This is a genomic window from Streptomyces sp. NPDC002463 (genome assembly GCF_042889835.1).
Classification (GTDB): Bacteria; Actinomycetota; Actinomycetes; order Streptomycetales; family Streptomycetaceae; genus Streptomyces; species Streptomyces nymphaeiformis.
This window is the reverse complement of the sequence record NZ_JBIARL010000020.1, coordinates 1-57,371: the sequence shown is the minus strand read 5'-3', so window position 1 is coordinate 57,371 and position 57,371 is coordinate 1. Positions and strand designations below refer to the sequence as shown.

The window sequence follows — 57,371 nt, the reverse complement described above, 5'->3', positions numbered from 1 at the left end:
TCAAGGCGGAGCGGCGACCGGTGGCGAAGGCCGACGACGTCCAGATGGAGCTGTCCGAGAGGCCGCTGGGGGCCTTCTCCCGCCAGATCGTGCTGGCCGACACCCTGGACACCGAGCAGATCAAGGCCGACTACGACGCCGGCGTACTCACCCTGCGGATCCCGATCGCCGAGCGTGCCAAGCGCCGCAAGATCGCCATCGGCGGAGCCGGCCGCAAGGAGATCTCCGGTTGACCCCCCCCGGTGACACCGGCCGGGCAGACGCGGAGGACGGGGAGCTGATCTCCCCCTCCGTCACCCCGTCCTCCGCACCCCATCGGCACTCCGAAGAGAACGGGATGCAACCACGATGGCACTGCGACGCGAAGCGTTCCTCGGGCACGTCCAGGGACGCGGCAAGTACGACAGCCCGCACGAGGCGGACCGGGCGGCCCGGGTGGTACTCGCCCTCCTCGGCGCTCACCTGGTCGGCGAGGTCCGCGCCCAGCTGGCCGCACGCCTGCCGGACGAGTTCGCCCTGATCCTGCTCAACCCTCTCCAGAGCGCAGAACCCCTGCCGCCGGAGCGGTTCGTCAGGGCCACCGCCGCCTGGATCGAGGGAGCCACCGAACAGACCGCCACCTGGGACGTCAGCGCCGTCCTGTCCACCGTCGCGGACACCGCCGGCGACGACCTGCTCGGCCAGATCCTTCTCCAGCTCCCCGAAGGCTACGACCTCCTCTTCGGCCGCCCCCAGACCACCTGACCACCTCCCGGTGCCGCGCACCGGCAACAGCGAGAAAGGCGACCACCCCTGTGATGACCGACCGGCCCACACCTCTCCAGACGCAGCCTCACGGGACGGCGTACGAGCAGATGCTGGAGAAGGTCCGTTACGAGGGGGCCTACCCCACCCGTGAGAGAGCCGAGGAAGCAGTCGATCTGGTCCTTTCGGGCCTGGGGCGCCAGCTCACCGGAGACGAGCGTGTCGACCTGGCCGCCCGGCTGCCCTTCGAGGCCGCCCGCGTGCTCACCGTTCAGATCCCCGACATGGATCCCCTGACCGGCTGGGCCTTCGTCAAGGACCTCTCCGCCCGCTCCGGCGGCTCCCTGGCCACCACCCGTTGGGACACCGGAGCCGTTTTCGCGGCCGTCGCCGCGTACGCCGGCCCCGACCTCACCACTCGCATCCTCGAACAGCTCCCCACCGGCTACGCGCTGCTGTTCGGCCGCCCCGAGCTCACCAGGGCCGCGTAGGGAAGACCACGCTGCGACCGGCCCCACGACCACTCGCTCGCCTCACGGCAGAGCGAACTCAGCGATGGAGCCGTCGCGGAGCCGGCACCGCAGGCGGGAACCGGAACGGAGGTCAATGCGTTCCGGCTCGAGGAGCGGCCACGTCGAGAACGCGGGTGGAACCGCTGCGACCCGTCCTGTACTTCATCCACGGCGGGGGACTGATCGCCGGGAGCAACCGGTCGTCCATGCGAGCCGTACTCGACATCGCCCAGGAGTCCGGCCTGGCGGTGGTGTCCGCCGAGTACCGGCTCGCACCCGAGCACCCCTATCCGGCAGCGGTGGACGACTGCTTCGCCGGCCTGGAGTGGACCGCCGCCCACGCGGCCGAAGTCGGCACTGACCCCGGGAGGGTCCTCCTGTGCGGCGCGAGCGCCGGCGGCGGACTGGCGCCAGCGGTCGCCCTGCTCGCCCGCGACCGAAAAGGCCTCGCCGTCGCGGCGCAGATGCTGATCTGCCCCATGCTGGACCACCGCAACGACACCCCCTCCAGCCACCAGATGGCGAGCCAGCCCTTCTGGAACCGCCAAGCCAACGACACCGGCTGGACCGCCTACCTGCCCGGACGCGACCACGGGGAGGACATCTCCCCGTACGCCTCCCCGACCTCAGCCGGCGACCTGTCCGGCGTCCCACCGGCCTACCTCGACGTCGGCACCGTCGACACCTTCCGCGACGAGGTCATCGCGTACCCCGATGGACTCTGGCGAGCGGGCGGAGACGCCGAACTGCACGTGTGGTCCGGCGGCTACCACGGCTTCGAACAACTGCTGCCCCAGTCGGCGCTCGCCCACGAGGCCCGGACGGCCCGCGTCAACTGGCTGCGCAGGCAGCTGACCTCTGCGACGCAATCCACGTAAGGCCCGGTGCCCGGGGGCCGAAGGCCGTCGTCTCCCACGCGTCTTCGACCCGCCCGGACTCAGGCTTCGTCGTCCGTCGGTGTCGAGGCCGACGGACGACGACGCTCAGTGACCTGGGCGAGGAGGAGCACGGTGTCGTCGGTCGGGCCGGCCGGTAGGAGGTGTGTGAGGATGCTGTCCGCCTTCTCTTCCAACGTACCGGTGACGCCGACCAGTTGGGTGCGGAGAGCTTCGATGCCCTCGTCGATGTCCTTGCCGCGCGCCTCGATGAGGCCGTCGGTGTAGAGGGCCAGGATGTCTCCCTCGTGGAGTGCGATCTCGATCGTGCCGAAGGGGAAGCCACCGACACCGAGGGGGACTCCCAGTACGTCGTCGATGATCCTCACCGTGCCGTTCGGTTCGCGTACGAGAGGCGGGGGGTGGCCGGCGTTCGCGATGCGGGCCCGGCCCGTCGCGGGGTTGTAGTGGATGTAGAGGCAGGTCGCCAGCTCGATGCCCGCTTCCTGGACGCAGGCGTCGAGTTCCCCGAGGAGGAGGTCGGGTTCCAGGCTCTGGCGGGCCAGTGCCTTGGCGGTGATCCGTAGCCTGCCCATCGCCGCGGCCGCCGGTACGCCGTGTCCCATGACGTCGCCGACCACGAGGGCCACCCGGCCGCCCGGCAGGTCGATCACGTCGTACCAGTCGCCCCCGACCTCCGTGAGGTGGCTGCCGGGGAGGTAGCGGTGGGCGATGTGCAGGGACGGGCTGGTCGCAAGGTTGGTGGGGAGCAGTGCGCGCTGGAGGGTGAGCGCGATCTCCTGGACCTGGCTGTAGAGGCGGGCGTTGTCCAGGCACAGGGCGGCGCGCGAGGCGAGTTCGCCGGCCAGGCTGAGGTCCTGCTCGGTGAAGACCGGGCGGGCGGCGGAACGGCCGAACATGGTGATTCCCTGGACCGTGCCCCGGGCGATGAGGGGAGCGATGAGGAGGCAGGTCAGGCCGCTGTCGATCAGCAGCCGGCCGCGGGCCTGGTGGATCACGGTCCGTGTCATGAACTCCTCGTTCACGGGGACGCAGACGGGTAGGCCCGTTCTCAGCGTCTCGTGGATCGTCGAGCCCGGGGGGTAGGTCACGCGTTCCAGTCCGCCGACGAGTTCGGGGGCCGGAGGCGGCAGACTGGTACGGGATGCGATCCGGCGCGTGACCAGGGGCATGTCCGGGTCGAACACTTCGGGTTCGTCCATCCACTCCACGATCTCCACGACGGAAGCGTCGGCGAACTCCGGGACAGCCGCCTCGACCAGCTCACGGGCGGTGACGTCCACGTCCAGTGTGGTGCCGATCCGGGCCGCGGCCCGGTCCAACAGAGCCAGCCGCTGCCGTCCGGCTGCCGCTTCCACGATGGCCTGCTCACGGTCGGTAACGTCCACGAGGAGACCGCCCAATCCCGGCCGCGTATCGCCTGCCTGGCTCAACGGGAAGAAGCTCACCGATCGCACCTGGTCCCGGTCGGGACGGCCCGGCGTGCGAAGAACGACCAGCGCGCTCACGACGGGCCGCCCCTCGTCGGCGACGGTCTGTAGCATGCGCTGGTACTCGCCGCCGTCGGACGTGATCATGAAGTCCTCCATGCGGCGCCCGATGTGGTCCTCGATCGGGATCCCGTCCATGTCGGCGAGGGCCTGGTTGAGGTGGAGGTAGTGCAGGTCCTCGTCGAGCATGACGAGGCCGATCGGGCACGTCTCGAAAAGCGCGTCGAGGAAGGCGAGGTTGGTTTTCACCCGGTCGAGCTCGTCGCCCCTGCTTGCCAGGCCGACGATGACGGAGCGGCCTTCGCCGCCCGTTACCGGGAAGACCCGGAATCCGCAGTCGAAGACCGTGTCGTCCTGGTGCAGGGCGGGCATTCTTACCCGCCAGTAGCCCAGGGAGCGGCCACGTTCCGCGAGGCGCTTTGCCGCGCTGGTCCCGTCCACGGGGGCGGCGGGAAAGAGGGTGGCGGCGGGCTTGGACAGGACGTCCCCGGCCTCGTATCCGAAAAGTCGCTGTGCGCCGGGTCCCCAGTAGCAGATCCGGTCCTCGTCATCCATGCCGAGCACGGCGACGGCCACGTGCCCCAGCAAGGTTCCCGGTTCCGACCAGAGCGGCCCGGGATCCTGCACCCCCGTTGGATTCGATGACACCAGGTGCCCTTTCAGACGCACACGCCGCAGCCGAGTGCGCCACTCGTCGCGGACGGGGACCTCACGTCAATTCTGCTCGCCGTCCGAGGTTCGGACATCACGACGGCAGTAGGCGGGTGTGCGCTGGCGTGAGGTGGATACGGGCTTCGAAGACCGAGACCGGAGGCGACCATGGCCAACGCCGGGCTGGTCCCCGAGCCGGGACCACAAGCCGTGTTCCGGATCGTCGCCCTGCCCATGACGCGACCGCCGGCCACCGCTCTTGGCCCGCGCCGTCCTGGGCCTCGGCGCGCCGCTCGCCATGGCCGCCGCATTCGCCGTCCAGGACTCCGGGGCGGGGTTCGTCGACGCTTCGCCCTGGAAGCGGTCGGTGTCCTGCGTCCCCAGGAGGGCGAGCACGGTGTGCACCGACACGCGCGGCGCCTCCATCGTCGGGTTCGCCTTCGCCCACGTGCTCGCTTTCAACGTGCTGTCCGGCTGAAGAGCGTCGCCCCAGCCTGTCTGTACCGGCCAGCGGACGGGGAGGACGAGAAGTGGCCGAACCTGGCGCCGATGCTGTCGACCAAGACGATCGGCTGGGACTCGATCCAGCGTCGCCGCCCCGTGCACTTTGCCAGGTCAGCCGCTGATGGCGTCAAGCACCACCTGGGTGACCTGCTCGGGGTCGTCGGACATCGGTGAGTGCCCGCAGCCCTTGAGCGAGACGTGCCGGGCACCCGGAAGCAGTCGTGCCGTCCTGAGTGCCTGGTGCGGTGGGGTCATCAGGTCCCGTGTGCCCCAGCCGACCGTGATCGGGACCGGGACCTCAGGGATGAAGGCCCGCAGCCGGTAGGCGCGCACAGCGCGCCGCGTTGGCTCGAAGCCGGGCGAGCGGGCCACGTTGCGCAGCGCACCGGCGGCCGCCGCCTCCGAGATCCGCCAGGGCCGGGCGGCGAGCTGCCAGAAGGCCACGGTGCGCCCGATCGGGTGCTCGGCGATCCAATGGGGGCGTTCAGCACAGGCTCGCGCCATCACGTGGGCGACGCGGAGCGAACCGAGAGCGTAAGCGGCCTCGGGGCGGGTCCACAGCCCAATGGGGGACAGCGTGACGGCGCTGCCGACCGTGCCGCTGCGGGCCAGTTCCAGGGCGACGGCCCCGCCAAGGGAGTTCCCCACGACGGGCGGGCGGGTGAGGCCGGCGCTGGGGAGCCACTCGGCGGCGGCCAGCGCCTCGACGGTGGGCGTGGTTCCTTCGGGGAGCGAGGGCCGCGCTGACGCCGGTGATGCTCCGGCCGGCAGCGCTACCGCCGACCGGGGGCGATCACAGCCCCTCGCGGGTGCCCGCGATGGTCGACGGTGGGTGCGGCCGGCGCGCACGCGCCGCGCGGTGCCGGGGGCTCAGACCCCGGTCAGCGGGCTTCCGTCAGGGCCGTGTGCGCGGCGGTGAGGATCTCCTCGGAGAGTGGGGAACCCGCGGTGGCCCGGGACAGCACCAGCGCACCGAACAAGGTGCACAGCCGGGCGATGCCGTCCTCGCCCTCCCCCGCGGCCCCGACCGGGGCGAGGAACGCGGCAAAGTCGGCCACCCCCTCGGTGTAGGTGCGACGGGCCTCGCAGTCCTCATCCCCGCGTGCGACGTCGACGGCGAGGGCCGCGACCGGGCAGCCGTCCGCCGGGTCGTCACGGTGCTCGACGGAGAGGTAGGCGTCGATCAGGGCCCGCTGAGCGGTATCGCGCTGCCCGTCGTACTGCTCAAGCCCGGCCGTATGACGCCGGGCGAGCTCGGCGAAGGCGTGGGCGGTCGCCTCGTCGACGAGCGCCTCCTTGGAGGCGAACTGCTTGTAGAAGGCGCCGTGGGTCAAGCCGGCCGCCTTCATGAGGTCGGCAACGCTCACGTGGGTGCCCTGCTCCCGGAACAGCCGGGAGGCGGTCTCCACCACCCGCCTGCGGTTCTCCTGCGCCTGCGCCTGCGATACGCGGCCCATGGCCACCTCCATTTGGATGTCGACTGGCATCTATCGTATCCCCGTGTTTAGATTATGGTCGTAATCCAAAAATGGGGTGCACGACTCGACGGCGCCCGCAGAAGACCAGGAGCAGACATGGAACTGAAGAACGCGGTCGCGGTCGTCACCGGCGCCAACCGGGGCCTCGGGCGACACCTGGCCGCCCAGCTCGTGGAGCGCGGCGCGAAGGTGTACGCGGCGGCCCGCCGCCCCGAGACCGTCGATGTGCCGGGCTCCGTCCCGCTGCGCCTCGACGTGACGGACGAGGCATCGATACGGGAGGCCGCCCGCATCGCGTCGGACGTGTCCCTGCTGATCAACAACGCGGGCATCTCCACCGGCGCGACGCTGATCGGAGGCGACACCGATGAGGTGCGCCGGGAGATGGAGACCAACTTCTACGGCCCGCTCGCCGCGACCCGCGCCTTCGCCCCCGTCATCGAGGGCAACGGCGGCGGTGCCGTACTCAACGTCCTGTCCGCCCTGTCCTGGTTCCACCCGGCCGCCCTCGGCTCCTACGCCGCGTCCAAGGCCGCCGCCTGGGCGCTGAGTGACGCGACTCGCGAAGAGCTGGCGCCCCGAGGCATCGCCGTCTCGGCGCTGCACGTCGGCTACATGGACACCGACATGGCCGCCGGTGTCCCCGCCGACCAGAAGGTCGCCGCCGCCGACGTCGCGGCTCAAGCCCTGTACGGCATCGAGGCCGGCCTGCCCGAGATCCTCGCCGACGAGACCAGCCGGTACGTCAAGCAGAGCCTGTCCGCGGCGCCCCAGCCGAACGCAGGCTGACGCTCACCCCGCCACCGCGGCGCGCCCCCTTCCCGCCCCTCGTACAAGGACCTTTCATGCGGTATACGACCTTCGGGCGCCTGACCGGACTGCGCGTGTCCGAGTACGCGCTCGGCACCGCGAACTTCGGCACCGGCTGGGGCGCGGGCGCCGAGCCGGACGAGGCACGCCGGATCTTCGACCGGTTCGCCGAGGCCGGCGGCACCTTCCTCGACAGCGCGGACGGCTACCAGTTCGGCGAGTCGGAGGAACTGACCGGAAAGCTGATCTCCGCCGACCGCGACCATTTCGCCCTGGCCACCAAGTTCGCCCTGGGCTCCGCTCCGCAGCCGGACATCTCCAGGACGGGCAACAGCCGCAAGAACATGGTCGCCTCGGTGGAGGCCAGCCTGAAGCGCCTGGGCACCGACTACATCGACCTGCTGTGGGTGCACTTCCCCGACGAGCTCACTCCGATGGAGGAACTCCTGCGCGGGCTCGACGACCTGGTGAGCGCCGGCAAGATCCACCATGCCGCGCTGTCCAACTTCCCCGCCTGGCGTACCTCGCGAGCGGTCACCCTCGCGGACCTGAAGAGCTGGACCCCGATCGTGGGCATCCAGCACGAGTACAGCCTCGTCGAACGCACCGCCGACCGCGAACTCCTGCCCATGGCCGAGAGTCTCGGACTCGGTGCCGCCCTGTGGTCCCCGCTCGGCGGCGGACTGCTCACCGGCAAATACCGCAGCTCCGCCAAGGGACGTCTGAGCGACCTGGGCATGGTCATCCACACCGAGAACACCAGCCAGAAGACCGCCGTCGTCGACACCGTCCTGGCCGTCGCCCAGGAGACCGGCGTGACACCCGCCCAGGTAGCGGTGGCCTGGGTGCGCGAGCGCGCCGCCCGCTCCGCGGCCACACTCGTCCCGATCATCGGCCCGCGCACCCTTGCCCAGCTCGACAGCTACCTCGGCGCCCTCGACGTCCAGCTGACCAACGCGCAGTACACACGCCTGACCGAGGTCAGCGCGGTGCAGCTCGGCGCGCCCCATGAAGGGATCGGTGCCTCCCTGCACCGCCTCCAGGGAGGCGCAGCCGACCGCGTCACCGCCCCTGTCGTGCCGGTGGCCTGATGGGTGAACGCGACTGAGGACGCGGTGCGCCCAGCCGCAGCCAAGAAAACAACACAAACTATCTCGTACTGGGAGAGGCCCAGGGCGAGCACAGACCCCGCCCCCTTCCACGGACGGGACACGGAACGGAGACGACGATGAGGGCCTTCATGGTCGAGAAGTACGGCGGCCAGGCGGGGGTGCGTGCTGCCGAAATGCCCGACCCGCAGGTGGGCGCCGACGACGTCCTGGTCAAGATCCACGCGGCGAGCGTCAACCCGCTGGACCTCAGGATCCGTAACGGGGACTTCAAGGCGTTCCTGCCCTACCGTCTCCCCCTCGTCCTGGGGAACGACCTCGCCGGAGAGGTCCTGCAGGTCGGGTCCTCCGTCACCCGCTTCGCGGTGGGTGACGAGGTCTACGCCCGGCCCGACAAGGACCGCATCGGCACCTTCGCCGAACTCCTCGCAGTCCACCAGGACGACCTGGCCCCCAAACCCGCCACCCTCACCATGACCGAGGCCGCCTCCCTGCCCCTGGTCGCCCTGACCGCATGGCAGGCACTGGTCGAGCGCGCCCGCGTACAGCCGGGTCAGAAGGTCCTCATCCACGCGGGCGCCGGGGGCCTCGGCTCCATCGCCGTCCAGCTGGCCAAGGAACTCGGCGCGCACGTGGCCACCACCGCGAGCACCGCCAAGGTCGACCTGGTCAAGAACCTCGGCGCGGACGAAGTCATCGACTACCGGACCCAGGACTTCACCGAGATCCTCGACGGCTACGACGTCGTCCTCGACAGCCTCGGTGACGACAACCTGGCCAGGTCGTTGCGTGTCCTCAGGCCCGGCGGCATCGCCATCAGTGTCGCGGGCCCGCCCGACCCGGCCTTCGCCCGTGAACTAGGCGTGAACCCGGTCCTCCGCCTGGCCATGACCGCGCTCAGTTCCAAGACCCGACGCCGGGCCAGGCGCCTGGGCGTGACGTACTCCTTCCTGTTCATGAAGGCCAGTGGAGACCAGTTGCGGGAACTCACCCCCCTCATCGACACCGGGAAGATCCGCCCCGTCGTCGACACCGTCTTCCCGTTCGACGACACCCTCCACGCCATGGAGTACGTCGAAAAGGGCCGGGCGAAGGCCGGCAAGGTCGTCGTCTCCATGACGTAGGGCAGACCCGCCGACACCGACCAGCTCCACCAGTTCACCGTCCACGCCGAGCAAGGCGTGATGCGCCTGGTCACGGGCCTGGCGCCCGGCTTCGGCAGGGCCGTCATCAGCCCCAGCGGACCCGCCACCACCCCGCGGCGGGCGACCGGAAACACACCGGGAGAAACCACCATGAGCAGCACCGGCACCCCGAACGAACCCGTCATCACCTCGTACGCCCACGCCCCGACCCGCACCGTCACCGCCGGCGGCGTCACCTACGCCTACCGCGAGCTGGGACCCAAGGGCGGCGTCCCCGTCGTGTTCTTCGTGCACCTCGCCGCCACCCTGGACAACTGGGACCCGCGCATCATCGACCCCATCGCGAAGGGCCGTCACGTCATCGCCTTCGACCAGCGCGGTGTCGGGGCCTCCACGGGCCAGGTGCCGGACAACATCGAGGCGATGGCTGATGACGCCTACACCTTCATCACGGCGCTCGGCTTCGACAAGATCGACGTCTTCTCCTTCTCCCTCGGCGGCTTCATCGCCCAGGCCCTGGTGATGAAGCACCCCGAGCTCGTCCGCAAACTCGTCCTCACCGGCACAGGCCCCAAGGGCGGCAAGGACATCGACAAGGTCGCCGCCATCACGTATGGGGACATGCTGCGCGCCACCCTGACCCGGTCGGACCCCAAGGAATTCCTGTTCTTCAACCGCAACACCACCGGCAAGCTCGCCGCGCGCGCGTTCGTCAACCGGATCAAAGAGCGCACTGCCGACCGCGATGTGAAGATCAAGATCAAAGCGTTCCAGACGCAGCTGAAGGCGATCAAGAAATGGGGGCGCTCCACCCCCGACGACCTGTCGCAGCTCGCCCAGCCCACCCTGATCGCCAATGGCGACAACGACCGCATGGTGCCGTCGGCCCTCTCCGAGGACCTGCACCGACGCATCAAGGACAGCGAGCTGATCATCTACCCCGACTCCGGCCACGGCGGCATCTTCCAGCACCACCAGCAGTTCGCCCCCCTCGCGGTCGAGTTCCTCGCCCGTTGACCTCTGGCGAACACCACCACTGCACGTTCGGCGACCAGAAAGAGAAGAGCAGCACCATGAGCGCCTCACCGTCCACCGCTCAGCTGGGCGTGGAGAAGAAGCACCTCACGTCCTCGATCCTGCTCTGGGTACGCACCTACCAGCCCCGCCAGGCCGGCATGGACCACTGGAAGGGACCGCACTCAGGGATCATCTCCGCCACCCCGGGCCTGGAGGAGTACCGACAGATCCACCTCGCCGAGCTCAACCCGGGCCGGTGGCCGGCGACCGAGGGGGTGCAGACCTCGATCCCCGCGGACCGGAAGATCGACGGCGTCGCCGAGGTCACCTTCCAATCGGCGCTTGCGCCCCTGAAGGGCGTAAGCAGACGAAGCTGGCCCACGCCGACGAGATCAACGTGTTGCGCCGCACCCTGCTCTACGTCGGCCCGCCGAACTCCTCCCGCTGATACGACGTCGCCGGCCCCGACGAGACGGTCGGTGCCCGCAACCTGATCTACCTGCGCCGCAGAGACGGGGTCGGCGCAGGCGAGTTCCGGAAGTTCGTCAACCAGCAGCTCGTTCCCGCGCTCGCCGACGCCGCAGCGTTGAAGGAACTGCGCACGCAGCCGTTCCTGCCCTGGAGCGAAAAGCTCTGGGACACCCCGAACTTCGCCCACGACAACCCCCATGACCAGCGATTCCATGCCTCCCTCGTCCTCGGGTTCAGCGACAGCGCAGCACGGGACGCATTCTTCACCGGCAACGCGATCGAGGGCCTGACCAACCAGCTGGCCCCGCTCGCCTCCGCGATCCGGCACAGGTTGCGCGGCTCCTCGCGGCAGTTGCTCAGCAGCGCGGGCGGGGCCCTCATCTGGAGGCGTTCTTCGGCTGCATGTACTACGTGGCGATGCGGCCGACGGAGGTCATTCACCTCCGGCTTGAGAAGTGCCATCTGCCCGAGACCGGGTGGGGCATGCTCAACCTGTCGGGTGGTGTCGTCACCGCAGGCAAGGAGTGGACAGATGACGGCGCGGTGCATGAGGTGCACTCGCTCAAGCGTCGCGCAGCTACCGCGACTCGGCCTGTGCCCATCCCGCCCCAGTTCGTGCGTAAGCTCCGCGCGCACATCGAACGCTTCGGTGTGGCACCGGACGGTCGGCTGTTCCGGAACCAGGCCGGCAACTATGTGGATCCAGCGGCCTATGGCACGACATGGGCGCGGGCGCGGAAGTACGTGCTGACACGCATGGAGCTCACTTCCGGGCTGGCCAAGCGGCCCTACGATCTCAGGCGCGCAGGCATCTCGTTCTGGCTGTACTCGGGGGTGGACCCGGCCGAATGCGCTCGCCGCGCGCGTCAGAGCATCGAGGTCCTCTTCCGCCACTACGCCAAGTTCCTCGATGGCGTCCGGGAGCAGGCCAACCGTCTCATCGAGCAGTCCATGGAGGAGTGGGACCGCGTCAGCCTGGGTGAGACGCCTGGGCAGTGAGCCGGGGGTTTTGGTCCGTGGCTGGTCCGGAAGAGCTGGTCAGGAGCGGGATACCGGTGGGATGAACTGGGAGTTTCAACGCAAACGCGAATCCTCCCTAGGCAAGGCGAGCGAGAGGCGCCTGACGGGCAAAAGCCCAGGTCAGGCGCCTCTTTTCGTGCCTCTAGAAGAAGCCGAGTTTCTTCGGCGAGTAGCTGACCAACAGGTTCTTCGTCTGCTGGCGGTACCGGCGCGGCATCTGTCTGACCAGCACAAACGATGATTCAGTACGTCGTCGATCGAGAACTGGACCGCGTATGGTCCGGATCCTGGCAAGAAGCAGTGACGAGGTGGGCGGTGTCGAGTCGCGTAGCGCATGGGGGCCGCACCTCCTGAAGGACGTGCGAGCACTACAGCCCTGCGTGGGCGGGGCGGACATGCTCGTTCTCTCCTCGGTGGCGCCTCCGCCAGCAGCGCGTGGGCACTGTACTCGGCGGCCTGGTGCTCGGTGTCCTGAACAACGGCATGTCGCTGGTCGGCGTCGGCACCGGCCACCAGCAGGTCATCAAGGGCTTGGTGCTGCTCGCGGCCGTCGGCTTCGACGTCTACAACAAGCGCCGGGCCGGTTCCTGACCCGGCCGCCCGATGGGAACGGGCCGCGGTGCCTCGGCACCGCGGCCCGTTCTCCACCCCGGTGCAGACCGGTTTCGCCCCGCGCGCCGATCGCCGGGATCCGCCGGCTGCCGGGCACCCGGCGGGGCAACCCTCCATCGACGGGTGTTCGGGGCTCAGTGGGCCGCCCTCGTCAAGACCGGGCCGCCGAGGTCCGGGGCCCCGGACCGGTTCGGCCTCCGGCCTGCCGGGTCATCCCGGAGGCGCCCCACGGCCCGCCGGGTCAGACGACGGCCGGCTGCTTCCCGGCAAGGGAGGAGGAGGCGGAGGCCGCCGGGGCAGCGGTCTTCCGCATCCCCTTGAGCAGCACCACCACCGCCGTGGTGACCACCGTGCCCGCCGCGATCGCAACCAGGTAGAGGAACGGGCTGCCGATCAGCGGGAGCACCCAGATCCCGCCGTGCGGGGCCCGCAGCGTGGAGCCGAAGGCCATCGCCAGGCCGCCGGCGGTCATGCTGCCGGCGATGCCCGCCGGGATGACCCGCAGCGGGTCGGCCGCCGCGAACGGGATCGCGCCCTCGGTGATGAACGAGGCGCCGAGCACCCAGGCGGCCTTCCCGTTCTCTCGCTCCTCGGGGGTGAACAGCCCGCGCCGGACGACGGTCGCCAGGGCCATGCCCAGCGGAGGGGTCATCCCGGCGGCCATCACGGCAGCCATCACCTTGAGGCTGCCGGCGTCCGGGGTGGTACCCGCGGTGGTGAGCAGACCGGCCGCGAAGGTGTAGGCGACCTTGTTGAGCGGACCCCCCATGTCGAAGGCCATCATCGCGCCGAGCAGCACGCCGAGCAGGATCGCGTTGGAGCCGGAGAGGCCGTTCAGCCAGTCGGTCAGGCCGTTCATCGCCGAGGCGATCGGCGAGCCGACCACCACGAACATCAGGAAGCCGACCGCAGCCACCGACAGCAGCGGGATCACCACGACCGGCATGATGCCCTTGATCGCCCGGGGCACGTTCCAGCGGATCATCCACAGCACCAGGAAGCCCGCGGCCAGGCCCGACACGATGCCGCCGAGGAAGCCCGCGCCGACCGCCACTGAGATGGCACCGCCGGCGATGCCGGCGGCCAGTGCCGCCCGGTCCGCGATCGCCCAGGCGACGTAACCGGAGAGGACGGGGACCAGGAAGCCGAAGGAGGTCTTGCCGGTCTGGAACAGCATCGCCGCCCAGCTGCGCGAGGAGGTCCAGTCGAAGTGGCCCAGCACGGACGGCGCGGAGGCGATCTGGTAGCCGCCTATCGCGAAGGCGAGCGCGATCAGCAGCCCGCCGGCCGCGACGAACGGGATCATGTAGCTGACGCCCGTCATCAGGTACGTGCGCAGCCGCTGCGCCCAGTGCTCGCCCGCAGGTGCGCTCGGCGCGGCGACCGGGGTGGTGGCGGTACGTGTGCCGCCGTCGGCGTCGGTGACCAGTCCGGCGGCCTGCGCGATCAGGTCGTCGGCACGGTTGACCCCGGCCTTGACGCCCACGTCCACGGTCGGCTTCCCTGCGAAGCGGGCCCGGTCCCGGATCTCCACGTCATGGGCGAAGATCACCGCGTCGGCTGCCGCGATGACCTCGGGGGCGAGCGGCGTCGTCCCGGCCGACCCCTGGGTCTCGACCTGGATCCGCGCGCCCGCCCGGGCGGCAGCCAGTTCCAGGGCCTTGGCAGCCATGTACGTGTGGGCGATGCCGGTCGGGCAGGAGGTCACCGCGACCAGCCGCAGCCCGCCGTCGGCGGCGGCCGTCTCCGGAGCGGCGGTCGTCTCCAGGGCCGCGACCGCCTCCGAAGCCTCGGCCGTCTCCGGAGCGGCGGTCTGCGTCTCCTCGCCGTTGATCCGCGCCGCGACCGCGTTCGGGCTCTCGGCGTCGCGCAGGGCACCGGTGAAAGCGGGGTCCATGAGCCGGCGGGCCAGCGCGGCGAGGATCTGCAGATGGGTGTCGTCCGCACCGGCCGGTGCCGCGATCATGAAGATCAGGTCGGCGGGCCGTCCGTCCGGGGCGTCGAAGTCCACCCCCCTGGCACTGCGGCCGAAGGCGAGGCTCGGCTGCGTGACGTGGGGTGATCGGCAGTGCGGGATGCCGATGCCGTCACCCATCCCGGTCGGGGCCTGGGCCTCGCGGGCGGCGACGTCGGCGAGGAAGCCGTCGAGGTCGGTGACCCGGCCCTCGGCGACCAGCCGCTGGGCGAGGACGCGGAGGGCTTCGTTCTTGTCCTGGGGGGCGAGGTAGAGGTCGACGAGTGCGGGGGTGATCAGTCCGCTGGTGTCGCTCAGGGTGTCGCTCATCGTGTCGGTCCTTCGACTGGTTCCTGACAGTGTCCCTTGCCCCCGGGAATCGGTGCCCTTCCGTCCCACACGGTCGGGCGTGCTGCCTCCGGCGGAAGACGCCGGTCGTTCGCCTGCGCGGTGCCCGCTCGGCCTGCCGCGGTGGCGGCGGCCACGCGGGTGGCGTGCTCGGCTCGGGTCCGTCGACGCGCCATCAGGAGGCCGTTCTCAACCGTGGAGCGGTCGGTCGAGCGGGAGGTCCGCCGTCACGACCACCGCGGCCGGGTCCAGATCGGCCGGGGTCGGCATGACGCTCCCCGGCAGTTGTACGGCGGCGGCGCCGTGCGCCAGGGCCGCCGCGAGGGCCTCGGGGCCGGTGCCGCCGGCGCCGAGGAAGCCCGCGAGTGAGGCGTCGCCCGCTCCCACGTCGCTGCGGACGGCGGCGACCGGTGCGCTGCCGTACCAGCTTCCCTCCTCGGCGACGAGCAGCATCCCGTCCGCACCGAGGCTGGCGAGGACCTGCTGGGCGCCGCGCTCGCGCAGCTCCCGGGCCGCGTCCACGGCGTCGCCGACGGTGCGGACCGGGCGGCTCACGGCCTCCGCGAGTTCCTCCCGGTTGGGCTTGACCACGTCGGGGCGGGCCGGGAGTGCGGCCAGCAGCGCGGGACCGGAGGTGTCCAGGGCGATCCGGGCGCCACCCGAGTGCACTTGGGCGACCACCTCGGCGTACCACTCGGGTGCCAGGCCGCGCGGCAGGCTGCCGCAGCAGGCGAGCCACTCCACATCGCTCCCGGTGCCCTGTCCGGTCTTCTGGGCATCGCGTACGAGCGCCAGCAGTGCGGCCGATTCGGCGGCGCTGAGTTCGGGGCCCGAGGCGTTGACCTTCGTGAGGCCGCCGCCGTCCTCGGCGATCGAGACGTTGATCCGGGTGTCGCCCGAGATCGCGACGGCCGCGACGTCGATGCCCTGGCGGCGCAGCAGGTCGGCGAGCAGTTGCCCGGAGAGGCCGCCCAGCGGAAGGACCGCGCTGGTGCGGTGGCCGGCGGCCGTGAGCGCGCGGGAGACGTTGACGCCCTTGCCGCCCGGATCGAGCCGGTCCTGCGAGGCCCGGTTGACCTCGCCCGGGAGGAGGGTTCCCAGTTCGTAGGTGCGGTCGAGACTGGGGTTCGGGGTGATGGTGACGATCATGCGCGGATGACTTCCGGTCCGTGGTTCTCGATCTCGGCGGCCTGCTCGTCGGTCAGCCCGGTGTCCGTGACCAGCACGTCCACCTGGTCCAGCGAGCCGAAGCGGGCGAAGTGGCGGGCGCCGTACTTGGAGGAGTCGGCCACCAGGACCACCCGCCGGGCACCGGTGAGCATGGCCCGTTTGACGGCTGCCTCGGCGAGGTCCGGCGTAGAGAGGCCGCCCTCTGCGGAGAAGCCGTTGGTGGCGACCACCGCGACGTCCGCGTGGACGTCCGCCAGGTCACGCAGCGCCCACGCGTCGACGGCGGCCTGGGTGCGGTGGCGCAGCCGGCCGCCCACCAGGTGCAGGGTGAGCCCGGGGCGGTCGGCCAGCCGGGCGGCGACCGGGAGCGCGTTGGTGACGACGGTGAGCGTGCAGTCGGCGGGCAGCAGGCCGGCCAGCCTGGAGACGGTCGTCCCGGCGTCCAGGATCACGCTGCCCTCGCTGGGCAGCAGGGCCAGGGCCGCCCTGGCGATGCGTTCCTTCTCCGTCGCGGCCGTGGAGTCCCGTTCGGCCAGACCGGGCTCCAGGTGCAGCGCTCCGGCGGGCAGCGCGCCGCCGTGCACCCGGTGCAGCAGACCGGCCCGGTCGAGGGCGCTCAGGTCACGTCGGATGGTCTCCTGCGTGACACCGAAGTCCTCGGCGAGTGTCGGCACATCCACCCTGCCCTGCTCCTGCGCGAGGCGGAGGATCTCTTGCTGCCGCTCGGGTGCGTACATGTGGGATTGGGTCCGTTTCATGTCTGTTCACGCTTGCTTCAGGCCGACCATACGCGCCCCGACCGAAAAAGCAAGAGGTCGTACGGGCTTTACGCTCATCTTTGAGTTTGCCCGAATGTGTTGACATCGCTCGACGATCGGACGTAGAACCAATCGAAACAACGCGCTAACGGGCGTGAAACCACGGTCTGCCCGGTCCTCCGCCACTGCCCCCGTACCGCGGAGACCGGGTTCCGATCACCGTGGCCCACTCCCCGGCCGACCCGGATCCCACCCGGGTCGGCGCTCGTCTCCTCCGCTCGTCTCCTCCAAGGACCTCCCATGCACTCGATCCAGGTCACCGTCGGCTCCCGGAGCGGCTTGCACGCCCGCCCGGCCTCGTTGTTCGTCCAGGCCGCCACCCGCCAGCCGGCCAAGGTCACGGTCGGCCGTCCGGGCCAGGCCCCGGTCGACGCCCGCAGCCTGCTCTCCGTCCTCGCCCTCGCCGCCGGCTGCGGCGAGGCCCTGGAGCTCACCGCGACCGGCGACCAGGCCCAGGAATCGCTGAAGGCGCTCGCCGACCTGCTCGCCTCCGACCTCGACGCAGCGGCATGAGCGATCCGATCCGTGGGATCGGCGTCGGCACGGGCAGTGCGGCGGGCCCGGTCGCCCGGATGGCGTCCGTACCCGCGCTGCCCGCACCGAGGCCCGTCGCCGACCCGGCCGCCGAGGCGGCGGCGGTCCGCGCCGCCCTCGGTGCGGTCGTCACCGATCTGGACGAGCGAGCCGCCCGCGTGCGCGGCCCCGGTTCCGACGTGCTCGCCGCGCAGGCCATGATGGCCGCCGATCCGGTCCTCGCCGACGCGGCGGCCGCCCTGGCCGAACGGGGCACCGACGGCGCCCACGCGCTCGCCACCGCCTTCGACGGATTCCGCACCGCGCTGGTCACCGCCGGCGGTCACTTCGCGGAACGCGTCGCCGACCTGGACGACCTGCGCGACCGCGCGGTGGCGCACCTGCTGGGCCTGCCCGTGCCCGGTCTGCCCGACCCGGGACACCCGTACGTCCTGGTCGCCGAGGACCTGGCGCCCGCCGACACGGCGCTGCTCGACCCCGCCCGGGTGCTGGCCCTGGTCACCGTCCGCGGCGGGCCGACCAGCCACACGGCCATCCTCGCCAAGGCGCTCGGCGTGCCCGCCGTGGTCGGCTGTGCCGGCGCCATGGAGCTCGAGGACGGCCGGCAGGTCCTCGTGCACGGCGCGGACGGCGTGGTCGAGCCCGACCCGAGCCCGGAGGCGCTCGGGCGGGCCGCCGAACGGGAGCGCCGTCGCCGCGAGCTGACGGCCCGGGTCCAGGGGCCGGGCCGGACGGCGGACGGCCATCCGGTCGCACTCCTTGTCAACCTCGGTGCGCCGCACGAGCTGGCCTGCGCGGCCGCGGCCGACGCCGAGGGCGTGGGCCTGTTCCGCACCGAGTTCCTCTTCCTGGACCGTGCCGAGGCACCGAACCTCGCCGAACAGGCCGCCGCCTACCGGCAGGTCTTCGCGGCCTTCGCCGGCCGCCGGGTCGTCGTCCGCACACTCGACGCGGGGGCGGACAAACCGCTGCCCTTCGCCACGGCCACCGACGAGGAGAACCCGGCCCTCGGCGTCCGCGGCCTGCGGACGGCCGCTCGCGACCCCCAGCTGTTGGAGACACAGCTCGCCGCGATCGCCGAGGCCGCCGAGGACGGCACCGCGCAGGTCTGGGTGATGGCCCCGATGGTGTCGGTCCCGCGTGAGGCCGCCGAGTTCGCCGCCCGGGTCCGCGCGCACGGTCTGCCGCTGGCCGGCGCCATGATCGAGGTCCCGGCGGCCGCCCTCCGGACCGACCGGCTGGCGGAGGTCTGCGACTTCTTCAGCATCGGCACCAACGATCTGGCCCAGTACGCCTTCGCGGCCGACCGCACGCTCGGCTCCCTCGCCGAGCTCCTCGACCCGTGGCAGCCGGCCCTGCTCGCACTGGTCGCCGCCGCCGCTCGGTCCGCGGCCGAGCACGGCCGTCCGATCGGCGTGTGCGGTGAGGCCGCCGCCGACCCGACGCTCGCCCTGGTCCTGGTCGGCCTCGGCATCACCAGCCTGTCGGCCGCACCCGCCTCGCTCCCCGAGGTGCGGGCGGCACTGGCCGCCCACACCCTCACGGAGTGCCGCGAACTCGCCGAGCTGGCCTTGTTCGCCGATGACGCCGCCGATGCCCGCGGCAAGGTCCGGTCGAGGATCACGGGAGGCTGATGAGAAGCGGCGCGACCGGCGCGGCTCCCAGCAGCGGCGACGATGACGGACCGCGGGCCCGTCCGTGAGACGGCGACGGCCATCCTCTGAACCTCTACGGCGCGGCGGGCCAGATGTATTGATCACGAGCGTTGTTGACGCCGACTGGTCTTGATCATGGCGAAGACCTCCGGTGTGGTGGAGGTGTCTAGGACTACACCGCACGGAGGTCTTCGTGTCCCACCGTCATGCCCGTCTGACCGTTCACGGCAGGCGGCTGCTGGTCGAACGTGTCTGCTCCGGCCGTCCGGTCGCGCATGTGGCGGCCGAGAGGGGCATATTCCGGCCCACGGTCCACAAATGGATCCGCCGCTGGAAGGCCGAAGGCGACGCGGGCCTGACCGACCGCTCCAGCAGGCCGTGCACGACCCCGCACCGGACAGCAGTCGACATCGAATGAACGGGTCTGCGACCTGAGACGGACCCGCAGGCTCAGGCCCGCCCGGATCGGCCCGATCCTGGTCCTGCGTGCATCCACCGTCCACCGGTGTCGGGATGCACGTGAGCGTCCCCACCCGCGTACGGATGCCGCTACCGCCCGGCTGGCCCAGGAAGGTCTCGCCACCACGGAGGAGAACGACACCGCCTGCTGCTACGCCATCCAGGACAGGGTGTGGGTCCACGGACCCGGCCGCGAGCCGTGGGGGTGTACGTCGTCAAGGCGGACGCCGACACCCTGGCCGAGCAGCAGGCCGACGCGTGCTGTTCCAGCACGGCCACCGCCGGCGACCGGTCGAGCGGACCGGCCACGGCCACGGCTGGTGGCTGCTGCTGATCGCCTGATGACCCACCTTCACACCGGACCCCACGGCCCCCGAACCATCACGACCATGGGGTCGGCCCTCGGAGCGCTGAGCCTGGTGGTCGTGGCCCTCGCCCCAACCTGCCGGTGTTTTTTTGCCGGATGGGCCGTGGCCGGGCTCGCGATGGCCGCCGTGTTCTACCAGCCCGCTTTCGCCGCCGTCACCCGCTGGCAGGCGCCCGGCCATGTCCGCGCCCTCACCGTCGTCACTCTCGCCGGCGGCCTCGCCTTCACCGTGTTCGCGGCAGAAGGCGGTTTGCAGCCGCCCCTTCCTGCTGCTCGCCCTCGCGTTCACACTCTCAGCGTTCGCGATGTACGCGTTCGCCCGCCGCACCGGCACGACCACCCACACCGGAGCCGCCGGCCACTTGACGTCGTGCACGGGGAGCGGGGCGTCCTTCCGGGTACCAGCGATGAGGAGCGTACCGGCGATCCATTCCTCGCACCTCTGCTGACCAGCAGAGACGGCGGCTCCTGAGGTCCATGACAGTGGTTTGGTCCGGGAGCGGTCCGGATCTTGGAGGGGCGGGGGCGTCTCCCGGGCGGGGCGGCGGAGAGTATACGGGCCGTGGCGCGGCGGATTCGGGCGGGGGACATCCTCGCCGTGGAACTCGGTGAGGATGTCATGATCGTCCTGTCGCACCAGGTCGCCGGGGAGGGGAGCGGCGGGAGTACGAGCGAACCTCCTCCGCCGTGCTCGACGCGTACACGGGCCCGGTGGTGCGCCGCTACCTCGGCCGCATCGAGGAGCGGTTGGCCGAGCACGGTCTCGGAGTCCCCGTCCAGGTCATGCAGTCCTCCGGGTCAACTTGCGCACGATCGGGGCGGGCGGCGGCTCCATCGCCTGCGCGGCGGCCGGCGGCCTGCGGGTCGGCTCGGAAACCCCCGACGCCGCCCCGGGCCCCGCCTGCTGTGGACGGGGCGGCACGCGGCTCACCGTGACGGATGCCAACGCGGCCCTCGGCCGCGTGGACCCGAGTGGTTCGCCGGCGGTCATACGGCCCTCGACACCGCCGCGGCCCGGCGGGCCGCGGACGGACTCGCCGCCGAGCCGGCCGGGGGTGTCTGCGACGTCGCCAACGCCAAGGTGGCCCAGACCAGGCTGCCGGGGATCATGCCGAGCGCGGGGGCTGACAGGGCCCAGTCGTTGGCTCCCTCGTCGATGCCGAAGGCGGTTCCGAGGCTCCCGGATACGTAGACGAGGGCGAGCTGCTCCCGCGATTCGATGACGAAGGCCATGAAGAGGGCCGTCGCAACCGGCAGATGGGCCTTCGGGAAGGGCATGTCCTCGAAGAACAGGATGCGCATCCCTCGACGCGGGGAGTGGCGGTACCCCAGACGCGGCCGGATCCAGCCGACTGTGCCGGCTGCACCGAGCAGGTTCCCGCACCGTGCTTCTCGCACAGCCACGTTCCGGTGGCGATGGTGCTCCGGCACGGACGGACGCCCTGCGAAGCCGCCCCGCCCCACCAGAGCCGCCCCGTCCAACCTCGCTACGAGGAGTACCGGCCACCGATGCCCTGGTGTTCGGGCTGTTGAGCGATGGCCCGGCGGGCCGGGTCCGTGAACTCTCGGTCGATCGACTCCTGCAGTGGGCCGATCTCCGTCCGCACGACGTCGTGCTGAGACGGCGGCAGGGTGTCGAGCAGGCCCTCGAGCATGGCGTGGAGCCGTCGGCAGATCTGCATGGACGACCCTCCGTACTCGCGGATCTCGCATGCGGCGAGCTGGAGGAAGTTCTCCCAGTCACGTTCCGGGAGTACGAGCCGGGCGTGCTCGTGGCGATCGGCCGGCACATAACGACCGGGGAGGCATGCGAGCCGACCGTGTGCAGGAAGGGCTCGATGTGGTTGATCACCTGCACCGCCGTCGTAGGGTCGTTCACCGCTGGGGAGAGGGCCCTGATGGCGATGTCGACGAGCACCCTCAGGGCGAACGCGGGGTCCTGCTCGATGGTGCGCTCGGGCCCGAGGGCGACGAGACCGGTCACCCGGTCCGGGTCCGGTTTGGACGTGCCCCCGTGGACCTCGACGAGGACGGTGCCGGGCGGTACGAAGTCGCCGATCAGCCGGGTCACGACGAAGACGCAGTCGTGGCGTGCCGCCTCCGCCACCAGCCCGGCCACGTTGAACGCCTGGTTCTCGGACCGGCATGCCGTCCCATTCACGGCCGCTCCACCGCATCGGCCGGGCGTGAGGCCGGCTCGATCGCCGGCAGCGCCCGCCGCTGGATGCAGGGAGAAGATCGCGCCACGGCCTTCTGACGCACGCTTGGGTGATTGGTTCTTGCTCGACGCGCCGCCCGTGTGTACAAACCATGCCAGCAGTCTCACTCCATGATGTCAAGTGATTGAAACTAGCTACTTTCGCGCAGGTTCAATCATCTCGTGGAAGCGCAGGTGGGAGCTCGGACCACCCCCGGTCGTCTGAGGAGTGGCTGTAACAGCCCTTGACGGCTTGGGTCTTGCGCCTCAATCATTCGGGCCAAGCGGATTAAGTAAAGCCGTCTAAGAAAACACTGGCCAGACACGAGGAGGTGTACGACATGGCCGATCACGCTCTTCACGCGGGACGTCCGGGGCGCCCCGTCTCCGCGTCCCTGCACACGCCGACCAGGCTCAGATCGATCGAGCGTCCCAAGGCGGGGACTCAGGACAACCGCATCCACAACCGTGCGCTTGTTCTGTCGGTCCTGTACCACGAGGGAGCCAAGAGCCGTGCCGATCTGGTGCGGGCGACGCGACTGACGGCTCCCACCGTTTCAGCCCTCGTCGCCGAACTGGAGGCCGACGGTCTCGTCGCCGACGTCGGCCAGCTACCCGACACCGGACGGAGACGGGGAAAGCCGTCGACGCTCGTCGAGATCCAGGACGACGCCGTCACCTTGGTCGTGCTCGACCTCTCCGGTGCGGACCACTTCAACGGCGCGCTCACCAACGTGCGCGGCGAGGTGGGGGAGCGGGTTCGCCTCCCGATCGACGGTGCTGTGGGTGCGGACGCCGAAGCGCTGGTGTTCCGGCTCACCGAGGAACTCCTGCGTCGCGCGTCCCGCCCCGTCCTGGGGATCGGTGTCGCCTCGCCCGGCATCATCGACGACGCGGGAGTCATCCGGACCGCCGCTCACCTTCAGTGGCGGGACTGGCCGCTGGCCGATCAGCTGGCCGAGCGCTTCGGGCTCCCCGCATATGTGGGCAACGACATGAAGCTGGCCGCCCTGGCCGTACTGCACTTCGGCTGGACCGAAGCGCAGAACCTCATGGTGGTAACCGTCGAGCATGGAGTCGGCGCGGGACTCATCGTCGGCGGCCGTCTCGTCGAGGGCGAGCAGTTCGCCGCCGGCGAGATCGGCCACATCACCGTCGACGAGAACGGCCCACCCTGCGTGTGCGGGAGGAGAGGCTGCCTCGACCCCATGATCGATGCGGCGCACCTCCGGAGGCGTCTCGCCGCCACCCCACCGGACCGGCACGACGCCGTACTGGCCGAGGCGGGCCGGGCGCTCGGCATCGTGATCGCGCCCATCGCCGGAGCGCTGAACCTGAACGAGATCGTGCTCACCGGTCCGGCCGAACTGCTCGACGGACCCTTCATCACGGCGGCAGTGGCGACAGCGCGGGCCCGCACCCTCTCACCCATCTCCGCTTCCCTGCGGATCCGTCATCTTGCGGACCACGCCGAACTGAACATGCTCGGGGCGACCTGCCTGGTACTCGCCGCGGAGTTGGGCGTCCTCTAGCCCCCGGGGTCAATTCTTTCTGCGCGCCTCAACCTCCCACGTGCGCACGGCTCTCACCCGTGCGAGGTGCGACTCGGCGCCAGATCGCAGTAACCACATCACTGTCCTGCGCCAGTTCACTGGCGCGGACGTAGCGCGAGGAAGAATCGATGAAGTTCTCGAGAACCGGTGTGGCCCTGGTCGCCACACTGGCGGCAACCGTCACTCTCGGCGCCTGTTCGAGCTCCGGCACCGGGGGGCCCGCCTCCAGCGCGCCGCAGTCCGTCCCCACGGTCAAGGGCGACGGAAAGAACGTCACCGTCTGGGTCATGGAGGGTGACTACTCCGACCAGTCGCTCAAGGCCATCAACTCCCTGTTCGCCGCCCGGACCGGCGCCAAGGCCGATGTCCAGATACAGAGTTGGGACGGCATCAGCACCAAGATCACCACCGCACTCGCCACGTCCACGCCGCCCGATGTCCTCGACCTCGGGAACACCCAGGTCGCCAGCTTCGCCGCCAACGGAGGCCTGAAGGACCTCACTCCGTACGCGAAGGACCTCCAGCAGGGCCAGACTTGGCTCGCCGGTCTGGTCGAACCGGCCACCGTCGACGGCAGGCTCTACGGCGTTCCGGGGTTCGCCGGAGCCCGCGCCGTGATCTACAACAAGGAGATGTGGAAGAAGGCCGGAGTGACCAAGGCTCCGGCGACGTACAAGGAGCTCACCGACGCCCTCACGAAGGTGAAGGCCGCCAACCCCTCGGATCGCTTCTCGCCCATCTACTTCCCTGGCCAGAACTGGTACGCGGCCATGCAGTTCGTGTGGGACGCCGGCGGGGACATCGCCACCAAGGGCGACGGCAAGTGGGCCGGGGCATTCTCCTCGGCCGAGGCCCAGGCGGGCCTGGCCGACTACAAGGCCTTCCAGAACGAGTTCTCCGCGCCCTCGTCCCGCACCGTCGACGCGATCACCCCCGACCAGGTCCAGCTCTTCGCTGACCACAAGGCCTCCGCGATCGTCGCCACCTCCGGCTTCATCGGCCGGATCAAGGAGGCCAACCCCACACTCACGGACGCCTCCCTCGGCACCTTCCCGCTCCCCGGCAAGTCGGGCAAGGCCCAGCCCGTCATGCTCGGCGGATCGGACTGGGGCGTGGCTGCTCGCAGCGCCAACGCCGAACTCGCGCTGCAGTGGATCAAGATCGCCGCGTCCCCCGATGTCCAGAAGCAGTGGATCGTGGGGCACGAGGGCTTCATTCCCAACAGCCTCGAAGGCATCGAGTCCGCGAAGCCGACGCTCAACGACATCCAGAAGGGCTTCTTCGCCGCGGCCCTGAGGTCGCAGGCGACGCCGGCCAGCGCCAACTGGGCCCGGATCGAAGGCAACAAGGAGATCAACAACCTGTTCTCCTCCATCGCCTCCGGCACCAAGACCCCGAAGGACGCCGCGAGCGCGTTCGATGCCGAAGCCGACAAGACCCTGAACTCGACGCACTAGCGGCAGTGGGTGCCCCGGACCCGCCCAGGGCACCCGTACGCCCGGATCCCGAAGCGACAAGAGAAGATCATGACGACATCCTCCACGGCTACGGCTCCCCGTATCGCCGGCGCCGACCGCGACGCCGCGGCCCCATCCGAAACCGGTCCACCCGCTCGAAGCCGACAGACGTCCCGAGCCGCTTGGCTGCTCCTGTCACCCGCGGGTCTTGTGATCCTCACGGTCACCGTCGCTCCCATCGTCTTCCTCGTCTACACCTCCTTCACGGACTACAACCAGCGTTCCCTGTTCACCGGGGCCTACGACGCGGTGGGAGCGGCCCAGTACACCGCTCTCCTGTCCGAGCGGGAGTTCTGGGCGGCCCTGCTGCGCAGCGCGCTGTTCACCGTGGCCATGGTGGCCGGCAGCATTGCCGTCGGGGTCGGTGTCGCGCAGCTCATGACGCGTCTGGCCGACGGCTTGCGGACCCTTGTGACCGTCGTGATGATCCTCGCCTGGGCCATGCCCACCGTGGCTTCCTCGCTGGTGTGGAAGTGGCTCTTCCAGCCCGGGTACGGCGTCGTCAACTGGCTCCTGACACAGACGCACCTGTTCGGTGACCTGACCAGCACGGACTGGGCCAGTCGGCCCGTTCTCGCCTCCCTGTCGATCTGGATGCTGGTGGTCTGGCAGGCCGTTCCGTTCATCGCGCTCACGCTGTACGCGGCGCTCACACAGATGCCGATGGAACTGCAGGAGGCCGCCCGCCTGGACGGTGCCGGTGAGTGGCGTCTGTGGTGGTCGATCACCCTGCCCTTCCTGCGGCCGACCCTGATGCTGGTCACCCTCATGTCGGTGATCTGGGACTTCAACGTCTTCAACCAGATCTGGCTCGTGTCGGCGGGCGGACCGGACTCGGCGACCACCACCCTCGGCATCTATGCCTACAAGGCCGCCTTCGTCGGCTTCGAGGTCGGGCAGGGCGCGGCGCTGTCGGTGGTCACGACCGCCATCCTCGTCGCCGTCACCGCCTTCTACATCCGTGGCCTGCTGCGTTCCGGGGAGGACCTGTGACCGACCGATCCTTCCGGCAGAGCCGGCGCGTTCCTGCCCGACGCGGTGGGGTCCTCGCCAACCTCCTGGCCGTCGTCTTCAGCGTCGTGTGGATCTTTCCGATCTACTGGATGGTCAACACGGCGTTCAAGCCGCGATCCGAGGCGATGACGCCCACACCGCATTTCGTTCCCTGGTCACCCACCCTGGCCAACTTCGACGTGGCGATCCACCAGACGTCGTTCCTCTCCAACCTGGGCAACAGCCTCGTCGTCGTGAGCGGCACCGTGGTCCTCGCGATCGCCCTCGGAATCCTCGCAGCGGCGGCGCTGTCACGCTTCCGGTTCAAGGGCCGCCGCACGATCATGGTGTCGATCCTCGTCGTCCAGATGCTGCCGGCCACCGCCCTGCTCATCCCGACGTTCCTCGTCTTCAACCGCATGGGTCTGCTGGGCACCTACTTCGGCCTCATCCTGGCCTACGTGGCGACCGTCCTGCCGTTCTCCATCTGGGTCATGCGCGGCTTCTTCATCGCCATCCCCGTCGAGATCGAGGAAGCCGCCCGTATCGACGGCGCCGGCACCTGGCAGGTCCTGTACAAGATCCTCTTCCCGCTGGTCGCCCCCGGGGTCGTCGCCTCCAGCATCTTCGCCTTCATCGCGGCCTGGAACGACTACCTCGTCGCCTACACGTTCATGAAGGACCAAAACCAGTACACGCTGCCCGTCTGGCTCGCCTCCTTCACCAATCCCACGACGGGGACGGACTTCGGCGGCCAGATGGCCGGCTCGGTGCTCTTCTCCCTGCCCGTCGTCGTGTTCTTCCTCCTCGTCCAACGCAAGCTTGTCTCCGGCGTCTCCGCCGGAGCCGTGAAAGGCTGATCCGCACATGCTCCTGCCCCGCCCTGCGTCGATACGCACGGAAGACAGCGAGTTCCTCCTGACGGACGCCACCGCCATCACCGCGCCGCCCTCACTCAGCCCCACCGCGCACTGGCTCCAGGAGGCGCTCCGGCCCGCGACCGGACTGGCCCTGCCCGTCACCCGCACCGCCGCACCGGGCGCCATCACGCTCGCGACCTCCGACGAGCTCACGGCGGAGGCATACCGTCTGACCGCGAGTACGGAAGGCGTGACGGTCACCGGCGGAGCAGCAGCCGGCGTCTTCTACGGCTGTCAGGCACTTCTCCAACTACTTCCGCCCGAGGTCTACCGTCGGTCGCGGCAGCAGCCCCAGGGAGGCTGGCCGGTACCCGCCGTCACCATCGAGGACGCGCCTCGGTTCGGCTGGCGCGGCGTACTGCTCGACGTGGCACGGCACTTCCTGCCCAAGGCGCAGTTGCTGCGCATGATCGATCTCCTGGCGCTCCACCGGTTCAACACGCTCCACCTCCACCTGACGGATGACCAGGGATGGCGGGTGGAGATCCGTCGCTACCCGCGGCTGACCGAAGTCGGCTGCTGGCGCGGCGAGTCCCAGCTCGGCGCGGCGGAGTCGGCGCCGGGCGACGGGCGTCCGCACGGCGGTTACTACACACAGGCCGACATCCGGGAGATCGTCGCCTACGCCGCCGAGCGGCACATCACCGTCGTGCCCGAGATCGACATGCCCGGTCATTCGCAGGCGGCGATCGCCGCCTACCCCGAACTCGGTGTGACCGGCGAGGCGATCGAGGTGGGCACTCGATGGGGGATCAGCCGTCACGTCCTGAACATGGAGGAGGAGACCCTCGACTTCGTCCGCAACGTCCTGGACGAGATCGTCGAACTCTTCCCGGGCCCGTACATCGGTGTCGGCGGGGACGAGTGCCCGAAGGACCAGTGGCGCGAGGACCTGCGCACCCAGGAACTCCTTCGGCTGCGGGGTCTGCGGGACGAGAACGCGCTCCAGGCATGGTTCCTCAGTTGTCTTGCCGAGCATCTGGCCACCCACGACCGCAGGGTCTTCGTCTGGGACGACGTACTGGAGGGCCCCGTGCCGCCCGGTGCTGTCGTCGCCTCCTGGCGGGGCATGACGGGAGCCCGCACGGCCGCCGCGCGTGGCTTCGACGTGGTCGCGTGCCCGGACGACCTGGTGTATCTCGACTACCGACAGTCGGACCTGTCCGAGGAACCGATCCCGTTCGCCGTCGCCACCACCCTGCGCGACGCCTACCGCTACGACCCCGTGCCGGCCGGCCTGCCCGACGAGGAGGCAGCCCGTGTGCTCGGAGGCCAGGCCAATGTCTGGACCGAGCACATGGACTCGGCCCGGACCGTCGACTACTACGTCTTTCCCCGGCTCTGTGCCATAGCGGAAGCGCTGTGGAGCGGCGGCGACCGCGACTACGAGGAGTTCCTCGGCCGCCTCGACGTCCACCTCGGAAGACTGGACGCGATCGGTGTCGAGTACCGGCACGCGACCGGGCCCATGCCCTGGCAGACGCGTCCCGGAATCGAGGGCAAGCCCTCGACCCGGGACGCGTGGGCGGCCTTCATCGACGGCCTGGTGGCCGCCATCAAGACCTGAGCGCGCCCCTCTCACGAGCGCGCTCAGCGCAGTACCCGTCCCGTAGCTCCACAGGAGGAAACTGTGCAACGAAGAATAGCCCCGCTCGCACGAACCGGCCTCGCGGCGGGCGCGGCGCTGACCATGACGCTCGGCGTCACGGCGGCGCCGGCCCCCGCGACCGCCGCGGCCACCCTCCCGGGCACCGTCACCATCGGCGGCAAGTGCCTGGACGACGCGGACTTCCACACCGAGAACGGTGCGGTCGTCCAGTTGTTCACCTGCAACGGGAGTGCGGCGCAGAGTTGGACGTGGCAGGAGGACGGTCGTGTCACGCTCACCGTCGCAGGACAGACGAAGTGCCTGGACGTCACCGGAGGCTCGAACGCCAACGGTGCGCTCGTCCAGCTCTACGACTGCTCCGGAGCCGACCGCCAGAAGTTCAAGTACCTGCCCGACGGGACCATCTACGCTGCCAAGTCGGGCAAGTGTCTCGCCGTCCAAGGCGGCGCGACCGCCGACAACGCCCGGGTCGGGCTTGCCCCGTGTGACCCGGCTCAGGCAACCCAGAAGTGGCAGGCCTCCACCGCTCCCGCGCCCAAGTACCAGCTGAGTGCCGGTGCAGACGTGCCGTTCACCAACGGGAGCGACACGCCGCGCTCCGTTTACATCGACGCGGACGGGAAGTTCTACGCCCAGGACGCGCTGGCCCTGTACGAGACCGACGCCCCACGTCGGTGGGACTTCTACTCGGGCGCGGACTTCGACACCGTCACCAAGGACCCGATCAGCAAAGCGGTCAACCCGGCGGACCCGGCCGACCGGAACGACGACACCACCAAGCGCTGCAACAACAGCCCGACCGGCCTGAAGTCCACGTACGCGACCGGCAGCAGCTACTCGCAGCGGAACTTCTGCGACCTCGTGGGCGTCTGGGTCGACCCCGACACCGGCTGGTGGTACGGCCTCGTGCACAACGAGTTCACCCCACGGCCGTTCGGGGACGGGCTCCACTACGACTCCATCGACTACACCGTGTCGAAGGACAAGGGCAGGACGTGGACCATCACCGGTGAGGTCATCACCTCGCCCTTCAGCACCAAGCGGAACGACACGGCGGCCTTCCCGAACGACACCTACTACTACGGTGACGGCGACCCGCGGCTCTTCGTCGACCACCGCTCCGGCTACTTCTACGTCTTCTACGCCAGCCGTGCGCTGAACAAGACCGGCAAGGCGATCTGGCTCCAGCACGTCGCCCGGGCACCGATCTCCCAGAAGATGGCGCCCGGTTCGTGGAAGAAGTGGTACGACGGTGCCTGGACCACCCCCGGTACCGGCGGGGCCGAGAGCAGCATCATCCCCTCGGAGGGAATCGGCACCGGATACACGGCTCCCGCCGAGGACTACTCGCCGAGCACCCAGGGAACCGTGCAGACCCAGGTCGCGAACGGCACCATGCCGGACCACTCGCAGCTGGCCGTGATGAACATCGCCTGGAACGCGTACCTCGGCAAGTACATCGGCACCCCGCAGAACAACATCGCCCAGGACACCGGCACCCGTACCCCGCTGAAGTTCTACGCCACCGACGACCTCGCCACACAGAAGTGGACGGACATCGGCTCCGTGCCGGCGGTTCCCAACGCGGCCTGGTACCGCTGGATGCTCGACGGAGTGAGCAAGACCAGCTCCACCGTCGTCGGCAAGACCTTCCGGTCCTACTGCCTCGTCGACTGCCCGAGCACGGGCTCCGAGATCACCATCGCCCCGAGGTCGTCGGCAGACCTTCCCACACCGCCGGTCACCGCGAACCGCACTTACCGGATCGCCGCCGGCAACGGGCGCTACCTCGCTCAGAGCGGTTCGCGCCCCACCACCTCCGCCAGTGCCCGCACAGCCGCCCAGCAGTGGAAGTTCACCCCCACCGGGGACGGGTTCTACAGCATCACCAACTCCGCCTCGGGTCAGGTCCTGAAGGTCGGCGGCGGAGACGCCGGGCGTGCTTGGGGGGCTGCGGTCTCCCTCGGTACGCGCGGGTCGGCTCCGGCCGTCGGCGAGCAATGGTCCATCCAGGAGGTCACCCAGGCGCCGGCGAGCAGCGGCCCTTCGCTCGGCACCGGCTCCTACCGCCTGGTCAACCGTCACAGCGGGCTGGCCCTCAGTCTCACCGACCAGGGAACGAAGTCCGTCCTCACGTCTCCCCAGCGCAACTGGGACAATGGCGGAGCGTCCGGCGACACACGCCCCGTCTCGGCCCAGACCCTCAACCTCACCCCCGTCGACGGCGGCGTGACCGGTACCGTGACGGTCACCGACCCGGGAGACAGGACCGGCCCCGCCGGCACCGCGATCACCCCGGTGCAGGTCCAGGCCACCAGCTCCGCAGGCGCGACCATGACGTACACGGCGACCGGACTGCCCGCGGGACTTTCCGTCAACGCCACCACCGGCGCCGTCACCGGCACTCCGGTCGGCGTGGGGGCCAGCAGCGTCACGGTCACCGTCACCGACACCACCGGGGCCTCCGGCTTCGTCACGTTCCAGTGGACGGTCACCGGCACGGACATCGCCCGCGGTCGACCGACAATCGCCTCCTCCGCCGAAGCGACGAGCCTCAGCGCCGACCAGGCCACTGACGGCAATCCCTCCACACGCTGGGCCAGCGCCTACTCGGACCCCCAGTGGCTGAGCCTCGACCTGGGCACCACCCGGACCATCAGGCAGGTCAAGTTGAGCTGGGAGGCCGCGTACGGCAGGGCGTACCAGATCCAGACCTCCGACGACGGAACGAACTGGACCACGATCTACTCCACCGCCGACGGCACCGGCGGGACGGACGATCTCGTCAACCTGAACGGGTCCGGCCGCTACGTGCGCATGTACGGCACGGCGCGAGGCACTGACTTCGGTTACTCGCTGTGGTCCATGGAGGTCTACGACTTCTGATCGCACCGCCGTGGTTCGCCCTTCCCGTGCACACGGGCGGACCCGGTCCGCGCAGCCGGGTGAGCTTCGCTCGCGCGGCGGCGCACCGGGCGGGTAGCTGCCCGTACTTCACCCAGCAGCCCGCCCTCCTTCAACGCGCCCTTCGATGCCGGCCCCGAGTACATGCAATGGGGTCGGCATCGCCCTGCTCGGTGCGGTGCCCGTCCCTTTCGACCGTGCCCACAACAGCCCATGAACGCTCGATTCCTCACCCTCACCATGCAAGGAGTCCCATGCCCCGCATCGAAGGGGACATCGCAAGCCGGCCGGAGCACGGCGTGACCAACCCCGCCGACGCCAGTCCGACAGCGGTGGCGGGGACATGACCGTCATCGCCCTCGACATCGGCGGCACCTTCATCAAAGGCGGTGTCTACGCCGGCGACGGCCGTGCCCTGAAGACCCTCACTTGGCCCACCGACACCGAGCGCGGCGGCGACGCGGTCATGGACACCATGCTGGACTGCGCCTCCCACCTGGTCGAGGAAGCAGCCGCCCTCGCCGTAGAACCCGACGCCATCGGGATCGTCGTCCCCGGCCTGGTGGACGAGCAGGCCGGCATCGCGGTCCACGCTGCGAACCTCGGCTGGCACAAGACTCCCGTGGCCCGGTGGGCGGAGGAACACCTCGGCCTGCCGGTGGCCTTCGGCAGTGCCGTCCGCGCGGGCGGTCTGGCCGAGCACCGGCTCGGCGCCGGCCGAGGCAGCAGCGGCTTCGGGTTCGTCACGCTCGGCACCGCGATCGCCGCCGCCGTCCTGCTCGACGGACAACCCCTTTCCGGCGCCCTCGGCCTCGCCGGCGAGCTGGGACACATGGTGGTCCGACCCGGCGGAGAGATCTGTGCCTGCGGTGCGTACGGCTGCCTGCAGACGGTATCCTCCGCGACTGCGGTGGGACGCCGCTACGCCCGCGCTGCCGGACGCGAGGATGTCGGGGCCGACGAGGTCGCCAGGCTCGCCGCCGCGGGAGAGGAACGGGCCACGCGGCTCTGGCGCGAGGCCGTCGACGCCCTCGCCGACGCCTTGGTCTCGTTCACCCTGGTACTCGACCTGGACCGGATCGCCCTGGGCGGCGACCTCGCACTGGCCGGGGAAACGCTCCTGGAGCCGCTCCGTGAGGGGATGGCCCGCCGTCTCGTCTTCCGCCCCGCGCCGCAGTTGGTGCCCTCCGAACTCGGCCGCCGGGCGGGCTGCGTCGGAGCAGCACTCCTCGCCCACGAGCAAGAACGCGAGAAACGACGGCTCGGCGTTGATCGCGGCGTCGCGCCTGGGACCGGATCACCATGAGCCCTGTGACGTTCCACGTTGCCACGGTGGTACCCACCGAGGTCACGAGGCGGCACGGGATGGCGACCCGAGTACGGACGGGACGGCGGCACAGGGGTGTCCTGTGTCGCCGTCCCGGGGTGGACCGTGCCGGGCTGATCAGGCGAGGGGCAGGTCCAGGTAGGAGGGGTCGCCGTCGGGTGAGGAGAGGGTGAGCTTGCCGCCGGCTTCGTTGGCGTCGCCGTAGAACGGGTCCTTGGTGTCGAGGACGAGCATCAGGCGGTGCCCGGCCGGCACGTTGTAGCCGGCGGCCTGGAGCGCGATGTCCGCGATGACCGGCTCGCCCGGGGCCGCGCCCCGGACGGTGAAGGGCGCGTGGGTGATGATGGAGGCGTTGCCGCCGGGAGCGGCGTCGAAGAGGTAGGCGACGAACGTGGCGTTCGCGGCGCTCGGCTGGAACGTCAGCCGGAGCCGGGGGATTCCGCGGACCTTCGCCGTCGCGGTCAGGGGCTCGCCCGCCCACACGGCGGCGTCCGTGCGGCTGATCCGGTCCGTCGGGCAGACCTTGGGCTTGCCGAGCATCTCGGCGTAGCCGGTCTTGATGATCGCGTCGGCGACGGTGGCGGGTGTGTCCGTGCCGGTGGCCAGGGCGGTGGTCCAGCCGCTCTGGGCTTGTCCGCGAGGCCGCCGTCGGTGGCGCCGCGTCACGCCGGGCCGTCAGGCTCTGCTGGTCCTGGCACATCTGCGGTGCGGTGACACCTATGCCCAGCTGGCCGCCGGGTTCGGCATCGGGATCGCGACGGTCTACCGCTACGTCCGCGAGGCGATAGAGGTCCTGGCCGCACTGGCTCCCAGCCTGGCCGAGGCGATGGACATCGCCCGGACCAAGGCGTTCGTGATCCTGGACGGCACGCTGCTGCCGATCGACCGGATCGCCGCCGACACCCCGTACTACTCCGGCAAACACAAACGCCACGGCATGAACGTCCAGGTCCTCACCGACCCTTTCGGGCGGCTGCTGTGGGCCTCACCCGCCCTGCCCGGATCGACCCACGACCTGACCGCTGCCCGCACCCACGGCATCGTCGACGCGCTCACCGAGGTCAGCCTCAAATGCTGGGCCGACAAGGCGTACCAGGGCGCCGGCGGACCCGTCCGGGTGCCGTTTCGTGGCCATCGCCTCAAGCGGTGGCAGCGTCGGCACAACAGCACACATGCCAAGATCCGCTGCCTCGGCGAGCAGGCCATGACCACGCTGAAGGGCTGGCGCCTCCTGCGAAAGCTCCGTTGCAGCACCAACCGCATCACCGCGATCGTCCAGGCCGTCCTCGTCCTTCACCACGCCTCGGCGTGAGGTTGGAAAAGGCTCACTGGTTGCAGCGGGGCCGGCCCTCTCAGGGGAGACCTGGGAGCGGCTTATGGAGCACCTGACCGACGGTGAAGACGAGTGACCACCGGGTCTGTGCCGTCACTCCGAGCCGGCGAGGCCTGAAGTCGGCTGGGGCGGCAGACCACGGAGAGGGCCGAAGACCCAGGTGTCGACGGCGCCGGGGTGGCTTCCCCGGTCGACGGGTGATGGGTTCGTGACGACCGCGGTCGTGCCCATGCCGGTCTCCAGCACGTGGTGCCCCTCGCTCGCCTCGGCGCGGCCCGCATCTCTTTCCGCAACAGGACGGGCGTCGTGCCCTCCCGGGAGTGGACGCGGTCGCCGTACGTACGACGGCACGTCCTGGACCGGTCCGTCCGTGTGGCACTTGTCTTGCCCGGGTGGTCACGGTCGCTTGTAGACGACTCCCTCTTTCATGACGAAGTCGACGTTGCCGGTGATCTCGATGTCGGTGAAAGGGTCGCCGGGCGCTTGCCCAGGCCGGGCAGCCGCCGAACCGGCGTGGGGGCCTTGCCCAGCCGTGAGGACGGGCAGCGAGCCGGCCAGTCCGGGACAGCAGGTGTGCAGCAACGGGGGTGGCATGGCAGAGACGCTAGAGCACCGGGCCGCTGAGGCCGTGAGGTGCGCACAAGTGGGCATCGGGGGCGGTTGGCAGGGTTGGACATGCAGCGGCAGACGCCGGTCCACGATGGTGCACGCCGGTGCACGGCGGCGCACATCGCTTCATGCGCGTGCCATCACGCACCTCCTGTGTGCTCCGCGCGCCCTACCGGTGCCCACGGGGCGACGGAAAGGATGAGCGCACCGAAGGTGAACCAGGTGATCCGCACCCCTGTCCTCGGCCAGGTGGACATGCGGCGGAAGGAGCTCATGGTGTTGCTTCTCATCTCCCCGGACGGTGTCGAGGAAGCCCTCGACTGCGCGAAGGCCGCGGAACACCTCGACATCGTCGATGTCAAGAAGCCCGACGAGGGCTCGCTGGGCGCCAACTTCCCCTGGGTCATCCGGGAGATCCGTGACGCGGTGCCGGCGGACAAGCCGGTGTCCGCCACCGTGGGGGACGTGCCGTACAAGCCCGGCACGGTGGCGCAGGCCGCGCTGGGCGCGGTCGTCTCCGGCGCCACGTACATCAAGGTCGGCCTGTACGGCTGCACGACTCCCGAGCAGGGAGTCGAGGTGATGCGGGCCGTCGTCCGTGCGGTGAAGGACCACCGCCCCGAGGCGCTCGTCGTCGCCTCGGGCTACGCCGACGCCCACCGCATCGGCTGCGTCAACCCGCTCGCCCTGCCCGACATCGCCGCCCGCGCCGGCGCCGACGCGGCCATGCTGGACACCGCGATCAAGGACGGCACGCGCCTCTTCGACCACGTCCCGCCAGAGGCTTGCGCCGAGTTCGTCCGGCGCGCCCACGCGTCCGGTCTGCTCGCCGCCCTCGCAGGCAGTGTCAAGCAGGCCGATCTCGGTCCGCTGACCCGCATCGGCACGGACATCGTGGGCGTGCGGGGAGCGGTCTGCGCGGGCGGTGACCGCAACGCCGGGAGGATCCAGCCGCATCTGGTGGCCGCCTTCCGGGCGGAGATGGACCGGCAGGCCCGGGAGCACGCCGTCGGCGCTCGGGCCGTGAGCTGACCGCCGGGATGCCGACACCAGAAGCAGGTCGTGTGCCTGAGCGACGTGCCGCACGCCTCGCCGTCGTCGACCCGGCCACCGGGGAGACCTTCGACGACGCCCCCGACCAGCGGCCGGACGAGTTGGACGAGGTGGTGGCCCGGGCCCAGCGGGCCTGGCACGGCTGGCGGGCCGACCCCGCCGCCCGCACCACCGCCCTGCGCGCCGCCGCCGACGCCGTGGAGACGGCCGGAGACGGCCTCGCCCGGCTGCTCACGCGGGAACAGGGCAAGCCGCTGGCCGAGTCGTACGCCGAAATCGCCCGTACGGCGGCCCGGCTGCGCTACTTCGCCGACCTGGCCCCCAGGACCCGGCGGATCGACGACGGCCGACCCGTGCACAGCGAGGTCCGCTGGCGGCCCGTCGGGCCCGTGGCCGCGATCGTGCCGTGGAACTTCCCGCTCCAGCTCGCGGCGGCGAAGTTCGCGCCCGCGCTCACGGCCGGCAACACCGTGGTCCTCAAACCTTCCCCCCACACCCCGCTCGCCACCCGGTTGCTCGGCTCCATCCTCGCAACCGTCCTGCCCGAGGACGTCCTGACCGTCGTCACCGGCCGTGAACCCCTCGGTGCCCGTCTCGCCGCCCACCCGGGCATCCGTCACGTCACCTTCACCGGCTCGGTGCCCACCGGCCGGGCCGTCGCCGAGGCCGCGGCGGCCTCGCTCGCCCGGGTCACCCTGGAACTCGGTGGCAACGACGCCGCCGTCCTCCTCGACGACGTCGACGTGGACCGGACCGCGGACCGGCTGTTCTGGGCCGCGTTCCGCAACTGCGGCCAGGTCTGCATGGCGGTCAAACGCGTCTACGTCCCTGCCCGGCTCCATGCCGAGGTCGTCGAAGCCCTCGCCCACCGCGCGAAGACCGTCCCGGTCGGATCCGGACTCGACCCGGACACCCGGATCGGTCCGGTCAACAATGCTCCCCAGCTGGCCCGGGTCGAGCAGGTCACAGGGCGGGCCCTGGCGGACGGCGCCCGGGCCGCGGCCGGTGGCCACCGACTCGGCGGAGCGGGGTACTTCTTCGCTCCCACGATCCTCACCGACGTCCCGCCCGACAGTCCGGTGGTGACCGAGGAACAGTTCGGACCGGTCCTGCCGGTACTTCCGTACGGAAACCTCGACGAGGCCCTCGACGAGGCCAACGCCACCGGCTTCGGACTGGGCGGCTCCGTCTGGGGCACCGATCTCGACCGTGCCGAGGCGGTGGCCGACCGGCTCGAATGCGGCACGGCCTGGATCAACCACCACGCCGAACTCTCCCTCGCCCAGCCCTTCGCGGGAGTCAAGGACAGCGGCGTCGGTGTCGCGGGCGGACCGTGGGGCCTCTACGGCAACCTCCGGCCGTTCGTGGTCCACCGCCCGCGGGAGGAGGAGGCGTGACGACGAGGTTCCAGGCGGCCGTCCTGCGCTCGTACGAGGCCCCGTTCACGGTCGAGGAAGTGGCACTGCCCACGGACCCCGACCCTGGCGAGATCCTGGTCGAGATCGCGGGAGCCGGGATGTGCCGTACGGACCTCGCGGTACGACGATCGGCCGGCCGCAGCCCGCTCCCTGCGGTCCTCGGCCACGAGGGCGCCGGTGTCGTGGTGGCGACGGGCGGCGGCCCCGGAATCGCGCTCGGCGTCGGCGACCACGTCGTGCTGAGCTTCGACTCCTGTGGCCACTGCCGGAACTGCCGCGCGGCCGCCCCCGCGTACTGCGACTCCTTCGCCTCCCTCAACCTCTTCGGGGGACGCGAGGAGGAACCACCGCGACTCACCGACGCGACCGGAAGAGCGCTGGCCCCCCGGTGGTTCGGCCAGTCCTCCTTTGCGGCGTACGCGCTCGTCCCGGCCCGCAACGCCGTCCGGGTCGACCCCACCCTGCCGCTCGAACTGCTCGGGCCACTCGGTTGCGGCTTCCTCACCGGTGCCGGAGCCGTACTCAACACCTTCGCCGCAGGACCCGGCGACACCCTCGCGGTCCTCGGCGCCGGAGCGGTGGGCCTGGCCGCCGTGATGGCGGCCACCGCCGCCGGCGTACGGACCGTGGCCGTCGACCGCCATCCCGAGCGGCTGGACCTGGCCGAACGGTTCGGCGCGACACCGCTGTCCGCCGGATCGCGCGGACTGCCGGAGCGGCTCCGTCGACTGACCGACGGCGGAGCCCAGTACGCCCTGGACACCACGGCCTCGGCCCCGCTCATCAACGACGCGCTCCAAGCTCTGCGACCCACCGGCACCCTCGGCCTCGTGGCACGCCTCCACACCCCGCTGCCGCTCGAACCGGGCACGCTCGACCGAGGCCGTTCCATCCGCCACATCTGCGAAGGCGACGCGGTACCCGGACTGCTGATACCCCGGCTGACCGGCCTGTGGCAGGTCGGCCGTTTCCCCTTCGACCAGCTGATCCGCACCTACCCGCTGGCCGACATCAACGAGGCCGAACGTGACTGCGACGCCGGCCGTGTGGTCAAACCCGTCCTGCTGCCGGAAAGAAGAGACCGATGAGCGAAATCTCCACCACCGATGAGTCCCCCCGTCCGGCCACCGGCGAAGGCGGGGCCGCTACAACGACTCGGCGGGCCGATGTGGAAGGCGTGGAAGGAGGTGTGGGGCTGACCGCCCTCCTGGTCGCCGCGGCCCGGGCGATCGAGACCCACCGCCACGACAGTCTGGCTCAGGACGTGCACGCTGAACACTTCGTACGTGCCGCCCCGGCGTGTGTGGACTGGCCGGTACGCATCGGACAGGTCCCGGAGGGGGACGACAACCCGCTGTGGGGCAGGTTCGCCCGCTACTTCGGGCTGCGGACCCGGGTCCTCGACGACTTCGTCCTGAGGTGGGTCCACGAGGGCGCCCGCCAAGTGGTCCTGCTGGGCGCGGGGCTGGACACGCGTGCCTTCCGGCTGGACCTGCCGTCCGACTGCGTGGTCTTCGAGATCGACAGGGCGGGCGTGCTGTCCTTCAAGCAGCAGGTCCTCACGGACCTGTCGGCCGCCCCGAGGACGAAGCGCGTCCCGGTACCGGCCGACCTGCGCGAGGACTGGGTCACCGCGCTGACCTCCAGTGGCTTCGCCCCGGCCGCACCGAGCATCTGGCTCGCCGAGGGGTTGCTCTTCTACCTTCCGGGCCCCACCGAGACGTACCTCATCGACACGGTGGACCGGCTGGCCACCGGGGGCAGCGCCCTGGCCTTCGAGGCCAAGCTGGAGAAGGACCTGCTGGCGTACCGCGACAGCGCGATCTACACGGCGACGCGGGAACAGATCGGCATCGACCTGCTCGACCTCTTCGACCTGGGACCGCGCCCCGACACGGCGGGCCGCCTGACGGTCAGGGGCTGGTCGACGTCGATGCGCACGCCCTTCGACTTCACCCGCCGGCACGGACGCGGCCCCCTCCCCGAGCCGAACGACGCCCTCGAAGGGAACCGATGGGTCTTCGCCCACAAGCCCGGGCCGTGACGTCCGCCGGGCCGACGGCGTGTCCCGGGACGGCAGACCCCGCCCCGGGACGCCCGCGAGCGGGCCGTGTCAGACGGCCGGTGCGCCCACCAGTCGGTCGCCGGGGATCCCGGCCAGGTCCGGTGCGTAGTAGTCCTCGATGCCGGCGGCCCACGTGGCCACGGTGATGCGGTCCTCGGCGTCCGGGTCGAAGGCGTCGAAGAGCGCGTCGATGTTCGTCTCCTCGAACCCGATCGCCGTCATCAGCGACATGAAGAGCGGGCGCTCGATCAGGCCGTCCCCGTCCGGGTCCCCGAGTACGGAGAGCGCCTGGGCGAACTCGGTGATCGTGGGGCCGAAGCGCTCGGGGTCGAGCACGAAGGGGCGGAACTCCTCGACGGTGATCACGCCGTCGCCGTTGGCGTCCAGCTCGGTGGCCAGCGTCGTCCAATAGCGGCGGAACGAAGCCCGGATGGCCTCTTTGGCACCGGCGTCCGATGCGACCGCCGCCTCCAGAACACGTCCCGTCATCAGGTCGAAGTCGCCGGAGTCGATGACTCCGTTGCCGTTGACGTCGAAGAGGGAGAAGACCAGCTCGACCCGCTTGGCGGCCTCAGTGCGCATGTCCGTCACCTGTCTCGTGCGGCCCGTCGGTTCCGGGCACGGCTCAATGAGTTCTTCCACGTAACCGCGCTGGAGGGAGGGGCGTGACGGTGAGGCGGCCGTCGTTACCGGAAGGAGTGAGTTTGCCGACCATCAGTCCGGGGCGGCTCGTCCCGGGCACCCGCGAACCAGGGTGATGCCCTCCGCGTCCCCCCGACGGCGCGTACGCGCTCCTGCCAGACGACACCGCCGTCGTCGGACTCGACGGCTCCGCCTCCACCATGCGCTGCCGGGCCCTGATACCTCACGGTCCACGCGCGTACGCCTGTGCCCCCACCCTCGGGTCCGCCTGCTAGAAGAAGCCGAGCTTCTTCGGCGAGTAGCTGACCAGCAGGTTCTTCGCCTGCTGGTGGTACGGCAGAGGCACTCCTCTGACCAGCGAAAAGAAGGAAAGCTGCGGATGCTCGGAAGACGCTGGTCCGAGAATGGTCCGGATCTTGGTCGATGGTCACCAGTGGGGCCCAGGGCTCTTGGTCCTGCCGAGGGCGTGCGGAGCGGCACGCTGCTGCCGGCCCAACGCTGACGGGGGCGACGAACGTACTGGGTGCCTGAGTTGTGTCCGGGCAGGTCAGGACTGCTTTGGGGGTGGTCTGATCACGTCGCCAGGGCGGGTTGTGCATGTGGGCGACGGCCTGGACCGCGTGACGGAGGCCGTTGCCGCGCCGGCGGTAGACGCGGAGGATCTTGTAGTGATTCATGCGGGCGACGGCGTGCTCGACGCGGGCCCGCACTCTGCGGTACTCGGCGTTGTCCTCGCCGGGGAGGAGGGCCCTTTCGCACGCCTTGTTCCGACCCTGCCCCTGTGCTGTCATGGTCGCCTTGTGACCAGGTGCGGGGGAGGCTGCAGGAGTGCTTGGGGGCTTACGGGACGCGTCGCCCCGGGCCGTCGGTCCCTATCGGATCGTCGCCCGGCTCGGATCTGGCGGCATGGGCGAGGTGTTCCTCGCGGCAGACGAACGGCGGCCGCCGCAGCGAACCTTCGTCGCGCTGAAGACCGTGCACGGTGACCTCGCGGACGACGAGGGCTTCCGCTCCCGCTTCCGGCGCGAGATCGAGACCGGGCGGGAGGTGTCCGGCCGGTACACGGCGCGGCTCATCGACGGCGACGCGGACGGTGCACCCCCGTGGCTGGCCACCGAGTACGTGCCGGGACCGAACCTGGAGGAAGTGGTCCGCGGCGGCGGTCCGCTGCCGGAGCCGGCGGTGCGCGCCCTTGGCCGCGGTCTCGTCGCCGCCCTGCGCTCGATCCATCACGCGCGGGTCCTGCACCGCGATCTGAAGCCCGCGAACGTGCTCCTCACGAAGGCCGGTCCCAAGGTCATCGACTTCGGCATCGCCCGTGTCTTCGGCGCGAGCACCATGACCGCCACCGGAAAGATCGTCGGGTCGCCGGGGTTCATGTCACCCGAGCACGTGGCGGGCAGCGAGCACGTCGTCGCCGCCTCGGACGTCTTCTGCCTCGCCTCGCTGCTCTGTTACGCGGCCACGGGACGCGGCCCGTTCGGCGACGGCCCCCTTGCCGCCGTCCTGTTCCGCATCGCCCGGGCCGAGGCCGACCTGACGGGGCTTCTGCACGGGCTGCGCGAGGTGCTCACACCGTGTCTGGCGCAGGACGCGTCGAGCCGTCCGGACACGGCCGAGCTGGCCCGCCTTCTCGCGGACGAAGATCCCGCGGACGCCGACGGCGGGGGAGCGGCGGACGTCCCGTGGCCCGCACACGTGATCCGTGACCTCGCCCTGCGTGAAGCCGCACTGGAAGAGCTGGACGCCCGGTTGGGGGACATCGCCGCACCCGGTCTGCACGACCTGCCGACCGTGACCGCGCCCCGCCGGGCCGGCGCCGTGGGCCGGCGGTGGCCGTCGTGGCGTCCCTGGCGCTTCTGGCCGGTGCCGGGCTCGGCGGGACCTACGCGACCGGACGGTGGCCGTGGCCGCAGTCGCGCGGCCTGGCGACCCCCGGGCCGTCCGCCTCACCGTCCGGGGCCGGAGGCAGTACCGCTCCGGCCGCCGCACAGGCTTCGTACGTGGACGAACTCGGCGGCCCCGACCGGGGCAGGAGCTTCGACGCCGCGCCCTCGCTGCGCCCTGCGGGCTGGCGGCCCTGGACCGTGCACCTCCCCGCGGGCCCCGTGGCCTGTGCCGCCGACCACTCCGTCATGGTGTGCCGGCTCGCGGACGGCAGCACCCAGGCGCTCCGGCTGAAGGACGGCGCGCGGACCTGGCGGGTCCCGCCGGCGAAGGCCCCAGAACCCGGTGCCGCCGCCACGGGCCCCGTCCTCGCCGGCAGCGTGGTCGTCACCGCCGAGGAGGGTCGGCTCCGGGCCCGTGCGACGGCCGACGGGACGATCCGGTGGGAAAAGCCGCTGTCCGGACGCCCGTTGGGCCGACTGCTCGGCGTGGACACCACCGTCTACGTCAACCGCGACGACTCCGACGGCGTCCACAGCGACGCGTACGCACTCGCTGACGGCCACCGTCGCTGGACCCGGCCCGTCGCGCGGAAGACCCGCGGGCAGGCCGAACGGCAGGGCGTCCTCGCGTACGCACCGGACCAGCTCTACGTCAACGGTGAGGAGGGCCTGACCGCATGGAGCCCGGCCACGGGGAAGACGCTGCACGAGGCGCCCTCCGGCGGGACCGGGTCGGGAGCGCCCGACACCCGGTACTGCCCCGATCCGCGGCTTTCCGCCGGTGAGCTGGTGTGCCCGGACCCCGACGGCCGGGGGATCCACTTCCGGGCGGCCGAGGGCCTGACGACGAGCTACTCGAGCGGGCGGTTCCGGCTCGCGGGGGACGTCGCGGTGCGGGACGCCGTGTTCGGTCCGGCCGCCCTGGGCAGCCCCCTGGTGCTCGAACTGCCCGCCGAGAGAAGGGTCGTGCGGGTCCATGACGCTGTCTACAACGGGCTGTCCGAGCTGACGACGGTGACCGCGATCCCGCGCGGCGACGACGGCCGGCCGGCCCCACTGGCGCCGCCCGTCGCGATCGGCGATCGGATCGTCTACGCGGACAACGCCACCCTTCACGTGGTGCCCCCCGAGGACGAAGGCCGGCCGCTCACGGCACCGGTGCCCGGCGCCCCCGGCAACCGGGCCGCCGACACCACCCCCGCTCGTCCGGGCACCCGCCGTGCTCCGTCCCTGCTCTCGGTCGGCGGCATCGTCCTGCTCGGCTACTTCGACGGCACCGTCCGCGCGCAGACCCTTCCGGAGCGCTGAACCAGCGATCCGTTGCCGACCTGACACACCACCGAACCCCCGATGCGCCGCCGCATCCCCGGAGAACCTGGAGTCGTCGTGCTGGAGCCCCTGGACGCGTCCGCCGTCCGCCGTGTCGGCCCGTATGTGCTCATCGGCCGGATCGGCGCGGGCGGCATGGGCACGGTCCATCTCGCCCGGCGGGCGGGCACCGCCGGCCCGGCCGGTCTCGCGGCGGTCAAAACCGTCCGTGAGGACGCGTGTCTCGACGCGGAGTTCCGGCTGCGTTTCCGCCGGGAGGCGGACGCGGCCCGTGCCGTACGCAGCCCGTTCACCGCCGTTCTGCTCGACGCGGCACCGGACGCCGGACCTCCGTGGCTGGCCACCGAGTACGTCACCGGCCCTTCGCTCGCCGAGGCGGTCACGCGGCACGGGCCGCTGCCCCTCGACGTCGTCCGGGCCCTCGGGGCCGATCTCGCGCGGGCCCTGCGCGCGATCCACGGGGCGCGGATCGTCCACCGGGACCTCAAGCCCGCCAATGTGCTCTGCGCCGCGGCCGGTCCCAAGGTCATCGACTTCGGCATCGCCCGGGCCTTCGACGGCACGGTCCTGACGGCTGCCGGCATGGTCGTGGGCACCCTGGGCTTCATGTCTCCGGAGCAACTGGACGGCACGGGGTCCGTGGGTCCCGCCTCCGACGTCTTCAGCCTGGGCGTGCTGCTGTGCTGGGCGGCCACCGGGCGCGGCCCCTTCGACGACGCCGAGCCGGCCGCCGTGATCGCCCGGATCGCCGAGGGGCACGCCGACCTCCGGCTCGTACCGGACGGCCTGCGGGAACTCGTGGGTGCCTGCCTGGCCGTCGCCCCGCACGCACGGCCCACGACGGACGCCCTGGTCAGGGCGTTCGACCCGCGGGCCGCCGGGGAGCGGCCGGGGGCGCTCTTCGCCCGTTCCGAGGAGCCGTTCCCGTGGCCTGCCGGGGTGCGGGAGCTGATCGGCGCGTACGAGGCGAAGACGCGTGAGGTCGTGGCATCGGCGCCGCTGGTCCCGGCTGTGCCCTCCGCCGCCGTGCCGGTACCGGCGCCGCCGGACGTGCCCCCGCGGCGGAGCCGTACGCGCGTGAGGGTGGCGGTGACCGCGGTGGCCGCGGTGCTCGCGGTGACGGCGACTCTCGTCGGGGTGCGGCTGCTCGCCCGGGACGACGGCGACGGCAAGGGAACGGGGGCGGCACCGAGTCCGTCGACCGCGGTACGGCCCACCGCGCCGCCCGATCCGGTCGAACCCATGGCGAACGGGGGCAACCTCGGCGCGATCACCTGGGCCTACCCCGAGCCGGGGACGCGGGGAGCGGAGCGGCCGAAGGGCTGGAAGCCGTGGCACGCCACGGCCGGGGCCCACGTCGACGGGTGCGTGCTCGGCGTGGACCTGCTCGTGTGCAGTGACAAGGAGGGAGTGGAGGCCCGCCGTCCGGCCGACGGGAAGCTCGTGTGGCGGCACACGGCGCCGGTCCGCGCGGGCGGTGCGGTCATGACGGCGGGCCTCTCCGGGGACCGGGTGTACCTCCCGGAGGGCGGGGGCGTCCTCGTCGCGCGGCGCTCCGACGCCCGGCCGCTGGCCCACTGGCCGGGGGCGGCCGGCTTCCTGCCGGAGCTGGCGGTCGCGGCGGGCGGCAGGGTCTACGTCGCCTACGAGGGCGCGGGGGGAGCAGGGCTGCCCGGGGAGATGCTGTTCCGCGCCTATCGGGAGAGCGACGGCCAGAGGATCTGGGAGACCAAGGTCAAGGAGGCGTACCCCAACAGCATGACGCCGGCGGCCGGCCGCCTGTACCTCACCGGCCCCGGGGGAACCTGGCAGTTGGACCAGCGGGACGGTCGGCTGCTCGTCGTCGGGAGGCGAACCGGCACCGACCTGGTAGGGCCGGACGGGACCTTCTACAAGTGGATGAACGACGACACGACACAGATTCGGGACGGGGGCACGCTCCGCGTACGTGGCGGCTTTCCCGGCCGGCCGCTGACGGCCGACGCGAGCACGGCGGTCAGCCTCTACGAGACGCAGACGGAGACCGGAAAGCTCAGGGAGCTGATCGGGAGCCGTTCCGGCGACGGGACGGTGCTGTGGCGCACGCCCTGGGACGCGACGGGCTTCATGGACCGGGGCCAGGCGCTCGTCGTCGGGCGGCGGCTCGTGCTGATCAACGGATCGGGGGTCGAAACGCGGTCACTGACGGACGGCGCGCCGATCGCGTTCGAACGGCCTGCTTCCTGGCCCGACCTGTCCGACCCCGAGGTGCCGCTGACTCTGGTCGCCGGCGACGTCGTCTTCGTCGTCAAGGACACCGGGCTGTGGTCAGTGCGCCTGCCCTGACCCCCGCCGGGCTGGGTCGCGGGCCTGATCCGAGGCAAAGGGCGGCTTGGCGTCGTGTTCGTGCGGCCCGGCCAGGGCACGAGAGGCTCGTACTACCCGCGGGCGCGCATCTCGTCGGCGGCAGCGTCGGGATCGAAGAGGAACGCAGAGGAGGCCGATCTCCGGCCCGGGGAGCGTAAGAGCTGCGCGCGCACCTGGCTGCGTGATGCTGCCAAGAGGCCCGAAAGGCGACCGAAGCCCCGAACGTCGAGGCCCACCGGAGCGACCTGGACACGACGCGGTCCGAACTGACGGAGGCGGCCAAGATGGTACGCCTCGCCCGCGACGTCTCCCGCGACTGCCTGGACAAGATCGTCAAGTGAGCGCTCCTGGGAGGTCCTCGGCGCTCGGTGGCCGAAGCATGCTCTGCCGCCGAACGCCGGAACGAGCCGCGTTGAGGTGTGGTACCAGTGCCGCGTCCCCCGGACCGGGTACGCCGGATGGCTGATGCGCAGGCGGCCGCATGTCTCCTCTGGGCTACGTGTGACATCCGAGTAGAAAGGCTCCTGAGGGCAGAGCAAGAAACGCTCGGGAGGTTGGGCGGAGACTCACCCACAACCTGTTCCGACCATCTGACGGTGACCATGGCTGTCGTCTCTCCGGACGGGCAGACCGTGGTCGAGACGCGTTCCGCAGCCACTGCCGAGGATGACGACCCGGTGATTGTTGACAGCCGCTGCGCGCCGCCGAATAGCGCACCCATCGTCTGGACCCTGCTGCGACGTGCTGGCGAATTGCGGCGACCGAGGACTGTGCGTCACGGCGATCGGCGATGGCATGAGGGCCGACGAGGGTCGTCGGCCAGGGCCGCGACCGGTACGGCTTCCACGCCCATTTCGCCGACGATATGAGATGCGCATGTCGGCGCGGTGGCGCTGGTACCCCATGCGGACTGTGGTCGCTTGACCAAGGAGGTGACCGGCTTCTGGCCGGAAGCGGGGGGCGGGTAGCTGATCAGGCGAGCCGTTTGAGGACGGCTTCGACGGCGTCGACGAGGACATCGCCCTCGGTTCCGGGGCGCCTGATCAGCCCGAGTTCGACTTCGGGGAGCACGGGAAGGCCGTGTACGGCGGTGCCCGGTTCGACGGTGGCCGGAAGGAGGGCGGCCGCGCCGAGGCCGGCGCGGACGGCCGCCCGGACGCCGGGCACGCTGGTGCTCTCGAATGCGGTGCGCCAGCCGCGTCCGGCGGCTTCGAGGGAGTCGAGGAGCGGTTGGCGCCAGCGGCAGGGCTGGGAGAAGAGGACCAGGGGGAGAGGGTCGAGGGTGATGTCCAGGCTGGGGGCGGCGGCCCAGGCCATAGGGAGGCGCACCGTCCACCGGGGTGGCTCGGGGAGATAGGACGGGTCGCACAGCGCCAGGTGTATGCGTCCTTTGTCATATGCCTCGCGGAGTACGGGGCCGGGGCCGCTGATCAGCTCCAGGGTGGCCCGGGGGTTCATGCGGGTGAAGTCGGCCAGGGCCTGAGGGAGTGGCGCGGTGGTGAGGTCTTCGAGCAGGCCCACGCCGCAGTGCCCCTGGATGGCCGGGCCGGTGGCGCCGAGTGCCTGGGTGGACAGGGCCAGGATGCGTTCGGCGTACGGCAGCAGCGCCTCGCCGGCCTTGGTGAGGGTGACGCCGGTGGCGGCGCGGTGCAGGAGTGGCTGTCCGACGGTGCGTTCCAGCCTGCGCAGTTGCTGGCTGAGCGCGGGCTGGCTGTGCCCGAGCGCGGTTGCGGCGCGGCTGATGCTGCCGGAGCGGGTGCAGGTGACGAAGACCCGCAGCTGTGCCATGTCCAGATCCGATCCCATAAGCAGACGTTATGAGGGATCTCCGAGATTGGCCAGTTCCTTCTGGCCTCGTGGGCTCGTAGCCTCAGCCGCATGTTCTACCACCACGTCGATGTCTTCACCGGCCTGCCCTACAGCGGCAACAGCCTGGCTGTCTTCCCCGACGCCGCCAAGCTCAGCGGCCCCCAGATGCAGCGGATCACGCAGGAGCTGCGCCACTTCGAGTCGATCTTCCTGACCCCGGACAAGACGTCGGGGAACTCGGTCTGGCAGGCGCGGGTCTTCGACCTCATCGAGGAACTGGACTTCGCCGGGCACCCCGTCATCGGGGCTGGGTGTGTGCTGCACGCCCTGCACGGTGCCGGCGAGGAGGAGACGTGGATGCTGCGCTTGAAGGCCCGCACCGTGGAGGTGACCACGAGGCGGCTCGGAACCGGACGGTACGCCAGCGTGCTGGATCAGGGCCGGGCCGCCTTCCTCGGCCGCCCCGAGCCCTCGGACGCGAAGGACCTGGCGTCCTTGTTCGGCCTCGACGCCAAGGACCTCGATCCGGACCTTCCCCCGGAGGTCGTCTCCACAGGGCTGCGCTACCTGGTGCTCCCGGTCCGCGAAGGCGCCCTCGACCGTGCCCGCATCACCTCGGACATCAGCTCACGACTGGCGGACCTCGGCGCCCAGTTCGCCTACGTCCTCGATGCCGCCGCTCTGGAGGCGCGGCACTGGAACAACGACGGGCTGACCGAGGACGTGGCCACCGGCAGCGGAGCCGGCTGCGCCGCAGCCTACCTGCGCCGTCACGGCTGCATCGGCGACGGCGAAGCCGTGACCCTGCGCCAGGGTCGGTTCACCGGACGCCCCAGCGAGATGACCATCAGCGCCCACGGCCACGGGGAGGACATCCACTCCGTGCGGGTCGGTGGCGAGGTCTCCTTCGTCGGCGAGGGACGGCTGGAGGTGCTGCCTCAGTGAGCGCCGCGACCCGGCAGACGGTACAGGCGATTCCGGCATACGTCGGGCCGGACACGATCCGCGCGCTCGTGGGGTACGAGGACGTCGTCGAGGAAGTGGCGGCTGCGTTGGCCGACTTCAGCCGCGGACTGGGCGACTCGCCTGTGGCGGTGTTCGCGCCGGCGGGCCGGGACGGCGACGTGCACGTGAAGTCGGCCTGGCTGCCGGGCCGTTCCGTCTTCACGGTGAAGGTGGCCACCTGGTTCGCGGAACGTGCCCGGCGTGGCGGCACGCCGGGAGCCGGTGCCGTCGCCGTGTTCGACGCCCGGACCGGGGACCTGCAGGCCGTGCTGGAGGACGAGCACCACCTGTCCGACATCCGCACCGCGGCCGCCGGCGCGCTCGCCGCGCGCACGCTGGCCCGGCCGGACTCCGCCGTAGTCGGCGTGCTGGGTACCGGAGTTCAGGCGTATCTGCAGATCCTGGCGGCTGCCGACGAACTGCCGATCCGCGAGGCGAGGGTCTGGGGCCGCCGCGACGAACGCGTGCGCCGCCTGGCCGCCGCGCTGGTCACACGCCGCCCCGACCTGCGGGTGACCCCGGTGGGCACCGCCCGGCAGGCGTGCGAGGGCGCCGACGTGCTGGTGACGGCCACCGCCAGCACCGAACCGCTGGTCGACGCCGAGTGGCTGGCTCCCGGCCTGCACATCACCGCCGTAGGAGCCGACGACCCGACCAAGGCCGAACTGTCCCCGTCCTGCCTGTACCGCGCCGACCGGATCGTGGTCGACAGTCGCGCCCTCACCGCCGTCCACGGAGACCTCGCGCGGGCCCAAGCGGCCTTCCCAGAGCCCGCGGAACTCGGCGAGGTGCTTGCGGGGTCGGCACCGGGCCGCGAACGGGCCGACGAGATCACCGTCTGCAAGCTCATCGGCCTGGGCGTGCAGGACCTCGCGGCGGCCCAGGTCACCCTGGACCTCCTCCGGGGCACGGGCCCGCAGCGCAGTCGGCCACCGGCCTGTGCGACGGACCTGCACTTGTCCAATGCGCCACGGCAGGGAGGGCAGCGGCGGCATCCGGCTGTGGGCTGCCATGACCCTGACGCAGCTTGATCCCGAGGCCGGGCATGCCGCGCTCACTCACCTCGTACACGCCACGGACCTCGCAGAGCCACATCTCACCGTTGTGGGGTACCCCGGATGTCTTCGCAGACAGACATTCATGACTCTGGGAGTCGCTGGCCCGTTCGTTCCCCGCCCCTCCCGAAGCCCCTGCCGCTCACGGCGGGGGCTTCGTCGCAGTGAGTGATGCGTGAGACGTACGACGAGTCGGAGGCCGCGGGCCGGCTGCGGGTGCCGGTCGCGGCGTGGCGCCGGGCCACCGGCTCGGGCCTGGTCCCGCCTGCCGACGCCGGACCCCGCCTGTGGTCGCGGGCGGTCGTCCTCGACCGTCGGCAGCAAGACCCGCGGCTACGACGCCGGGAAGAAGATGAACGGCCGCTAGAGACACCTGGCCGTCGACACCCTCGGCCTGCCCGTGATCATCACGGTGACGCCCGCCAGCATGACCGACCGCGACGCAGCCCGCGAACTCCTCTGGGGCCTGCGTCTCACCCAGCCGCAGATCACCCAGGTCTGGGCCGACTCCGCCTAGGCCGGCCAGCTCGTGAACTGGCCCGACGACCGCCTCTGGACAACCCTGCGAACCGTGACCCGCCCCCGCGGGGCCAAGGGATTCATCGTCCTTCCCCGCCGCTGGAAAGTCGAACGCACCATCGGCTGGGTCATGAACGCCCGCCGCAACGTCCGCGACTACGAACGCCTCTCACAACACTCCGAAGCCCAACTGAACGGGGCACTCATCACCGTCATGACCCGCCGCCTCATCCCGTAGAGGTCGCGCCGGTCACTGGGCGAGGAAGCCACCAGCAGCCCGTTGACGGTGGGGTCTACCCAGCCGGTTCGGGTCGTAGTCGCAGCAGCCGTCCGCCGAGTAACACCGCGCAGGCCGCGACAGAAAGCAGGCCGCCGGCGAGGAAGGCGCCCCGCACCTCGGCAAGCGGCAGGATCAGTCCTCCGAGCGCGGCGCCGGCCGCGATGCCGGCGTTGTAGGCGCCGGAGTTCGCCGCGAGCGCGATATCCGTGCGACCTGGAGCACAGTGCAGCATCGCGTTCTGGGTCGTCATGAACACCGGCCCGACGGCACCGCCCATCAGCACCAAGAACACCACCGCTGCCACCGGATCGGTGCCCGCCACGTACAGGCCGAGCAAGCCCACCGCCTGAGTGGCCACGGCAGCGGCCAGCGCGGCATGCGGAAACCGATCCAGCACGGCCCCAGTGACACTCACCCCGAACAGACACGCAACACCGAAAGCCATGAACAGAACGCTCACAATGCTGGGAGGAAAGCCGCTCACGTCGCCCAGGAACCTCACGATGTAGGTGAATCCCGCGAACGCCCCGGCAGCGGACAAGGTTCCGGCCGCCAGCACGATCCCGAACCGCCGGACGTCGGGACTGACTCCGTAGGCGGCGTCCTCTTCCTCCGGCCGTGACGTCGGCAGCAGAACGGCGATCGTCGACAGAGAGACGATCCCCAGACCTGCAAGCACGGCGACTGGCACCCGCCAGTCGCTGAGACGGCCCAACCAGGTCCCGGCGGGCACACCGATCACAAGTGCGAGCGAACCAGCGACGGACAGCGCCCCGACCACACGCCCACGCACCGCGGGCGCGAACAGCCCCACCGCGACCGGCCCCATCACGGCCCAGAACAACGCTTGAGCGAGCGCGGTCAGTAGCCGTGCCATGAGAAGCAGCCAATAGGAAGTGGTCAGCGCGGCAGCCAGACTGGACACGACCAGCGCGGCCAGGAGTCCCGTGAGCACGTAGCGCCGGGGCACTGCCCGCATGACGTGGGCGAGCGGCAGAGACGCAACGGCCACCGTCACGCCATAACCGGTAACCAGAAGACCGACCGCTGACACCGATACCCGCAGGCTTTCGGAGATGACCTCCAGGAGGCCGATAGGCAGGTTCTCCGCAGTGTTGAAGGTGAAGGCGGCCAGCATCAGGGCGGCAAGCACCGTCGGCCCGTGCCATGAAGCCGGTCGTGGCGCGACCATGCCGCCTTTTCCCGACCTCGCCCGTTGCACCTGCTCCGTGGCACCGTCCATGGAGGTACCTCACCGGGTTCACCGGACCACCGCAACCCCAATTCATCTGCCCCACGAACGGAGGCGACCTTCGGGATCCTCCATTCGCCCTGGGTTCAGAACACCTACTCAGCAGCGCCCGGACGACTGGCTTCGTTGCGACAGGACAACAGCCGTGAACATCTGCTCTCAGTTCTGACCCATGCAGCCAGGCACCCCGCCGACGGCATCCGCTGCACCGCGCCCACGTCCTGAACGCCCTCGCGTACAAGTTCCAGGTCACTCCTCGGTGCTCCCCTGCCCATCGCCGATGGCGACGCGCAGAGCGTGCACGCCCCGAAGGACGTCGACCATGGCTTCCGCCACGCCGCCCAGAGCCTTCCGGGTGCCCTGCACGCCGCCGTGATCGGCGTGCAGCTGAGCGGCGAGCGCAAAGGACGCCGCGATCACGGCGATCAAAGACGCGTCTCGCCCTGGACCTGGTTCGCCCTCGTCCGCCGCCGAGACCTGCATCGCCGTGCGTTCCAGCCGGTTCGCCAGGACGTTCGCCGCAAGGCCGGAGTCTGGCCCCACCTGCTGGCCCCGGCCCGTCACGGCGTCGAAGACGTCCTCGATCTCCCCCGCCCCGGCCAACCGCGTCGACACGCCTTTGTCGACGGCGGCCGGCAGCCGCCAGGCCGTCGGCGTGGAGGCCACCGGGCCGAACACCTCGCCCTGGTCCCGCAGCGCGGCCAGATCCGCGATCGCCTCGCCGCCGTCAGCCACCATCACCGCGCGGTCGGCGGCGGTCCGGCCTGGGGCTTGACCGGTGCCGCGTCGCCGAAGCGGCCTCAGCGCGGTGGAGTACGCGCTGGTCAGCCCGGTGGCATCGGCGAGATGGTAACCCTCATGGTCCGCCGGCTTGTCGGCGTATCCGTAGTGCCCTTCAGGGTGCTCACCGTGGTCCGGCTTGCCGGGGCCTTCGTCATGCCCGTGGTCCGGGCCGTTGTAGTCCGGGCCGCCGTGGTGCGGCCCGCCGGGCTTGCCGCCGTTCGTGCCGGCGACGTTCCCCCCGGTGATGGACCCACCGGTCGTGTTTCCGGCGGTGCTGCCCGACGTGTTTCCTCCCGTGGTGTTCCCGGAGGTGTTGCCGGCGATGTTCCCCGAGGTGCCGCCGCCCACCAGGGGAGGCAGCTCCTCCGAGGGCAGCCAGCCCACGGACACGGCATCGACGAGGGCGTGGTGGTCGCGTTCGTTCCGCTCGGCGTAGGCTTCCGTGAACGTCGCGAGTGCTCGGTCGAACGAGTCGCCGCCGGCCAGTACGCGGCGATCGCGATGCCGTCGCCGGACCGCGCGTGCCACGGGCCGGCGCGACCCCGCGCAGTTCGCCGAACGCCTGCATGCGTCTCGGATTCATCCTCTCTGACAGGGCGATGCCCTCCAGTCCCGCAGATGGCGGACGTGGAAGTCGCGCTTCCTGCCGTCGATCCCGTCCACCCGCTCCCAGCCGAGGAAGATGCCGCTGGTGGACTGCATCAACCGTTGGCCGGAGACGACGCGTTCCCCCTGTGGGTCCTGCCCGTGCTGCTGCACGGGTGGATCGCGTCTCCCCGTGGACGGCGGCCGGGCTCGGAGTTCCCCTCCAGCCCTGGGGCATGGTCGCCGCAGGTGCTGCGACCGCGGAGCATGCCAAACGTGCCACTCGCGCGCGGCTTGTGGCTGGTGGGAATCAGCATCTGCCAGCTCGTGGGAGGAGGTCACATTCCGCGTCGGCGATTTCCCGGAGCAGCTTCCACACGGGACGTCGAATGCTGAGCCTCGTACCACGACGGGGCTCAGCACGCCGGCGCCTTACGGTCAGTCGATGGCGAACCAGCCGCGGACCTGGGCCTCGTGGTCGACGAAGCGCTCGCCGGAGACGTCGACGACGACCTTGTCGATGGTGCCGCCGGTGAAGCGGAACGGCGCCTGGTAGTCGGCGGTGACGGGCGAGGCGTCGTCGCGTCCTACGCAGATCCCGTCTCCGACCAGGCAGAAGTAGCCAGGCTGGGTGACGATGTCACCGCTGCCCACCGGCTGGTCGTCGACGTAGAGGGTGAGAGTTCCCGCTGCACCCGGCATCGCCGGATCGGCGCTGCGTCCGTTCGCGGCGAACTCGGCCGTCAGTACGTGTCTGCCCTGTGCGATCTCCCGGTCGGCGACCACGACTTGCAGGTGCGTGCCCACCCAGTTGAAGGCGTAGTGCAGGCGGTGGTTCTTGACGTAGAGGCTGTGGCCGCCGGCGATGCCACCATGGGCGTACAAGACGCCCTCGGCGTCGGCCGACTCGATGTCGACCCCGGCGGCGATGGTGTACGACCGGCCGCTGATCACGACTCCGGACTGCTCGGGCACCGAGGCGGTGTCGGGGTAGTAGATGTAGCGCTCTCGTGCTGGGGTGCCGTGCGGACGCTCGGCGAGCGTCTGTTCGAGGGCGGTGCGGTCATCCAGCGGCAGCCCGTTGAGGCGGCCCGCGTAGTAGTACCACAGGCTCTTGAGCGTCTCGAGCCGTTCCGGTTCCTGTGCCGCCACGTCCCTGGACTGTGCGCGGTCCCGCGTGAAGTCGTAGAGCTCCCACTTGTCATGGGCGAAGTTGCCCCAGCCGCTGAGGGGCGGGTGCACGGTGCAGGCCAGCCACCCGTCGTGGTAGATCGAGCGCTGCCCCAGCATCGCGTAGAACTGGGTCTGCTTTCCGGGCGCGGCGGGGTCGGTGAGCGAGGCCGCGAAACTCTCACCCTCGATCGGGCTCTGCGGGTACCCCTTGAGCACGTCGGGAGGATCGACGCCCAGTAGGTCGTAGAGCGTGGGGACGACATCCACCGCGTGCACGTACTGGTGGCGCACCTCGCCCCGCGCCGTGAGCTTGGCGGGCCAGGCGACCAGGCACATGTCGGCCACGCCGCCCTCGTAGCCCGCCCAACGCTTCCAGTACGGGAACGGGGTGTCGAACGCCCACGCCCAGCCGGTGTTGTAGTGGTTGTACGAGGTTGGGCTACCGAGCTCGTCGATGTGTTCCAGGGACAGCTCGGTCGGCGTGTCCAGGCCGTTGAAGAACCGCCACTCGTTGAACGTGCCGTCCGGTCCGCCCTCGCCGCTTCCGCCGTTGTCGGAGACGGCCACGATGATCGTGTTGTCGAGTTCGCCGGCCGCATCGAGGAAGTCGATCACCCGGCCGAGCTGGTCGTCGCTGTAGGAGACGTAGCCGGCGAAAACCTCGGCCATCCGGGTGAACAGCCGCTTCTCGTCGTCGCTGAGTGTGTCCCAGGGGCGAACGGTGTCCAGCGTCGGCCACGGCTGCCCGTCCGGGCCGGTCGCCTCCGGCTCGCCATGGGGGTTGATCGCGGACAGCTCGGTGTCCTCGGGCAGCAGGCCGAGGTCCTTCTGGCGGCGCAGGATCTCCGGCCGGATCGCCTCGTAACCCTGGTCGAACACGCCCTTGTACGCGTCGGCCCACTCCTTGAAGACCTGATGGGGCGCATGGGCCGCGTCTAGTGACAGGTACATGTAGAAGGGCTTGTCGGGATCCACGACCTTGGCGTCGCGAATGAACTGGATGGCCTTGTCGGACAGGTCCTTGGCGATGTGGTATCCCTCTTCGGGTGTGGCCGGGGGCTCGACCTGGTGGTTGTCGTGAACCAGATCCGGATACCAACAGCTCGACTCGCCGCCGAGGAAGCCGTAGAACCGCTCGAACCCGCGCCCCAACGGCCAGCGGCCCTTGTACGCCGCCATGCTGGTCTCCTCGCCAGGGGTGAGGTGCCACTTGCCGATGCAGTACGTGTTGTAGCCGCGCTCGGCCAGAACCTCCGAGATGAACCCGTTCTCGAACGGGATGCGCGTGGAGATCCCAGGGAAGCCGGAACTGAACTCGGCGATGGTGGCCATGCCGTTCGACGTCGCGTTGCGGCCGGTCAGCAGCGAGGCCCGGGATGGGGAGCACAGCGCGGTGGTGTGGAAATTCGAGTAACGCACGCCCATGTCCGCGATCCGCGACATCGTCGGCGTTCGCACCGGACCGCCGAAGCATTCCATCGTCCCGTACCCCACGTCGTCCCAGGCGATCACCAGCACGTTCGGGGAACCCCGGGGTGCCTTCGGGGGCAGGAACGGCGCCCAGTCCGGCTCCGAGTCGTGGATGTCGAGGGCGATCTTCCCCTTGAAGTCCTTCGCCATGGCCTTCTCCTCGGCTGATCGGCGCCCACCGGGGCAGTCGCCCATGTGCTCTGCACGTCAGTCCTGCCAGAGCGCGCATACCTAGCCCTGAGACACGGTTCGGGGCCTGACTCGGATGGGCCTCACGACGGGGCCGCAGATCGGGCCGGGAACGCGGCTCCGCCGTACCCGTCAGGGGCCTGGCTTCTGGAACGAGGTGGTCTCCCAGGCGGCGTCGTGCCGCAGGTCTCCCGTTGCCGGATGTGTTCGGCCTCCTCCGAGGAAACGTCGTCGCCGAGCCGGGCGCCCTGGTCGGAGACTCCGTATCCAGGCTGCCATGACGGAGGCCAGGCAGCACCTCCAGGCCTGCCCGATGGACCCTTCGTCTCGGCCTGCCCTGCGGCACACAGCGTGTCGAGGACTGTCGCCTCTGGTGATTGCACCTTCGCGGCGGGCGGCCGAGGTGTGTGGACGGAGGCCGATCACGGCGCTCCGGACCTGCGGTCAGCTCGTGCTTTGCCACAGCGTCGAGCAAGCCGATCAGCAGGGCAAGAACGGATACGACCGGACGAAGAGCAGCTGCGCGTACGCGTGAGGCCCGGTAACCACAGCCGGACCATCGTGCCTTTGTGAGTCCGTCGCGATTCCGGCTACAGGCCTTGCCAGGGAGCTCGCCGGCCCGAACAGTGCGCGACAGCTCATCGTCGAGCCGTTGAGATGAACCATGTACGACCTGGACTCCTTCGCAAAGCAGGAATACGGAGAAGCAGCCGATCACAGGGCGCGAGACACTCCTTCGGGCGGACCCGGGCCTGCCCCGAACGGCAGACGACCGGTGGCCGAGGAGGCGACGAGTGCGCCCCAGGCGAACATGTCCCTTCAGGGCCGGCGGTGCTGGTGTGGTGGGACTCGGGGCTGATCGAGCCGGGGTGCCGGTCATCACGCCGGTTCGGGCCACGAGGCGCCGTCGGCGGCGTGGGCGATGCCCAAGGCAAGGACACCGGGCCGGCAGAGGCGAGGACGGCGCTCTGCGGATGCGTCGTGACCGGCGCGGATCCCTTGTCGGCGCGCCAAGGGAACCGCTCGGCAGACGTCCAGCTGGTTCTTGGTCTCCTGGTGGTACTGGAGTTGCGAGGTGCTGGCCTGCGGAGAGAGTGGCGTTGGCGCTCCCGATGAGCGAGGTGGTCCGGATCTTGGTGCCTTCTCGGGGCAGGGCGTCAATCGCGAGGAAGAGCTTCGCCGTGGTCCAGCGGGCGTGGGATGGTCTTGCTGTGGTGGAACTTCGTGGGCCGCGCGGACGAGGAGATCCGGGAGGCGAGGGAGGCCTGGACGACGGGTGACCGCTTCGGAACGGGGGAGGGGTACGACGGCGACCGCCTGGACGCCCCGGAGCTCCCGGCGACCCACCTGACGGCCGCTGGACTGGGCCTTTCCCCTCGTGGCCGATGCCCGAAGGAGGTTCGCTCGGCCATACCTCCGACGTTCGACGCGCCACCGGGAGGGGGCGTTTCGCAACCCCTCACCGTGACGCAGCTGCTGGGGTGTGCTTCTACGATGTGCTCGCGCCCGATCAGGTCTGGTCGGCCGAATGCTGACCTTTTGCTGACACTACTGACGCACAGCTGGTCAGGAACAGGATACGGCTGGGATAGACCGGGAGTTCCGACGCAAGTCGGCTGCTGCGATGGATGAGGCCGTCGAGAGGCGCCTGACGGGCAAGAGCCCGGGCCAGGCGCCTCTCTCTGTGTCCCTAGGAGCTGTACGGAGTTCGGATCTTCGTGAGGCTCGATGGTGTGCGGGCCTGGGCTGGTAGAACTCGCGTGTGGCGCGTTTTGATGTGACG

44 protein-coding genes and 10 pseudogenes (1 of these 54 running past the window's edge) are annotated in these 57,371 nt (G+C 70.6%); 36 read left to right on the top strand and 18 right to left on the bottom strand.

The window, feature by feature from the left end:
- The 4 genes from ACFYX3_RS32595 to ACFYX3_RS32580 form a co-directional block, all read left to right on the top strand.
- Positions 1-233: the 3' portion of an Hsp20/alpha crystallin family protein gene (locus ACFYX3_RS32595; protein ID WP_389021147.1), read on the top strand. The gene continues 196 nt to the left of window position 1, outside the view; the window shows 233 of its 429 coding nt (coding positions 197-429); its start codon lies beyond the left edge, outside the window; the stop codon is at positions 231-233.
- Positions 234-348: 115 nt separating this feature from the next.
- The gene (locus ACFYX3_RS32590; protein ID WP_389021144.1) at positions 349-744 is read left to right on the top strand and encodes a DUF2267 domain-containing protein; all 396 of its coding nucleotides are present in this window, start codon (positions 349-351) and stop codon (positions 742-744) included.
- Positions 745-797: 53 nt separating this feature from the next.
- Positions 798-1,235 (top strand): DUF2267 domain-containing protein, encoded by a 438-nt coding sequence (locus tag ACFYX3_RS32585; RefSeq protein ID WP_389021141.1) that lies wholly within the window; start codon positions 798-800, stop codon positions 1,233-1,235.
- A gap of 155 nt (positions 1,236-1,390) precedes the next feature.
- The gene (locus ACFYX3_RS32580; protein ID WP_389021138.1) at positions 1,391-2,134 is read left to right on the top strand and encodes an alpha/beta hydrolase; all 744 of its coding nucleotides are present in this window, start codon (positions 1,391-1,393) and stop codon (positions 2,132-2,134) included.
- Between the two features lie 59 nt (positions 2,135-2,193).
- Here the strand turns inward: ACFYX3_RS32580 and ACFYX3_RS32575 are convergent, their stop codons facing one another.
- Positions 2,194-4,218, bottom strand: a complete 2,025-nt coding sequence (locus tag ACFYX3_RS32575; protein WP_389021135.1) for a SpoIIE family protein phosphatase — start codon at positions 4,216-4,218, stop codon at positions 2,194-2,196.
- Between the two features lie 334 nt (positions 4,219-4,552).
- Between ACFYX3_RS32575 and ACFYX3_RS32570 the strand changes: the two genes are divergently transcribed.
- Positions 4,553-4,771: a hypothetical protein gene (locus ACFYX3_RS32570; protein ID WP_389021132.1), complete on the top strand. Its 219-nt coding sequence runs from the start codon at positions 4,553-4,555 to the stop codon at positions 4,769-4,771.
- 137 nt (positions 4,772-4,908) lie between these two features.
- Here ACFYX3_RS32570 and ACFYX3_RS32565 read toward each other — a convergent pair whose 3' ends face one another.
- Together ACFYX3_RS32565 and ACFYX3_RS32560 are read right to left on the bottom strand one after the other, a co-directional pair.
- Positions 4,909-5,646 carry an alpha/beta fold hydrolase gene (locus tag ACFYX3_RS32565; protein WP_389021129.1) on the bottom strand — a complete coding sequence of 246 codons (738 nt, stop codon included), beginning with the start codon at positions 5,644-5,646 and terminating at the stop codon, positions 4,909-4,911.
- Between the two features lie 32 nt (positions 5,647-5,678).
- Positions 5,679-6,254, bottom strand: coding sequence for a TetR/AcrR family transcriptional regulator (locus tag ACFYX3_RS32560; RefSeq protein WP_389021126.1), 576 nt, complete (start codon positions 6,252-6,254; stop codon positions 5,679-5,681).
- A 117-nt stretch (positions 6,255-6,371) separates the two neighbouring features.
- Between ACFYX3_RS32560 and ACFYX3_RS32555 the strand changes: the two genes are divergently transcribed.
- The 4 genes from ACFYX3_RS32555 (at position 6,372) to ACFYX3_RS32540 (ending at position 10,356) form a co-directional block, all read left to right on the top strand.
- Positions 6,372-7,064, top strand: coding sequence for an SDR family oxidoreductase (locus ACFYX3_RS32555; protein WP_389021123.1), 693 nt, complete (start codon positions 6,372-6,374; stop codon positions 7,062-7,064).
- Between the two features lie 56 nt (positions 7,065-7,120).
- A complete protein-coding gene (locus ACFYX3_RS32550; RefSeq protein WP_389021120.1) occupies positions 7,121-8,176 on the top strand; it encodes an aldo/keto reductase in 1,056 nt (351 codons plus the stop codon).
- 137 nt (positions 8,177-8,313) lie between these two features.
- On the top strand, positions 8,314-9,318 hold the full coding sequence (locus ACFYX3_RS32545; RefSeq protein ID WP_389021117.1) for an NADP-dependent oxidoreductase: 1,005 nt from the start codon (positions 8,314-8,316) through the stop codon (positions 9,316-9,318).
- Positions 9,319-9,489: 171 nt separating this feature from the next.
- Positions 9,490-10,356, top strand: a complete 867-nt coding sequence (locus tag ACFYX3_RS32540; RefSeq protein WP_389021114.1) for an alpha/beta fold hydrolase — start codon at positions 9,490-9,492, stop codon at positions 10,354-10,356.
- A 136-nt stretch (positions 10,357-10,492) separates the two neighbouring features.
- Here the strand turns inward: ACFYX3_RS32540 and ACFYX3_RS32535 are convergent, their stop codons facing one another.
- Entirely contained in the window at positions 10,493-11,041 is a 549-nt protein-coding gene (locus ACFYX3_RS32535; RefSeq protein WP_389021111.1) for a hypothetical protein, read from the bottom strand.
- A gap of 188 nt (positions 11,042-11,229) precedes the next feature.
- Here ACFYX3_RS32535 and ACFYX3_RS32530 point away from each other — a divergent pair, with 188 nt between their 5' ends.
- Positions 11,230-11,826 carry a hypothetical protein gene (locus ACFYX3_RS32530; RefSeq protein ID WP_389021108.1) on the top strand — a complete coding sequence of 199 codons (597 nt, stop codon included), beginning with the start codon at positions 11,230-11,232 and terminating at the stop codon, positions 11,824-11,826.
- A 418-nt stretch (positions 11,827-12,244) separates the two neighbouring features.
- Positions 12,245-12,438 (top strand): annotated as a pseudogene (locus ACFYX3_RS32525) (sugar ABC transporter permease); the annotation flags it as partial.
- A 262-nt stretch (positions 12,439-12,700) separates the two neighbouring features.
- Here ACFYX3_RS32525 and ACFYX3_RS32520 read toward each other — a convergent pair.
- From ACFYX3_RS32520 to ACFYX3_RS32510, 3 genes are all read right to left on the bottom strand, one after another.
- Positions 12,701-14,743 (bottom strand): fructose-specific PTS transporter subunit EIIC, encoded by a 2,043-nt coding sequence (locus ACFYX3_RS32520; RefSeq protein WP_389021105.1) that lies wholly within the window; start codon positions 14,741-14,743, stop codon positions 12,701-12,703.
- Between the two features lie 207 nt (positions 14,744-14,950).
- Positions 14,951-15,910 (bottom strand): 1-phosphofructokinase, encoded by a 960-nt coding sequence (gene pfkB, locus ACFYX3_RS32515; RefSeq protein WP_389021102.1) that lies wholly within the window; start codon positions 15,908-15,910, stop codon positions 14,951-14,953.
- Entirely contained in the window at positions 15,907-16,668 is a 762-nt protein-coding gene (locus ACFYX3_RS32510; protein ID WP_389021368.1) for a DeoR/GlpR family DNA-binding transcription regulator, read from the bottom strand. Before ACFYX3_RS32510 ends, pfkB begins: the two co-directional genes overlap by 4 nt.
- A 321-nt stretch (positions 16,669-16,989) precedes the next feature.
- Between ACFYX3_RS32510 and ACFYX3_RS32505 the strand changes: the two genes are divergently transcribed.
- From ACFYX3_RS32505 to ACFYX3_RS32475, 7 genes and pseudogenes are all read left to right on the top strand, one after another.
- Positions 16,990-17,262, top strand: coding sequence for an HPr family phosphocarrier protein (locus ACFYX3_RS32505; RefSeq protein WP_389021099.1), 273 nt, complete (start codon positions 16,990-16,992; stop codon positions 17,260-17,262).
- Positions 17,259-18,917, top strand: a complete 1,659-nt coding sequence (gene ptsP, locus ACFYX3_RS32500) for a phosphoenolpyruvate--protein phosphotransferase (protein WP_389021097.1) — start codon at positions 17,259-17,261, stop codon at positions 18,915-18,917. Before ACFYX3_RS32505 ends, ptsP begins: the two co-directional genes overlap by 4 nt.
- 214 nt (positions 18,918-19,131) lie before the next feature.
- A pseudogene (locus ACFYX3_RS32495) lies at positions 19,132-19,444 on the top strand (leucine zipper domain-containing protein); the annotation flags it as partial.
- 39 nt (positions 19,445-19,483) lie between these two features.
- Positions 19,484-19,731: pseudogene (locus ACFYX3_RS32490) on the top strand (glyoxalase/bleomycin resistance/dioxygenase family protein); the annotation flags it as partial.
- A 34-nt stretch (positions 19,732-19,765) separates the two neighbouring features.
- A pseudogene (locus tag ACFYX3_RS32485) lies at positions 19,766-20,002 on the top strand (MFS transporter); the annotation flags it as partial.
- A gap of 446 nt (positions 20,003-20,448) precedes the next feature.
- Positions 20,449-20,562: pseudogene (locus ACFYX3_RS32480) on the top strand (hydantoinase/oxoprolinase family protein); the annotation flags it as partial.
- 5 nt (positions 20,563-20,567) lie between these two features.
- Positions 20,568-20,726 (top strand): annotated as a pseudogene (locus ACFYX3_RS32475) (hydantoinase/oxoprolinase family protein); the annotation flags it as partial.
- A 25-nt stretch (positions 20,727-20,751) separates the two neighbouring features.
- Here ACFYX3_RS32475 and ACFYX3_RS32470 read toward each other — a convergent pair.
- The 3 genes and pseudogenes from ACFYX3_RS32470 to ACFYX3_RS32460 form a co-directional block, all read right to left on the bottom strand.
- Positions 20,752-21,066: a hypothetical protein gene (locus ACFYX3_RS32470; RefSeq protein ID WP_389021387.1), complete on the bottom strand. Its 315-nt coding sequence runs from the start codon at positions 21,064-21,066 to the stop codon at positions 20,752-20,754.
- A 185-nt stretch (positions 21,067-21,251) separates the two neighbouring features.
- On the bottom strand, positions 21,252-21,554 hold the full coding sequence (locus ACFYX3_RS32465) for a hypothetical protein (protein WP_389021094.1): 303 nt from the start codon (positions 21,552-21,554) through the stop codon (positions 21,252-21,254).
- Between the two features lie 77 nt (positions 21,555-21,631).
- A pseudogene (locus ACFYX3_RS32460) lies at positions 21,632-21,835 on the bottom strand (DUF2254 family protein); the annotation flags it as partial.
- Between the two features lie 467 nt (positions 21,836-22,302).
- On the opposite strand from ACFYX3_RS32460, the gene ACFYX3_RS32455 reads away from it, so the two are divergent.
- From ACFYX3_RS32455 to ACFYX3_RS32425, 7 genes are all read left to right on the top strand, one after another.
- Positions 22,303-23,493 (top strand): ROK family transcriptional regulator, encoded by a 1,191-nt coding sequence (locus tag ACFYX3_RS32455; protein WP_389021091.1) that lies wholly within the window; start codon positions 22,303-22,305, stop codon positions 23,491-23,493.
- Positions 23,494-23,642: 149 nt separating this feature from the next.
- Positions 23,643-24,971, top strand: coding sequence for a sugar ABC transporter substrate-binding protein (locus ACFYX3_RS32450; RefSeq protein ID WP_389021088.1), 1,329 nt, complete (start codon positions 23,643-23,645; stop codon positions 24,969-24,971).
- Between the two features lie 210 nt (positions 24,972-25,181).
- Positions 25,182-26,024 carry a carbohydrate ABC transporter permease gene (locus tag ACFYX3_RS32445; RefSeq protein WP_389021085.1) on the top strand — a complete coding sequence of 281 codons (843 nt, stop codon included), beginning with the start codon at positions 25,182-25,184 and terminating at the stop codon, positions 26,022-26,024.
- Positions 26,021-26,884 carry a carbohydrate ABC transporter permease gene (locus tag ACFYX3_RS32440; RefSeq protein WP_389021082.1) on the top strand — a complete coding sequence of 288 codons (864 nt, stop codon included), beginning with the start codon at positions 26,021-26,023 and terminating at the stop codon, positions 26,882-26,884. The genes ACFYX3_RS32445 and ACFYX3_RS32440 overlap by 4 nt, the downstream gene beginning before the upstream one ends.
- Before the next feature lie 7 nt (positions 26,885-26,891).
- Positions 26,892-28,511, top strand: coding sequence for a beta-N-acetylhexosaminidase (locus tag ACFYX3_RS32435; RefSeq protein ID WP_389021080.1), 1,620 nt, complete (start codon positions 26,892-26,894; stop codon positions 28,509-28,511).
- A gap of 63 nt (positions 28,512-28,574) precedes the next feature.
- On the top strand, positions 28,575-31,439 hold the full coding sequence (locus ACFYX3_RS32430) for an RICIN domain-containing protein (RefSeq protein ID WP_389021078.1): 2,865 nt from the start codon (positions 28,575-28,577) through the stop codon (positions 31,437-31,439).
- 361 nt (positions 31,440-31,800) lie between these two features.
- Positions 31,801-32,763: an ROK family protein gene (locus tag ACFYX3_RS32425; RefSeq protein WP_389021075.1), complete on the top strand. Its 963-nt coding sequence runs from the start codon at positions 31,801-31,803 to the stop codon at positions 32,761-32,763.
- A 138-nt stretch (positions 32,764-32,901) separates the two neighbouring features.
- Here the strand turns inward: ACFYX3_RS32425 and ACFYX3_RS32420 are convergent, their stop codons facing one another.
- Positions 32,902-33,450, bottom strand: a complete 549-nt coding sequence (locus tag ACFYX3_RS32420; protein ID WP_389021071.1) for a CocE/NonD family hydrolase C-terminal non-catalytic domain-containing protein — start codon at positions 33,448-33,450, stop codon at positions 32,902-32,904.
- On the opposite strand from ACFYX3_RS32420, the gene ACFYX3_RS32415 reads away from it, so the two are divergent.
- The 5 genes from ACFYX3_RS32415 (at position 33,344) to ACFYX3_RS32395 (ending at position 39,241) form a co-directional block, all read left to right on the top strand.
- On the top strand, positions 33,344-34,096 hold the full coding sequence (locus ACFYX3_RS32415; RefSeq protein ID WP_389021068.1) for a transposase family protein: 753 nt from the start codon (positions 33,344-33,346) through the stop codon (positions 34,094-34,096). The genes ACFYX3_RS32420 and ACFYX3_RS32415 overlap by 107 nt on opposite strands.
- Before the next feature lie 906 nt (positions 34,097-35,002).
- Complete coding sequence (locus ACFYX3_RS32410; protein ID WP_389021364.1) at positions 35,003-35,758, top strand: (5-formylfuran-3-yl)methyl phosphate synthase; 756 nt, start codon at positions 35,003-35,005, stop codon at positions 35,756-35,758.
- 8 nt (positions 35,759-35,766) lie between these two features.
- Positions 35,767-37,176 carry an aldehyde dehydrogenase family protein gene (locus tag ACFYX3_RS32405; protein WP_389021065.1) on the top strand — a complete coding sequence of 470 codons (1,410 nt, stop codon included), beginning with the start codon at positions 35,767-35,769 and terminating at the stop codon, positions 37,174-37,176.
- Positions 37,173-38,285, top strand: coding sequence for an NAD(P)-dependent alcohol dehydrogenase (locus ACFYX3_RS32400; protein ID WP_389021061.1), 1,113 nt, complete (start codon positions 37,173-37,175; stop codon positions 38,283-38,285). The genes ACFYX3_RS32405 and ACFYX3_RS32400 overlap by 4 nt, the downstream gene beginning before the upstream one ends.
- Positions 38,286-38,365: 80 nt before the next feature.
- On the top strand, positions 38,366-39,241 hold the full coding sequence (locus ACFYX3_RS32395) for an SAM-dependent methyltransferase (RefSeq protein WP_389021361.1): 876 nt from the start codon (positions 38,366-38,368) through the stop codon (positions 39,239-39,241).
- A gap of 69 nt (positions 39,242-39,310) precedes the next feature.
- On the opposite strand, the gene ACFYX3_RS32390 is transcribed toward ACFYX3_RS32395, so the two are convergent.
- Together ACFYX3_RS32390 and ACFYX3_RS32385 are read right to left on the bottom strand one after the other, a co-directional pair.
- Positions 39,311-39,844, bottom strand: coding sequence for an EF-hand domain-containing protein (locus ACFYX3_RS32390; protein ID WP_389021058.1), 534 nt, complete (start codon positions 39,842-39,844; stop codon positions 39,311-39,313).
- Positions 39,845-40,494: 650 nt separating this feature from the next.
- Positions 40,495-40,725: pseudogene (locus ACFYX3_RS32385) on the bottom strand (IS5/IS1182 family transposase); the annotation flags it as partial.
- A 7-nt stretch (positions 40,726-40,732) separates the two neighbouring features.
- On the opposite strand from ACFYX3_RS32385, the gene ACFYX3_RS32380 reads away from it, so the two are divergent.
- The 3 genes from ACFYX3_RS32380 to ACFYX3_RS32370 all read left to right on the top strand — a co-directional run bounded on the left by ACFYX3_RS32380 (position 40,733) and on the right by ACFYX3_RS32370 (position 45,447).
- Positions 40,733-42,085 carry a protein kinase gene (locus ACFYX3_RS32380; RefSeq protein ID WP_389021054.1) on the top strand — a complete coding sequence of 451 codons (1,353 nt, stop codon included), beginning with the start codon at positions 40,733-40,735 and terminating at the stop codon, positions 42,083-42,085.
- Positions 42,040-43,101 carry a PQQ-binding-like beta-propeller repeat protein gene (locus tag ACFYX3_RS32375; protein ID WP_389021051.1) on the top strand — a complete coding sequence of 354 codons (1,062 nt, stop codon included), beginning with the start codon at positions 42,040-42,042 and terminating at the stop codon, positions 43,099-43,101. Before ACFYX3_RS32380 ends, ACFYX3_RS32375 begins: the two co-directional genes overlap by 46 nt.
- A 78-nt stretch (positions 43,102-43,179) precedes the next feature.
- Complete coding sequence (locus ACFYX3_RS32370) at positions 43,180-45,447, top strand: serine/threonine-protein kinase (protein WP_389021048.1); 2,268 nt, start codon at positions 43,180-43,182, stop codon at positions 45,445-45,447.
- 993 nt (positions 45,448-46,440) lie between these two features.
- On the opposite strand, the gene ACFYX3_RS32365 is transcribed toward ACFYX3_RS32370, so the two are convergent.
- On the bottom strand, positions 46,441-47,274 hold the full coding sequence (locus ACFYX3_RS32365; protein WP_389021044.1) for a LysR family transcriptional regulator: 834 nt from the start codon (positions 47,272-47,274) through the stop codon (positions 46,441-46,443).
- Positions 47,275-47,346: 72 nt separating this feature from the next.
- On the opposite strand from ACFYX3_RS32365, the gene ACFYX3_RS32360 reads away from it, so the two are divergent.
- From ACFYX3_RS32360 to ACFYX3_RS32350, 3 genes are all read left to right on the top strand, one after another.
- Complete coding sequence (locus tag ACFYX3_RS32360) at positions 47,347-48,222, top strand: PhzF family phenazine biosynthesis protein (RefSeq protein WP_189801171.1); 876 nt, start codon at positions 47,347-47,349, stop codon at positions 48,220-48,222.
- On the top strand, positions 48,219-49,313 hold the full coding sequence (locus ACFYX3_RS32355) for an ornithine cyclodeaminase family protein (RefSeq protein WP_389021038.1): 1,095 nt from the start codon (positions 48,219-48,221) through the stop codon (positions 49,311-49,313). The genes ACFYX3_RS32360 and ACFYX3_RS32355 overlap by 4 nt, the downstream gene beginning before the upstream one ends.
- 595 nt (positions 49,314-49,908) lie before the next feature.
- Positions 49,909-50,094 carry a hypothetical protein gene (locus tag ACFYX3_RS32350; RefSeq protein WP_389021034.1) on the top strand — a complete coding sequence of 62 codons (186 nt, stop codon included), beginning with the start codon at positions 49,909-49,911 and terminating at the stop codon, positions 50,092-50,094.
- A 55-nt stretch (positions 50,095-50,149) separates the two neighbouring features.
- On the opposite strand, the gene ACFYX3_RS32345 is transcribed toward ACFYX3_RS32350, so the two are convergent.
- The 4 genes and pseudogenes from ACFYX3_RS32345 to ACFYX3_RS32330 all read right to left on the bottom strand — a co-directional run bounded on the left by ACFYX3_RS32345 (position 50,150) and on the right by ACFYX3_RS32330 (position 55,549).
- Positions 50,150-51,328 (bottom strand): MFS transporter, encoded by a 1,179-nt coding sequence (locus tag ACFYX3_RS32345; RefSeq protein ID WP_389021358.1) that lies wholly within the window; start codon positions 51,326-51,328, stop codon positions 50,150-50,152.
- Positions 51,329-51,979: 651 nt separating this feature from the next.
- Positions 51,980-52,234: pseudogene (locus ACFYX3_RS32340) on the bottom strand (IS1380 family transposase); the annotation flags it as partial.
- Between the two features lie 300 nt (positions 52,235-52,534).
- Positions 52,535-52,906, bottom strand: a pseudogene (locus ACFYX3_RS32335) (DUF2252 family protein); the annotation flags it as partial.
- Between the two features lie 288 nt (positions 52,907-53,194).
- Positions 53,195-55,549 carry a sulfatase-like hydrolase/transferase gene (locus ACFYX3_RS32330; protein WP_389021031.1) on the bottom strand — a complete coding sequence of 785 codons (2,355 nt, stop codon included), beginning with the start codon at positions 55,547-55,549 and terminating at the stop codon, positions 53,195-53,197.
- Positions 55,550-57,371: the final 1,822 nt, after the last annotated feature.

What these genes read in the sequence shown, in the direction of transcription:
- ACFYX3_RS32405 (WP_389021065.1), top strand. Translation starts at nt 35,767, where the DNA reads ATGCCGACACCAGAAGCAGGTCGTGTGCCTGAGCGACGTGCCGCACGC.
- ACFYX3_RS32345 (WP_389021358.1), bottom strand. Translation starts at nt 51,328, where the DNA reads ATGGTCGCGCCACGACCGGCTTCATGGCACGGGCCGACGGTGCTTGCC.
- ACFYX3_RS32390 (WP_389021058.1), bottom strand. Translation starts at nt 39,844, where the DNA reads ATGCGCACTGAGGCCGCCAAGCGGGTCGAGCTGGTCTTCTCCCTCTTC.
- ACFYX3_RS32560 (WP_389021126.1), bottom strand. Translation starts at nt 6,254, where the DNA reads ATGGGCCGCGTATCGCAGGCGCAGGCGCAGGAGAACCGCAGGCGGGTG.
- ACFYX3_RS32555 (WP_389021123.1), top strand. Translation starts at nt 6,372, where the DNA reads ATGGAACTGAAGAACGCGGTCGCGGTCGTCACCGGCGCCAACCGGGGC.
- ACFYX3_RS32585 (WP_389021141.1), top strand. Translation starts at nt 798, where the DNA reads ATGACCGACCGGCCCACACCTCTCCAGACGCAGCCTCACGGGACGGCG.
- ACFYX3_RS32550 (WP_389021120.1), top strand. Translation starts at nt 7,121, where the DNA reads ATGCGGTATACGACCTTCGGGCGCCTGACCGGACTGCGCGTGTCCGAG.
- ACFYX3_RS32365 (WP_389021044.1), bottom strand. Translation starts at nt 47,274, where the DNA reads ATGGGATCGGATCTGGACATGGCACAGCTGCGGGTCTTCGTCACCTGC.
- ACFYX3_RS32425 (WP_389021075.1), top strand. Translation starts at nt 31,801, where the DNA reads ATGACCGTCATCGCCCTCGACATCGGCGGCACCTTCATCAAAGGCGGT.
- ACFYX3_RS32455 (WP_389021091.1), top strand. Translation starts at nt 22,303, where the DNA reads ATGGCCGATCACGCTCTTCACGCGGGACGTCCGGGGCGCCCCGTCTCC.
- ACFYX3_RS32330 (WP_389021031.1), bottom strand. Translation starts at nt 55,549, where the DNA reads ATGGCGAAGGACTTCAAGGGGAAGATCGCCCTCGACATCCACGACTCG.
- ACFYX3_RS32435 (WP_389021080.1), top strand. Translation starts at nt 26,892, where the DNA reads ATGCTCCTGCCCCGCCCTGCGTCGATACGCACGGAAGACAGCGAGTTC.
- ACFYX3_RS32510 (WP_389021368.1), bottom strand. Translation starts at nt 16,668, where the DNA reads ATGTACGCACCCGAGCGGCAGCAAGAGATCCTCCGCCTCGCGCAGGAG.
- ACFYX3_RS32360 (WP_189801171.1), top strand. Translation starts at nt 47,347, where the DNA reads ATGTTCTACCACCACGTCGATGTCTTCACCGGCCTGCCCTACAGCGGC.
- ACFYX3_RS32470 (WP_389021387.1), bottom strand. Translation starts at nt 21,066, where the DNA reads ATGCGCATCCTGTTCTTCGAGGACATGCCCTTCCCGAAGGCCCATCTG.
- ACFYX3_RS32375 (WP_389021051.1), top strand. Translation starts at nt 42,040, where the DNA reads ATGGTGTGCCGGCTCGCGGACGGCAGCACCCAGGCGCTCCGGCTGAAG.
- ACFYX3_RS32540 (WP_389021114.1), top strand. Translation starts at nt 9,490, where the DNA reads ATGAGCAGCACCGGCACCCCGAACGAACCCGTCATCACCTCGTACGCC.
- ACFYX3_RS32535 (WP_389021111.1), bottom strand. Translation starts at nt 11,041, where the DNA reads ATGGAATCGCTGGTCATGGGGGTTGTCGTGGGCGAAGTTCGGGGTGTC.
- ACFYX3_RS32520 (WP_389021105.1), bottom strand. Translation starts at nt 14,743, where the DNA reads ATGAGCGACACCCTGAGCGACACCAGCGGACTGATCACCCCCGCACTC.
- ACFYX3_RS32415 (WP_389021068.1), top strand. Translation starts at nt 33,344, where the DNA reads ATGATCGCGTCGGCGACGGTGGCGGGTGTGTCCGTGCCGGTGGCCAGG.
- ACFYX3_RS32450 (WP_389021088.1), top strand. Translation starts at nt 23,643, where the DNA reads ATGAAGTTCTCGAGAACCGGTGTGGCCCTGGTCGCCACACTGGCGGCA.
- ptsP (WP_389021097.1), top strand. Translation starts at nt 17,259, where the DNA reads ATGAGCGATCCGATCCGTGGGATCGGCGTCGGCACGGGCAGTGCGGCG.
- ACFYX3_RS32505 (WP_389021099.1), top strand. Translation starts at nt 16,990, where the DNA reads ATGCACTCGATCCAGGTCACCGTCGGCTCCCGGAGCGGCTTGCACGCC.
- ACFYX3_RS32545 (WP_389021117.1), top strand. Translation starts at nt 8,314, where the DNA reads ATGAGGGCCTTCATGGTCGAGAAGTACGGCGGCCAGGCGGGGGTGCGT.
- ACFYX3_RS32530 (WP_389021108.1), top strand. Translation starts at nt 11,230, where the DNA reads ATGTACTACGTGGCGATGCGGCCGACGGAGGTCATTCACCTCCGGCTT.
- pfkB (WP_389021102.1), bottom strand. Translation starts at nt 15,910, where the DNA reads ATGATCGTCACCATCACCCCGAACCCCAGTCTCGACCGCACCTACGAA.
- ACFYX3_RS32590 (WP_389021144.1), top strand. Translation starts at nt 349, where the DNA reads ATGGCACTGCGACGCGAAGCGTTCCTCGGGCACGTCCAGGGACGCGGC.